This window comes from Xylophilus sp. (assembly GCA_009914555.1).
Classification (GTDB): domain Bacteria; phylum Pseudomonadota; class Gammaproteobacteria; order Burkholderiales; family Burkholderiaceae_C; genus WNDY01.
In genome coordinates this window covers 1-56,740 of record WNDY01000018.1, presented here as the reverse complement: position 1 = coordinate 56,740, position 56,740 = coordinate 1, and the positions used below count along the sequence as shown (strand labels likewise).

The following is a 56,740-nucleotide window of genomic DNA, read 5'->3' as shown; positions in this document are numbered from 1 at the left end:
CCTCCGAGCGGTTCGAGACCCTGTTCTCCGGCGTGCCGCTGCCGCTCATGATGGTGGACGAGCACGACATGGTCGTCCAGGCCAACCCGACCGCGCACCGGCGCTTCCAGCCCACCGAGCAGGACCGGGCGCTGGTCTCGCTGATGCCCTTCGTCGATCCGCGGCACACCGCGCAGGTCGAGCGCGCCTTTGCCGACGCCCGCAGCCAGGGCCGCGGCGAGGCGACCGAGGTGGTCTTCGCCATCGGCCCGCGCCAGGCGCTGATGGGCGACCTGCTGATCGCACGCATCGAAACGCCGCAGGACGACATGGAGCCGCTGCTCCAGTACATCTGCGCGGTGATCGACCAGGGGCCGCTGCTGGCCGAGCGCCGCGCGCTGATGGAAAGCGCCGCCGCGCTGCAGCAGCGCAACGAGCAGCTGCACGCCAGCGAGCGGCGGCTGGAGGCCGTCATCAACTCGGCACTCGACGCCATCATCTGCGTCGACCAGCACCAGCGCATCACGGTGTTCAACCCGACCGCGTCGGCGCTGTTCCAGTGCGTGGCCTCCGAGGCGCTCGGCAGCCGGCTTGAACGCTTCCTGCCGGAAGCCGCCCAGGCGCTGGCCTTCGCCCAGCTGACCACCCAGGCCGTGCTCGGCGAGATGACGGCGCGCACCGCCACCGGCCGCGAACTGGCGGTGGAGGTCAGCGTCTCGTTCGAACGCCATGCCGAGGGCGAGACCACCACCGTCTTCGCCCGCGACCTGACCGGCCCCAAGAAGGCCGAGGCCCATCGCAACCTGCTGGAGCAGCAGTTGCGCGAGTCGCAGAAGATGCAGGCCGTGGGCACCATGGCCGGCGGCATCGCGCACGACTTCAACAACATCCTCAGCGCCATCCTCGGCAACGCCGCGCTGGCCATGGCCGATGTGGCGCCCGGCACGCCGTCCCACGAAAGCCTGGCCGAGATCGACAAGGCCGGCCGCCGCGCGCGCGACCTGGTGCGCCAGATCCTCACCTTCAGCCGCAACGAGCCGGTGCAGCGCACGCCGCTGCAGCTGGCCGACGTGCTGCTGTCCACCGGCCGGCTGCTGCGGGTGACGCTGCCGCCGCGCATCACGCTGCAGCTGCAGATCGAGGACGACCTGCCGCCGGTGCTGGCCGACGCCACCCAGCTGGAGCAGGCCCTGCTCAACCTGGGCACCAACGCCATCCATGCGGTCGAGGGCGGGCGCGGCACCGTCATCTTCGAGGCGTCCTGCGTGGTGCCCGACTCGGACCTGTGCAGCCGCCTGGGCCTGCGGCCGGGCCGCTACGTGGCCGTGGCCGTGCGCGACAACGGCTCGGGCATCCCGGCCGACCGGCTGGACCGCATCTTCGAGCCCTTCTTCACCACCAAGCCCGTCGGCCAGGGCACCGGCCTCGGCCTGGCCGTGGTGCACGGCGTGATGCGCTCGCACGAGGGCGCGGCCGACGTCTGGCGCGAACCGGGCCAGGGCAGCATCTTCACGCTCTATTTCCCGGCCGAGGGCTATGCCGGCCCGGTGCCGCCGCCCGCGCCCGCGCCGATGCCGCCCGCGCCGCCGGCCGCCGCGCCCCAGGCGGGCGCCGGCCGGCACGTGATGTACGTGGACGACGACGAGGCCCTGGTCTTCCTGGTGCAGCGCCTGCTGCGCCGGCGCGGCTACACCGTCAGCGGCTTCAGCGATCCGCATGCCGCGGCCGACGCGCTGCGCGCCGCGCCGGCCGACTACGACCTGCTGGTCACCGACTACAACATGCCGGGCTACAGCGGCATCGACCTGCTGCGCGCGGCGCATGCCATCCGCGCCGACCTGCCGGTGGCGCTGGCCTCGGGCTACATCACGGCCGAGATCGAGGAGGCCGCCCGCGCCGAAGGTGCCAGCGCGCTGATCCACAAGCCCGACGACGTCGAGGAGCTCTGCGCCACGGTCGAGCGGCTGACCGCGCGATGAGCACGGACCAGCTGGCCGTGGTGCACGCCGACGACGCACTTCTGGTCTTCGACAAACCCTCGGGCCAGCTCTCCGTGCCCGGCCGCGGCGCCGGCAAGGCCGACTGCCTGGCCGCGCGCGCGCAGGCCCGCTGGCCCGACGCGCTGGTGGTGCACCGGCTCGACATGGCGACCTCCGGCCTGATCGCCATGGCCCGCGGCCTGCCGGCGCAGCGAACGCTGAGCGAAGCCTTCGCCACCCGCCGCGTGCACAAGCGCTACCGGGCCCTGGTGCAGGGCGTGGTCGCGGCCGAGCCCGGCGCGTGGCAGGAGATCGACCTGCCGCTCATCGCCGACTGGCCGAACCGGCCGCTGCAGAAGGTGGACTTCGACGCCGGCAAGCCCAGCTGCACGCGCTGGCGGCTGCTGGCCGCCGACACGGCGCGCCGGCGCAGTCTGCTGGAGCTGGAGCCGGTCACCGGCCGCTCGCACCAGCTGCGCGTCCACCTGCTGGCCATCGGCCATCCGATCCTCGGCGATGCGCTGTACGGCGACGCCGCCGCGCGGTCCGCGGCGGCGCGGCTGTGCCTGCACGCCACCGTGCTCGGCCTGCCCCATCCGGCCGGCGGCGCTGCCCTCGCCTTCACGAGTCCGGCCCCCTTCGGACCATATACTCCCCAGTGAACATATCGATAGCGCTTGTTCTAAAGGCGCTGTGAGCCCATACTCCATCCGTGAATTCCGTGCGTTCGCGTGGGTCTTCCGGCGACCGCCGCACCTTTCCGCCGTAAGATGCCCGAAGCGCTCGCGCGTGGATGCGGGCCTATTCAACTCAGGAAGCCAGGTCAACCATGTCACGTGAAGTCGTCATTGCCAGCGGTGTGCGCACCGCCATCGGAACCTTCGGCGGCAGCCTCAAGGACACGCCCACCACCGCCCTTGCCAGCCTCGTGCTGCGCGCCGCGCTCGAGCGCGCCAAAGTTCCCGCCGGCGACGTCGGGCACGTGGTCTTCGGCCACGTCGTCAACACCGAGCCGCGCGACCTGTACCTCTCGCGCGTGGCGGCCATCGAGGGCGGCTGCGCCGAATCCACACCGGCCTTCAACGTCAACCGGCTCTGCGGCTCCGGGCTGCAGGCCGTCGTCTCGGCAGCCCAGACCATCCTGCTCGGCGACACCGACATCGCGGTCGCCGGCGGCGCCGAGAACATGAGCCGCGTGCCCTATGCCCTGCCGTCGGCCCGCTGGGGCGCGCGCATGGGCGATGCGGCGCTCGTGGACATGATGATCGGCGCGCTGCACGACCCGTTCGAGAACATCCACATGGGCGTGACGGCCGAGAACATCGCCGCCAGGTGGGGCATCACCCGCGAGGAGCAGGACCGTCTGGCCGTCACCAGCCACAACCGGGCCGAGCGCGCCACGCTGGCCGGCTACTTCAAGGACCAGATCGTCCCGGTCACGCTCAAGACCCGCAAGGGCGAGACCGTGTTCGACACCGACGAGCACTTCCGCCCCGGCGCCACCGAGGCCGACCTGGGCAAGCTCAAGCCGGTGTTCAAGAAGGACGGCGGCACGGTCACCGCCGGCAACGCCTCGGGCATCAACGATGCGGCCGCCGCCCTCGTGCTGGTCGAGCGGTCGCAAGCGCAGCGCCGCGGCCTGAAGCCGCTGGCGCGGCTGGTCTCGTACGCCCACGCCGGCGTAGAGCCGCGCTACATGGGCATCGGCCCGGTGCCGGCCACCCGCAAGGCGCTGGAGAAGGCCGGCCTGAGCGTCGCCGATCTCGACGTGATCGAGGCCAACGAAGCCTTCGCCGCCCAGGCCTGCGCCGTCACGCGCGACCTGGACCTCGATCCGGCCAAGGTCAACCCCAACGGTTCGGGCATCTCGCTGGGCCACCCGATCGGTGCGACCGGCGCGGTGATCACGGTCAAGGCGCTGCACGAGCTGCAGCGCATCCAGGGCCGCTACGCCCTGGTCACGATGTGCATCGGCGGCGGTCAGGGCATCGCGGCCATTTTCGAGCGGATCTGACGCGGTGCTCACGCACCGCCAGCTGCGCTATTTCACCGAGATCGTCGAAGCCGGCAGCTTCAGCGCGGCGGCCGAGCGGCTTTTCATCGCGCAGTCGGCCCTGAGCCGGCAGGTCAAGGACATGGAGGCGTTGCTCGGCGTGCCGCTGCTGGTGCGTGGTGCGCGTGGGCTGGAGCCGACGCCGGCCGGCCATTCGCTGCACGTCTCGGCCCGGCGCATCCTGGCGGCGCTGGACGAGGCCGCCGTCGAGGCGCGCCACGCGCAGCGCGGGCTGGACGGTACGGTGCAGCTACTGCACTCCTCCTCGGTGCCGCTCGGCGGGGCGGTGCAGCGCTTCCTCCGCCGCCATCTCGATGCGCATCCGGGCCTGGTGGTCGAGGTGGCGACCGCGTCGTCGGAGCAGCAGGCCCGTGAAATCGGCGAAGGCCGGGCCGACATCGGCCTGGCCCGGGCGCCGCTGCTGCGCCGCTTTCCGCAGGTGCAGCAGATCGCGCTGTGGGACGAGCCGCTGGCCGTCGTCGTGCCAGCGGACCATGTGCTCGCGGCACACGCATCGGTGTCGATCGCCGCATTGCGGCGCGAACCGTTCGTGGCCGTGCCGCACCGCGAGCGGGGCGGGCTGTCGCATGCGGTGGCCGAGCTGTGCCGGGCTGCGGGCTTCGAGCCGATGTCGGCCCGTGCCCGGTCGCGCAAATGGAGCCAGCTGGCGCTGGTGCAGGCAGGCTTCGGCGTTGCGGTCGTGCCGCAGTCCATGGCCGACCAGGCGCCGCCGGGCCTGCATGTCGCCGCGCTGGAAGGTGCTCGCAGCACCGTGCTGCTGCTCGTGCGCGAAGGCTGCGCACCCCGCGTGGCGCGCTTTGCCGAGGGCTTGCAGGCGGCGTTCAGCGGCGCACCAGCCAGCTGATTCTGCGCTGGGTGCCGGCCTGAAACAGCATTGGATCGAGAGGGCGCGGCGCCCTAGAGTGGGCGTTCCCATCGCTTTTCGTCCTTGCCGCTGCCGTGCTTTCACCTATCGACTTCTTTTCTGTCCTGCAACTCGGATGGGCACCGCTGGCTGCCATCACGCTGGCATTGGCCGGTGCCTATGTGATCTTCGGCATCGCCGGTTTCGGCACGGCCCTGGTGACCGGTCCGGTGCTGGCGCAGTTCGTCCCTCTGTCGGTGGTGGTGCCGCTGCTGGCCCTGCTGGACCTGGCCGCGGCGGCCGGCAACGTGGTGCGGCGCGGGCGCCAGGCCGACCGTGCGGAACTGATGCGCCTGCTGCCCTGGATGGCGGCCGGCAGCCTGGCCGGCGCGGCGCTCCTGCTTTCCACCCGGCCGCAGGCGTTGCTGCTCGCCCTGGGCCTGTTCGCCTGCGGCTATGCGCTGCACGCCCTGCGGCGCCCGCGGGCGCCGAAAGCCTGGACGCCCCGGGCCGCCCTACCCTTCGGGCTGGTGGGCGGTGTCTTCTCGGCGCTGTTCGGCAGCGGCGGCTTTCTGTATGCGATCTACCTCGGCGGCCGGGTGGCAGACAAGGAGCGCCTGCGTGTCACCCAGAGCACCTTGATCGGCCTGTCCACGCTCACGCGGGTCGTGCTGTTCGCAGGGGCCGGCGTGTATGCCGATGTGCGCCTGCTGCTGCTGGCCGCGGTGTTGGCGCCCGCGATGCTGGTGGGTACGGCCATCGGCCGCAGGCTGGTGCTGCGCCTGTCGCGGGAGCAATTCCTCGCCGTGGTCCACGGCGTAGTGCTGTGCTCGGGCGTGGCTCTGCTGATGCGCTGGTGGCTGGCCTAGCCGAGCGCCGTGTCCAGCAGCATCATGATGACGAAGCCCAGCATGAGCCCGCCGGTGGCCCAGGCCTCGTGGCCCTTGCGGTGGGATTCGGGAATGATCTCGTGGCTGATGACGAACAGCATCGCACCGGCCGCGAAGCCCAGGCCCCAGGGCAGCAGGACGGCCGAATAGCTGATGATGCCGGCGCCGACCACCGCACCCACCGGTTCGACCAGGCCGGAGGCCATGCCGAGCCCGACCGCGAGCGAGCGCCGGTAGCCTGCAGCCAGCAGCGCGACGGCCACGACCAGCCCTTCGGGCACGTCCTGGATGGAGATGCCGGTGGCCAGCGCGCTGGCACGCAGGCCGTCGTTGCCGGCATAGCCGACGCCGATGGCCAGGCCTTCGGGCAGGTTGTGCAGCGTGATGGCGAAGACGAACAGCCAGGTGCGGCGCAGCGTGCGCGCGCTCTGCCCTTCCACGCCCTTGATGAAGTGCTCGTGCGGCAGCACCCGTTCCATGAGCAGCAGCGTGGCCGCGCCGAGCAGCAGCGCGCCGCCGACCACGCCGCCGGAGCCCCACTTGCCCAGGCCCTGGGCCTGGGCCGCGGCGATGCCGGGGATCACCAGCGAGAACGCGCAGGCCGCCAGCATGACGCCGGCGCCAAAGCCGAACAGCGTATCCTGCGCCCGCTCGGACAGACGCTGCGAGAACACCACCGGCAGCGTGCCGAGCGCCGTCGCCAGCGCCGCCACCGAACCGCCGAGCAGCGCGTCGAGCACCACCGGCCGCACCACGATGAACTGCCATGCCTGCGCGGCCAGCACCAGCGCGCCGGCCAGCACGATGGCCGCGCCGATCCAGGGGCGCGGATTCGAAGCGGCGACCCGCCGTTCGGGCGGTGGAAGGGGCTCGGATGCCATCGGGCGAGGTTCCTCGGGTGCGGCTGTTCTCGGTGTTCCCGGCGGCGGCGCGGCTCTGCTCAGCCCTTGCGGGCCTCGGCGTAGCGGCGCGCCACCTCGGGCCAGTTCACGACGTTGTAGAACGCGGCGATGTACTCCGGACGGCGGTTCTGGTACTTCAGGTAGTAGGCGTGTTCCCACACGTCCAGGCCGAGGATGGGCGTGCTGCCCGAGCCGACGCTGGCAACGATGGGGCTGTCCTGGTTGACGCTGCTCTCCACGGCCAGCTTGCCGGCCTTGTCGACCGACAGCCAGGCCCAGCCGCTGCCGAAGCGGCTGACGGCGGCCTTGGTGAAGGCTTCCTTGAAGGCGTCGAAGCCGCCCAGGTCGCGATCGATGGCCTGGGCCAGTTCGCCCTCGGGCTTGCCGCCGCCGTTGGGCGAGAGCACGGTCCAGAACAGGCTGTGGTTGTAGTGGCCGCCGCCGTTGTTGCGCACCGCCGTCTGCACGTCCTGCGGCAGCTTGTCGAGGCCGCGCAGCAGCTCTTCGACCGGCTTGCCGTCGTGCGGCGTGTCCTTGAGCGCCGCGTTGAGGTTGTTGACGTAGGTCTGGTGGTGCTTGGAGTAGTGGATCTCCGACGTCTGGGCGTCGATGTGCGGCTCCAGCGCGTCGTACGAATAAGGCAGCGGGGGAAGCGTGTAGGGCATGGCGGGTTTCCTCGGAGGGTTGGTGGTTGGAGAAGGGACGACGGGGGTTCTCGGGATCAGTGCGCAGTCTCCGCCGGATCGGCGTCGGCCGCGAGGCAGCGCGCGATGGCGTCGTCGGGGCCGTGGGCGCGCAGGTACAGCAGCAGGGCGGCATGGGTCTCGCGGTGGTGGCGCCAGGCCGCCTGCCGCAGTGCGGGGTCGGCCGCCGCGTCGCGCACCAGGGTGCGCAGGGTGTCGTGGGCGGCGCAGAGTTCGTCGACAGCCAGCGCCTGCGCGCCGAGCGCGGCCAGGACGTCGGCCAGGTTGTGGTGGGCCACGACCAGCGCAGCCAGGCAGTCGTCCGGACGGGCGGCGGCCTGCCCGCCCGCCAGCAGTGCGCGGGCGATGCCGAGGGCCTGGGCATGCAGCTGCCGCGCGGCGGCAAGGTGGCCCTCGGCGGCACAGGCGATGGCGCGGCGCGTCGTGTCCTGCCACTGCGGCAGCGTGGCGCTGCCCGTGGCATCCGGCGTCACCACGGAGAAGAGTCCGGGGGGTGGTGGATGGTCCATACGAAGAATGACCGCCGGCCCACCTTGGAGAACGGTGGCCGGCGCGCCCTTTGCGTGGATGCGACATCTGCGTATTCGGACTGAGGGGTGGTAATGGTTCTTATTTGTTATGTCCATTTCGCGGACATTTCAAACGTTGCCAACCGTAGCTGCCGCAGGGATTGCCCGGCCTGCGCCCCCAGGGACGCCAGCGCGCGGCACAATCGGCGGCATGACCCCTCCACTCGTCCCGCAGCGCCGCGTCATCCCGGTGGTGGATGCGCGCCGCGCTGCGCCGCGCCGGACGTCCGGCGGCGTGCCTTCGGCTGGCGCGGTGCGCGACCTGCGTGGGCGGCCGCTGACGGACCTGCGCATCAGCGTCACCGACCGATGCAACTTCCGCTGCGGCTACTGCATGCCCAAGGAAGTGTTCGGCAAGGATTATCCCTACCTGCCCCATGCGGCGCTGCTGAACTTCGAGGAGATCGCGCGGCTGGCCCGCGTCTTCCTGCCGCTGGGCGTGCGCAAGCTGCGCCTGACCGGCGGCGAGCCGCTGCTGCGGCGCAACGTCGAGTTGCTCGTGGCCCAGCTGGCGGCCCTGCGCCGGCCCGACGGCACGGCGCCCGAGATCGCGCTGACGACCAACGGCTCCCTGCTGGCGCGCAAGGCGCAGGTGCTCAAAGATGCCGGCCTCTCGCGCGTGACGGTCAGCCTCGACGCGATCGACGAGCCGGTGTTCCGGCGCATGAACGACGTGGACTTCCCCGTGGCCGCGGTACTCGACGGCATCGCCGCCGCCCAGGCCGCCGGGCTCGGTCCGGTCAAGGTCAACATGGTGGTGCGCCGCGGCGTGAACGACGGCCAGGTGCTGCCGATGGCGCGCCACTTTCGCGGCAGCGGCGTGGTGCTGCGCTTCATCGAATACATGGATGTCGGCTCGACTAACGGCTGGGACCTCTCGGAGGTATACCCCTCCAACGCCGTCATCGAGTGCATCAGCAGCGCATACCCCCTGGTCGAGCTGGAGCCTTCGAGCGCCGGCGAGACCGCGCGCCGCTGGGGCTATGCCGGCACCGACGGCAGGCACGACCCGGCAGCCGGCGAGATCGGCACCATCGGCAGCGTGACCGAGGCCTTCTGCGGCGATTGCAGTCGCGCCCGCCTCTCGACCGAGGGGCGCCTGTTCCTCTGCCTCTTCGCCAGCGAGGGCCACGACCTGCGCCACCTGCTGCGCGGCGGTGCCGACGATGCCGAGCTCGCCGCCGCCGTGGCCGGCATCTGGCAGGGCCGCGGCGACCGCTACTCCGAACTGCGCGCCAGCCTCGCTGCCCGCGCCGCCCCGGCGGCTGGCCAGCGCATCGAGATGAGCTACATCGGCGGATGAGCGCCACCCGGCCGTCCGAAAGCGCTCGTACCGCAGCCCGCCAGGGCGAAGGTCGCCCCATGCGTGCCGGCGCCATCACCGGCCTGGTGCTCGCCGGCGGGCGCGGCAGCCGCATGGGCGGCGTGGACAAGGGACTGCAGGCATTCGGCGGCGCGACGCTGGCCGCGCGCGCCCTGCTGCGCCTGCGCCCCCAGGCGCAGCGGCTGGCCATCAGCGCCAACCGGCACCTCGACCGCTACGGCGCCCTGGGCGTGCCCGTCTGGCCCGACGCGGACGGCGGCTTTGCCGGGCCGCTGGCCGGCATGCTGGCCGGCCTGGCCCATTGCACCACGGACTGGCTGGTCACCGTGCCCTGCGACGCGCCGTACTTTCCGGCCGACCTGGTCGCCCGCCTGCTGAAGGCCGCGCAACACCAGGACGCCCTGCTCGCCCACGCGGCCGGCCCCGGCGGCGGCAGCGGCGGCGACCGGCTGCGCGACCAGCCCGTCTTCGCCCTGCTGCACGCATCGCTGCGCGACGATCTGGCGGCCTACCTCGCCAGCGGCGGCCGCAAGGTCGGCGCCTGGATGGCCGCCCACCGGCCGGCGGTGGCGCGCTTCGATGCGCCGGGCGACGACCCCACGGCCTTCGCCAACGCCAACACCCTCGACGAACTGAGTGCATGGGAGCGCCACGGTCCATGAGCGCCGCCCGGCCGCCCGAAGGCGCTTGCACCGCAGCCGGAGGCGCAGGTGCTTCGATATCGCACGCCGCCCGGCCGCCCGAAGGCGCTCGCACCGCAGCCGAAGGCGCAGGTGGACCACGGCCCGCCGCACGAACACGATGAAACCGCCCGCCTTTCCGCGCCTGCCACCGTCCCTGCGGATGCCGGCGCTCTCGCGCGCGGCCTGGCGCACGGCCGCGGGCCTGTCGGTCGTCGGCGCGGGCTGCGCGCTCTACTGGATGGCGCTGCTCGACGGCCACCAGACCCAGCGTGCGCATCTGCAGGAGCAGACACAGCTGCGCGTCGGCCAGGTGGCGCGGGCGCTGGCCACGCAGGTCAGCACGCTGTTCTCGGGGCTGGACTACACCACGCGCAACCTGACGGCGAGCTACGAGGCTGGTGACCAGGCCGCCTTCCTGCTCGCGGTGCATTCGATCGAGGAGACCTTTCCCCGCGGTGCGGTGCAGCAGGTGGCGATCGTCGATGCCCAGGGCGACGTGGTCTATTCGAACCTGACCGGCGGGCGGCCGCCGGTGCCCGCCAATGTAACGGACCGCGAGCATTTCGCGGTGCATGCCAGCGGGCAGGTGGCGGCAGGCGCGATGTACGTCGGCCGGCCCGTGCTGGGGCGGGTGTCGAAGCGCTGGGGCATTCCGATCACCCGCGCCATCGAGCACGACGGCGCATTCGCCGGCATCGTGATCCTGTCGGTCTCGCCGTCCTACCTCTCGGGCTTCTTCCGCGAGGTGTTCGACCAGCCCAACGACGTGGCGCTGCTGGTGCGCGACGACGGCGTCTACCTCGCGCGGTCGACCAAGGACGCCGAGGTGCTCGGCTCGGTGCTGCCGGCCGGCCGCAGCCTGCTGACCGATCGGCACAACAGCCACGGCAACTACGAGGTGACGGCCACCGTGGACGGCGTGCGCCGCTACTACGCCTGGAGCCGCACGCAGGGCTATCCGATGGTGGTGAGCGCTGGGCTGGACCGCAGCGCCGCGATGGCGCCGCTGGAGCCGGTGCTGCACGCCAGCAAGGTGCGCAGCGCGATCGGCACCGTGGTGGTGGTGGCCGGCGCCCTGCTGGTTGCCTGGCTCGGCTGGCAGCGCCGGCGCAGCCGCGAACTGCTGGCCGCCAGCGAAGTGCGGCTGCACAAGCTCGTGGCCCAGGTGCCCGGCGCGCTGTTCCAGGCGCGGCTGCGGTCCGACGGCGCGCTCGACTTCCCGTTCGCCAGCCCCGGCCTCGGTGCACTGCACCGGCTGGGCGCAGGCCCCTTCACCGGCCGCGCGCTGCTGCGGCTGGTGCACCGCGACGATGTGCGGCGGCTGGTCGCCTCCATCGCCGCGTCGGCGCGCGACCTTGTGGGCTGGGACCACCAATACCGCCTGCGGCTGGCCGACGGCGAGGTGCGCTGGGTGCACGGCCATGCCAACCCCGAGCGCATCCCCGAGGGCGGCGTGCTCTGGCACGGCTTTTTGCACGACGTGACCGTCGAGCACGCGGTCGGCGAGGCGCTGCGCGACAGCGAGCAGCGCCTGCGCCTGACGGTCGACGCGGTGCAGGACGGCCTGTGGGAATGGAACGTCGCCGACGACGTGGTCCGCCTGGACGCGCGCTGCTACGCGATGCTGGGCTACGAGGGCGAGGACTTCATCCACGCATTCGCCGCCTTCGCCGCGCTGGTGCATCCGCGCGACCTCAACCGGCTGCAGGCCGACCTGCGCGGCCATTTCGAGGAGGGCCGCGACTACCGCACCGAAGTCCGACTGCGCACCGCCGAGGGCGGCTGGCGCTGGATCGAGTCGCGCGGCGAGGTCACCGAGCGCGACGCCGGCGGCCGGCCGCTGCGCATGCTGGGCACCCACAGCGACATCAGCGCGCGGGTCGAGTCCGAGCACCTCGTGCGCGCGCTGCTCGACCAGAGCAGCGCGGTGATCTTCGTGGCCTCGCCCGAGCGGCGGATCCTGCATGCCAACGAGCGCGCAGAACAGGCCTTCGCCACGCCGGGCGAGCCGCTGGTCGGCCAGAACTTCCGCGCCATCCATCCCGACGACGGGGGTTTCGAGACCCTGGGCCAGGACTATGCCCTGCTGCGCAGCCGCGGCTGGGTCCAGCGCGAGGTGCAGCTACGGGTGCGCGGCGGCGGGCTGCGCTGGTTCGAGGCCCATGGCTCGCTGCTCGATCCGGACGACCCCGACGGCGACGTGATCTGGACGCTGTTCGACACCACCGAGCGCCACCATGCGCAGGCCGCGCTGTCGCTGGCGCAGCAGCGGCTGAGCGCGCTGATCGCCCGTTTCCCCGGCGGCGTGCTGCTGGACGACCCCGATGGCGGCCGCATCGTCGCCGCCAACGCCCTGCTCTGCCGGCTGCTGCGGCTGGACATCGACCCGACCGCTCTGGCCGACGGTCCGCGCGATGCGCTCGTCCGGCGCCTGCCGGCCGAGGCTGCGGCGCTGCTGCTGGCCGACGCGCCCGCCGACGGCGACCGGCTGGGGCTGGAGGTGCAGCTGCCCGGCGGCACGGTGCTGGAGATCGACCAGATCGCGCTGAACGCGCCCGGCCTGCGGCTGGGCCGGCTCTCGATCGTGCGCGACGTGACCGCGCGGCGCCAGCGCGAGTCGCAGCTGGAACGGCTGGCCACCACCGACACCCTCACCGGCCTGCCCAACCGACGCGCGTTCATGCTGCGGCTGCAGCAGGAGTACGACGCCGTGCGCGGCGGCCGCGAGCCGGCGGCCGTGGTCCTCATGCTCGACATCGACCACTTCAAGCGCGTCAACGACACCTGGGGCCATGCCGCGGGCGACGAGGTACTGCGCCACTTGGCCTCGCTCCTGGGCCGCGAGCTGCGGCGCGGCGACCTGGCCGGCCGCCTCGGCGGCGAGGAGTTCGCGGTCCTGCTGCCGGGCACCAGCACCGCCGACGGCGCCGCGCTGGCCGAGCGGCTGCGGCTGGCCATCGCCGCCGCGCCCGTGGCCACTGGCGCCGGCCGGATCGCCTATACCGTGAGCTTCGGCTCCAGCGTGCTCGACCGCGACACGGTCGGCCCCGACACCTGTCTGGCCCAGGCCGACGCCGCGCTCTACCAGTCCAAGCACGCCGGACGCAACCGCGTCACCGCCTGGGTGCCGGGCATGGGCATGTCGCGCCCGGGCCGGCTACCATACACCCTGGTGTAAATATCCACAGCGCGCGGATGAAGCGCGCTATAGCCCTATACCCCCCGGATACGTCCGAGTGCTTGGTCAACGCCGCGGTTGGCCAGCAGGTCGGCGCGCTCGTTGCCGGCGTTGCCCGCGTGGCCGCGCACCCAGTGCCAGTCGATCTTGTGGCCGCCGGTGGCCACCAGGGCGTCGAGCCGCTGCCAGAGCTCGACATTCTTGACCGGTGCGCCGGTGGAGGTGCGCCAGCCGCGCGCCTTCCAGTTGCGCACCCACTCGGTGATGCCCTTGCGCACGTATTCGCTGTCGAGATAGAGGTCGACCTCGCAGGGCCGCTTGAGCGCAGCCAGCGCCTCGATCACCGCGGTCAACTCCATGCGGTTGTTGGTGGTGCCGAGCTCGCCGCCGAACAACTCCTTCTCGGCGGTGCCGGCGCGCATCAGCACGCCCCAGCCGCCGGGGCCCGGATTGCCCTTGCAGGCGCCGTCGGTGTAGATCTCGATCGGAGTTGGCATGGAAAGCTTCGTCTGCGCAAAGCCCGCGAGCATAGCCGCTCGCGCGGCCGTCAGCCGTCAGCGGCCGCACGGGGTGCGCTGCGTGAGCGTCTCGCGGCGCCCGCGGTTCACCGCCGGCACGGCGGCCGGAGCGAGCGCGGCGGCGGCCGCGGTCTTCCAGCCCGGCTCCATCAGCCGCAGGCCCTGCACCCGCTTGGTCGCCACGATGAAGTAGCCGGCCCCGAAGATCGGCCACGAGCGGCTGCCCAGCCCTTCCATCCAGCCGAAGCGCTCAATCCAGCGCGCGCTGCGCACGGCCGGCGCATAGCAGCCGAAGCGGGCCGATTCCACCTCGAACGACAGCAGCCCCAGCCAGTCGCGCAGCCGCCAGTAGCCGATCGAGCCGCCGGACTGCGGCAGATAGGGCTGCGCCGGTGCGCCCAGGCGCCGCCACAGGCGCGCGCGCCGCTCGCGCGGGCCCCAGAGGCTGGCCGGGTTGATGCCGCTGATGACCACCTTGCCTTCGGGCACCAGCACCCGCTCCACCTCGCGCAGCGTGGTGTGCGGATCGGCGCTGAATTCGAGCGTGTGGGGCAGCACCACCAGATCGAGGCTGGCCGGCCCGAAGGGCAGCGCGGCGAAGTCGATGGCCAGTTGCGCGCCCGCCGCGGCCACGGCCGCCGGGTCTTCCACCGCCAGCCAGCGGTGCGGCATGCGGTTGGCGCGCAGCGCCTGGCAGCCCGGCAGGCCGAGCTGCAGCCCGTGGTAGCCGAAGATGTCGGCGACCGCCTCGTCGAAGCGGTCCTGCTCCCAGGCCAGCAGGTGCCGGCCGGAGGGGGTGTCGAACCAGGGGTGCAAACCTATAATTTCGGCGCTCATGGACTTGTTACCGCTGCCCGCCTTCGCCGACAACTACATCTGGATGCTGCACGCGGCAGGCCAGGCCGTCGTGGTCGATCCGGGCGACGCGCAGCCGGTGTTCGACGCGCTCGCCCAGCGCGGGCTGCGGCTTGCGGGCATTCTAGTCACCCACCACCACCGGGATCACGTCGGCGGCGTGGCCGCGCTGCGCGAGGCCACCGGCGCGCCCGTGTGGGGCCCGGCGCGCGAGCAGTACAGGATCGCCGTGCCCTTCGTGCCGCTGGCCGGCGGCGACCGCGTCGAGGTGCTCGGCGTGCCCTTCGCCGTGATCGACGTGCCGGGCCACACGGCCGGCCACATCGCCTACTACGCACCCGCCCTGCCCGATGCGGCCGGCACGCCGGTGCTGTTCTGCGGCGACACGCTGTTTTCGGCCGGCTGCGGCCGGCTCTTCGAGGGCACGCCGGCCCAGATGCAGGCCTCGCTCGACGCCCTGGCCGCGCTGCCCGGCGACACGCGGGTCTGCTGCGCCCACGAATACACACTTTCGAACCTGAAATTCGCGCGTGCCGTGGAACCCGGCAACGCCGAACTGCTCCAGTATTCGGCGCGCTGCCACGAACTGCGCGCCGGCGGGCTGCCCACGCTGCCCGCGCGGCTGGCGACCGAACGCGCCATCAACCCCTTCCTGCGCACGCGCGAAGCCACGGTGGCCGGTGCGGCCCGCGGCTTCGACGCGCAGGTGTCCCCAAACGATGCAGTGTCCGTGTTCGCGGCGCTGCGCCAATGGAAGAACACATTTCAATGAAGCTGATGCACGCCGCGGCGCTCGCCGCCGCCGTCGCCCTCACGGGCTGCGCCAACACCAGTGTCCAACATACCCCGGGGGAGAATACCTCCCAAGCGCCCGCAGGCAGTGCACCCGGAAACGATACCCCATCCCATAAACCGATCGTCTACAACGGCCCGCTGCGCCCGATCACGGCGCAGCAGGCGTCCAACATGGGCGTGTTCTCGGCCTCGGCGCCGGCCGACCTCTGGGACCGCATCCGCCGCGGCTTCGCGATGCCCGACCTCGACAACGATCTGGTGCACGACCGCGAACAGTGGTACGCCACGCGCCCCGACTACATCCAGCGCATGACCGAGCGCTCCAGCAAGTACCTGTTCCACGTCGTCGAGGAACTCGAGGTGCGCGGCATGCCCACCGAGCTGGCGCTGCTGCCGTTCATCGAGAGCGCGTTCAACCCGCAGGCGGTCTCCAGCGCCAAGGCCGCAGGCATGTGGCAGTTCATGCCGGCCACCGGCAGCGACTTCCAGCTCAAGCAGAACATGTTCCGCGACGACCGGCGCGACGTGATCGCCTCCACCCGTGCCGCGCTCGACTACCTGCAGCGCCTCTATGGCATGTTCGGCGACTGGCAGCTCGCGCTGGCCGCCTACAACTGGGGCGAAGGCAGCGTGAGCCGGGCCATCGCGCGCAACCAGAAGCTGGGCCTGGGCACCTCCTACAGCGAGCTGAACATGCCCAACGAGACCCGCTACTACGTGCCCAAGCTGCAGGCGGTGAAGAACATCGTGGCCAACCCGGCCGCGTTCGGCACCGAGCTGCCGCCGATCGAGAACCATCCCTACTTCCAGACGGTGGAGATCAACCGCGACATCGACGTGGCGCTGGCCGCCCGGCTGGCCGACGTGCGCATCGAGGACTTCCGCGCGCTCAACCCGGCCGCCCATCGCCCGGTGATCCTGGCCGCCGGCACGCCGCAGATCCTGCTGCCCTGGGACAACGCCCGCATCTTCCAGCGCAACTTCGACGCCTACAAGGACGGCCAGTACGCGAGCTGGACGGCCTGGACCGCGCCCACGACGATGACCGTGGCCCAGGCCGCGCAGCGCGTGAGCATGAGCGAAGCCGCCCTGCGCAGCACCAACGCCATCCCGCCGCGCATGCTGATCAAGGCCGGCTCGACGCTGATCGTTCCGCGCTCGGCCAAGATGGACGCCGACGTGCCCGGCGAAGTGGCCGACAACGGCCGGCTGGCGCTGGCGCCCGAGATCGTCACCCGCCGCACCGTGGTCAAGGCCGGCAAGCGCGAATCGGTGGCCAGCGTGGCGCGCCGCTACCGCGTGAGCCCGGCCAACGTCGCCAGCTGGAACGACGTGAAGCCCACCGCCTGGTTCCGCCACGGCGAGCAGGTCGTGGTCTACCTGCCGGTGCAGGCTGCCGCGCCAGCCGCACGCGCGACGCGCGGCGCACCGGCCCATCGCGCCACGGCCAAGGTGCCGGCCCGCGCAACGAAGCAGACCGCGTCGCGGCCGGCGGCCGCATCGCCGAAGAAGAAGCGCTGATGCCCGGGCGGCGCGCTCAGGCCTGGTAGCGCGCTTTCGCCTTGGCGGCGAAGCTGTTGGTATAGACCTGCCGCAGGTCGATGCGCGTGGCCGAGAATGCGGGCTCGAAGCGCGCGAGCGCCGACAGCGCGGTGCGGGCGCCGTCCTCCGCCAGCAGGCCGTCGAGCGAGAACGCCTCGCGCACCTTGCCGAAGGCGGCCAGGTACAGCGCCCGGTCGCCGAGCATGTAGGCCTCCGGAACGGCGCGCACCAGGTCGCTCGGGCCGGCAGTCTGGAGCCATTTCAGCGCACGGACCACGCCGTTGGCCAACGCCTGCGCCGTGACTGGGTTGTCGCGCAGGAAGCGCTGCGGCGCATAGAGGCAGGCGCCCGGCATGGCGCCGCCGAACAGCGTCTGCGTGCCGCGCAGGGTGCGCGTATCGCCCACGATGCGCACCTCGCCGCGCTGCTCCAGCACCGTCATCACCGGGTCGGTGTTGCTGATCGCGTCGATGCGGCGGCCGCGCAGCGCCTCCAGCGCCGCGGCGCCGGTGCCCACGCCGACGAAGGCGACCTCCTCCTGCGGCACGCCGGCCCGGACCAGCAGCATGCGCGCCACGAGGTTGGTCGACAAGCCCGGCGCCGACACGCCGATGCGGCGGCCGCGCAGGTCTTCCGCCTGGCGCGGACCGCGGCCCCCGAGATGGGAGATGCCCACCGAGATCTGCGGCGCCCGCCCCAGCTGCACGAAGGCCCGAAACGGCTGGCTGCGCAGCAGCAGGCTGAGCGTGTGCTCGAACGCGCCGGCGCAGACGTCGGCCTGCCCGGCGAACACCGACTGCAATGCCGGCGCTCCGCCCGCATGGTCGGCGATGTGCACGTCCAGCCCTTCGTCGCGGAAGAAGCCGAGCCGCTCCGCGATGGTGAGCGGCAGGTAGTAGAAGGCCGCCCTGCCGCCGACGGCGATCGTCGGCGCGGTCTTCTCGGGCCGGGGCTGGGCGCGCAGCGGCGCGAGCGACAGCGCGGCGGCGATGCCGGCGGCGCGGCGGGACAGCAATGCCGGCGCAGAGGATTCGGTAGCGGTCAAGGGCGAGCGGCGCAAAGGAAGCGATGGTCGATGCTCAACGCACGATAGCCGCCCCGCGCCGACGGCGCATCGGTGCCAGCCTCCGGGCGCGCCGCCCCGCTGGCGCCGCTGCGGGCCGGCCGGTCAGCGCCGGTCGACGAGTGCATGGGCGATGGTGCCCAGGTCCACGTACTCCAGCTCGCTGCCCACCGGCACGCCGCGCGCGAGCCGCGTGACCCGCAGGCCGCGCGCCTTCAGCGCCTCGCCGATGACGTGGGCCGTGGCCTCGCCCTCGGCGGTGAAGTTGGTGGCGAGGATGACTTCCTGCACCGTGCCGTCGCAGGCGCGCTCCAGCAGCTGGCCGAGGCCGATCTCGGCCGGGCCGATGCCGTCGAGCGGGCTGAGCTTGCCCATGAGCACGAAGTACAGCCCCTGGTAGGCGCCGGTGCGCTCCAGCGCCGCCTGGTCGGCCGGCGTCTCGACCACGCAGAGCTTGGCCGCATCGCGCTGCGGATCGCTGCAGACGGCGCAGATCTCGGCCTCGGTGAAGGTGTGGCAGCGCTGGCAGTGGTGCATCGACTGCACCGCGTGATGCAGCGCCTGCGACAGCTGCTCGGCGCCGCCGCGGTCGTGCTGCAGCAGGTGGAAGGCCATGCGCTGGGCCGACTTGATGCCCACGCCGGGCAGCCGCCGCAGCGCCTGCACCAGCGTATCGATCCCGTCGACGCGCTCCGGCCTGGCCATGCCTATCCTCTGCCCAGGCGTCCGCAAGGACGACCGGCGCCAAAGCCATTGCGGCCGAGGCCAGCGGCCGCCGCGCAAGGGCCGCCCCGCCGCGCTGGCGTCGCCCCCCTTCCCGAAGCGCAACGCGCGTGGAGAGAAGGGATAGGCAGCGAAGCTGCTCGGGAGGTTGTCTCCATCTAGAACGGGAATTTCAGGCCGCCCGGCAGGCCGGCGGTCAGCTTGCCCAGCTTCTCCTGGCTGGTCTCCTCGGCCTTGCGCACTGCGGCGTTGAAGGCGGCGGCGACCAGGTCCTCCAGCAGGTCCTTGTCGTCGGCCAGCAGGCTGGGATCGATGGTGATGCGCTTGACGTCGTGCTTGCAGGTCATGACGACCTTGACCAGACCGGCGCCCGATTCGGCCTCGACCTCGATCAGCGCGAGTTCGTCCTGCGCCTTCTTGAGGTTGTCCTGCATGGCCTGGGCCTGCTTCATGAGGCCGGCGAGCTGTCCCTTGTTGAACATGGCGGGTTCCTTTTTCGATTGGGTTTCGATGAAATACTGGGGTGGGTAGTAAGCCAGATCGAGCACAGTGCGCTCACAGTGGCTTGATACTCCCTGGGATGATGCGGGCATCCCAGTCGCGGATCAGCGCCTGGACCCCGGGGTCGCCGAGCACGATCTCCTCGGCGCGGCGCTGCCGCGCCTGGGCCGCGGCGGCGTTGCGGCGGGCCGGGCAGTCGGTGACCGGTCCGATCTCCACCGTGAGCCGCTCGGCCAGACCGGCGGCGGCGAGCGCCTTGCGCAGGCGCTCCTGCGTGGTGGGCTGGGCCAGGGTCTCGCGGTCGACCCGCAGCGTCCAGTGGCTGCCCTGGCGTCCGATGAGCTGCGACTGCAGGGCCAGCTCGCGCACCAGGGCGGCGATGGCCTCGGAGGCGACGAGCTGCTGCACGGTCGCATGCCAGAAGTCGCCTTCGGCCGTCTGCGTGAATTCGACCGGCGGCCGCGGCGCGCCGCCCGGCTCGTAGACGGGCTTCGTGCGCACGCCCGGCTCGGGCTGCACCCGCACCGGCACGGCGATGACCGGCGCGGCGGCGGGCCGTTGTTCCTGGCCCGCAGGGAGCGGACGCTCCAGCACTGGCAGGGCCGTTCCGGCGCGCTGGGCCACCGCGGGCGGTACCGGGCGCGGGCTGACGGCCACCGCATCACGCACCGGCGGCAGGCCCGGATCGTCGTCGGGCCAGGGCGGCGGCTCGTCGGCCGCAGAGGCGTCGTCGTCCGGCACCGCGTCCCACGGCGGCGGCTCGCCGGCATCGGCGGCCGGCGCAGGGGGCGCAGCCGGTGCGGGCGGCGGTGACGCCGGCCGGCGGGCCGGCGCCGCGACGGGCGCCGGCGCGGCAGTGGGTGCAGGTAGCGGCGTGGCGGCGGCCACGCGGGGCGGCGGGGCCTCGACCGGCGCTGGTTCAGGCCGCGTCAGAGTTTTTTTTTCAGCCGGGGCGGCGTCGCCCGAGGCTGCAGCGCCCGGCTTGAAGGCCAGCAGCCGCAGCAGCACCATCGTGAGCGCGGCGTATTCGTCCGGCGCCAGTCCCAACTCGCCGCGGCCGTGCAGCGCGATGCTGTAGAGCAGCTGCGTCTCGTCGGCCGGCAGCAGCGCGGCCAGACGCGCGGTCCCGGCCGCCTCGGCGTCGTTCGGATCGGCGCTGGCGGCGAGCTGGGGCACGGCCTGCAGCACGGCCATGCGCTGCAGCAGCGCCGCCATGTCCTCCAGCGTGGAGGCGGCCGACAGGCCATTGACGCGCAGCGCCTCGGCCGTCTCGACCACCGTGCGGCCGTCACCCTGCGCCAGCGCCTCGACCAGGCGGAAGACGTAGCTGCGGTCGACGCTGCCCAGCATCTGCCGCACTGCGGCCTCCTGCAGCCGGCCGGAGCCGAAGGCGATCGCCTGGTCGGTCAGCGACAGCGCGTCGCGCATCGATCCGCGCGCAGCAGCCGAGAGCAGCCGCAGCGCCTGCGGCTCGGCCTCCACGCCTTCGCTGGCCAGCACGTGTGCCAGGTGCTGCTGCACCGTGTCGGGCGCCATCGGCCGCAGGTTGAACTGCAGGCAGCGACTCAGCACGGTGACCGGCACCTTCTGCGGATCGGTCGTGGCCAGTACGAACTTGAGGTACTCCGGCGGCTCTTCGAGCGTCTTCAACATCGCGTTGAACGCGGTGTTGGTGAGCATGTGCACCTCATCGATCATGAAGACCTTGAAGCGCCCCGCGACCGGCTTGTAGACCGCCTGCTCCAGCAGGCTCTGTACCTCGTCCACGCCGCGGTTGGAGGCCGCGTCGAGCTCGGTGTAGTCGACGAAGCGGCCCGCATCGATGTCGCGGCAGGCCTGGCAGACGCCGCAGGGCGTGGCGGTGATGCCGCCGTGCCCGTCCGGGCCCTGGCAGTTGAGCGCCTTGGCCAGGATGCGCGAGACCGTGGTCTTGCCCACGCCGCGGGTGCCGGTGAAGAGGTAGGCATGGTGCAGCCGCTGCTGCGTGAGCGCATTGGTCAGCGCCTGCACCACGTGCTCCTGGCCCACCATCTCCGAGAAGTTCCTGGAACGGTATTTGCGGGCGAGCACGACATAGGACATGGGGCCGGATTCTACGGGTGCGCGGAACCCTGCGGCCTGCGCTTCGTGGGGTCGCTTCGCCGCGGCGGCTCCGATCCGCGGGTACAATCGCCAGTTGACGGGCCCCCCTGCATGGGGAAGCGGCCAACCGGGTCAGGTGGGGAACCAAGCAGCCCTAACCGTGGATACAGTGCCAGGATCGGGCTCGTCAACCTTCCCCTCTCCTCTCTCCTTCTTCTGCGCCTAGCGCTCCAGCCAGGCGCGCACGCCCTGTGCCGCCGCCACCCCGCTGGCGAGGCTCGCGGTCAGCAGGTAGCCGCCGGTCGGCGCCTCCCAGTCCAGCATCTCGCCCGCGACGAACACGCCGGGCAGCGCGGCGACCATGCCGTTGGCGTCGAGCGCCTCGAACGGCACGCCGCCGGCGGTGCTGATCGCCTCGGCCACCGGGCGCGGCGCGGCCAGCGTGACGGGCAGCGCCTTGATCGCGGCGGCCAGCGCGTCGGGCGACGCGAGCACGTCCTTCGGCAGCAGTTCGTGGAGCAACGCGGTCTTGATGCCGTCGAGCCCGAGCCGGCTCTTCAGATGGCTGCCGAGCGAGCGCGAGCCGCGCGGATGGCGCACCTCGGCCAGCACGCGCTCGGGCGTGTGGCCGGGCAGCAGGTCGAGGTGGAAGGTGGCGTTGCCGCTGCGGGCGATCTCGTCGCGCAGCAGAGCCGAGGCGGCATAGACCAGGCTGCCCTCGACGCCGGTGGCGGTGGCGACGAACTCGCCGCGCCGTGCGAAGTCGCCAAAGCGGATCGCCACCGACTTGAACGGCTGGCCGGCGAAGCGCTCGGCGAAGAATGGCGTCCAGCCGGCGGCGGCCGGCGCGGTGGTCGGGCCGCGGCCCAGCAGGTCCTTGAGGAAGTCGCGGCGCGACTCGGCCGCTTCTTCGCCCGCCGGCGCCCGGCCGGCGACGTCGAAACCGCAGTTGGCCGGCACCAGCGGCGCGACCGGCACGCCGCGGGCTTCGAGCAGCGGCACCCAGGCGCCGTCGGAGCCCAGCCGCGGCCAGCTCGCGCCGCCCAGGGCCAGCACCGTGGCTGCGGCCGGCACGACGGCCTCGCCGGCCGGCGCGCAAAAGCGCAGCGCGCCGTCGTCGGCCCAGCCGGTCCAGCGGTGGCGCATATGGAACGCGACGCCGGCCGACCGCAGCCGGTGCAGCCAGGCGCGCAGCAGCGGCGCGGCCTTCATGTCCTGCGGGAACACGCGGCCCGACGTGCCAACGAAGGTCTCGACGCCGAGGCCCCGGGCCCAGTCGCGGACCGCCTGGGCGTCGAACCCGGCGAGCCAGGCGCCGACCTCGGCCTGGCGCGCGCCGAAGCGGGCGGCGAAGGCGTCCGCAGGTTCCGAATGGGTCAGGTTGAGCCCGCCGCGGCCGGCGAGCAGGAACTTGCGCCCGGCCGAGGGCATGGCGTCGTACACGGCGACGGGCAGCCCGGCGGCCGACAGCGCTTCGGCCGCCATCAGGCCGGCCGGGCCGGCACCGACGACGGCGACCGCAGAGGAAGGAGTCAGGGGAGAGGTCATCAGGATTCGGAGAACAGGTCGGCCTGCCGGGCCGATGGAGATGCCGATGGAAGAGGCGCCGCGGCGGCCTCGTCGAGCACGACCAGCGTGCCGCGGCCGGTCAGGAAGGCGGCGCGCACCACGTCGCCCGGCCGGGCGGCGCGGACGGCCGCGCGGTAGGTCTGCAGCTGCGCGATGAGTTCGGGCTTGCGCTCGGGCGCGGCGGCGGACTTGTAGTCGAGCACCCACCATTCGCCGCTGTCGCGCCGGCGCACCAGCCGGTCGATGCGCAGCTGCTGGCCGGCATGGGCCAGCGGCACCTCGCTGGCCTGCCAGTCGAGCAGCGCCGGGTTCCAGGCCCAGCCGCCGTCGCCGTCGAGGATGGCGGCCGCGAGCCGGGCGGCCTGGTCGGCCTGCGTGCTGTCGAGCCCGAATTCACGCGCTGCGGCGCGCAGCCGCACGGGCGAGGGATGGCGCGCATCCGGGTCGGGTTCGCCCTGCCCGTCCACGCGCTCGGCCCATTCGAGCAGGCGGTGCATCGCCAGGCCGATGCGGGCCGACGCCGAGCCGGCATCGGCGGCGGCTGGCGCATCCACCGGGTCTTCGGCCGGCGGCTGCGCCAGCCGTTCGGGCGGCAGCGTGGGCACGACGGGCAGCGTGACCGTGGCCGGGCCGGCGTCGCCGTCGGGCAGCCAGCAGGTGGTGTCGGCGGACGGCCCGGCGATCTCGGCCGGCACGGCCAGGTCGGCCAGTCGGCGCCACCAGCTGCCGTCGCTGGCGCGGTGCGGCACGGCCGACGACAGCGCCAGCACATGGCGGGCGCGGGTCGTGGCGACGTAGAGGCCGTTCAATTCCTCGCGGCCGCGGGCCAGACGCTCGGCCGCCATGGCGGCGGCCGCGCTCGGCGGCGGCGCGCCTTCGCTGGCGAAGAAGACGAAGGAGACGGGGCCTGCCGCCTCGCCCGGCCAGTCGACCAGCACGCCCATGGTCTCGGCCGCAGCCGGCGCGGGGTCGGTATCGAGCATCAGCACGAGGCTCGCCTCCAGCCCCTTGGCGCCGTGCACCGTCAGCAGCCGCACGGCGTCGGCATCGGCGCGCGCCGGCGCCGGAAGCCCGCCGGCCTTGAGCGCGCGCACGAAGCGGTAGGCCGTGGCATAGCGGCCGCCGTCGAGTTCCAGCGCCGCGGCCGGCACGGCGCGCAGCCTTGCCAGCATGGTCTCGCGCAGGGCCGCGGGCGCCGCAGCGGCGTAGCGCGCGAGCACGTCGCCATCGTCATAGATCGCATCGACCGCGTCATGCGGCGGCAGCGCGGCGAGCCAGCCGCGCCAGCGCAGCAGCGTCGGACCGATGTGGTGAAGATGCCGGGGTATATCTTCATAGCCATTGGTCAGCAGGCGGAACCAGATCGTATCCCCAGGGGTATTTGATTCCTTCCGGCGGCGGCGCGCCAGCGCGATCTGCACCAGGTCGTCGTCGGCGAGGCCGAACAGCGGCGAGCGCAGCGCCCGCGCCAGCGACAGGTCGTGGCCGGTGGACACCAGCGCGTCGAGCAGCGCGACGACGTCCTGCACCTCGGGCGCGTCGCAGAGGTCGGTCTTCTCGGGCTGCTGCGTGGCGATGCCGTGGGCGCGCAGGGCGTCCTGCATGACCGACAGCGTGACGCGGCGGCGCGACAGCACCATCACCTCGCGCGCCGGCAGCCGGCGCGCGGCCATCTCGGCCACGATCCAGGCCGCCGCCTGGGCGCATTCGCGGTGGCGCAGGGTTTCCTCGGGCAGCACGCGCGGCGTGGTCAGGCTGTCGCGCCAGGCGGGTGCGGACTCGGCGCCCTCTACTTCCTCCTTGGCCGCCCGGCCGATCGGCGGCAGCTTCAGCACCGCGCCCTCGGCCGCCGATTCGGTGGTGTGGGCGCGAAAGCCTTCGTACTCGCCCTTTGCCTGGGCCGCGCCCATGGCCGCGTTGACCAGCGCGATGACGGCCCGGCCATTGCGCCGCGTGTGGTCGCAGGCGAGCCGGTCGCCGCCCAGCTCGTCCACGACGAAGCGCTGGGCCGCGCGGAACACCTGCGGCTCGGCGCGGCGGAAGCGGTAGATGCTCTGCTTGGGGTCGCCCACGAGGAAGACGCCGGGCGCCGCGCGCCCTCCGCCCGCGCCGGCGTAGCCCGAGAGCCACGCGGCCAGCGCCTGCCACTGCAGCGGATTGGTGTCCTGGAACTCGTCGACCAGCAGATGGCGGACCTGCGCGTCGAGCTTCTGCTGCACCCAGCCGGCGAGCACCTCGTCGGACAGCATGAGGCCGGCGGCGCGCTCGACGTCGTTCATGTCGACCCAGCGGTTGTCGTGCTTGACCTGCACGTAGGCCGCAATCAGCGTCCGCGCCAGCCGCGCGGTGCGGTGGTGGTGCTGCCAGGCCGCATGCTGGGCCTGGGCATCGCGGAAGCGCTGCACGCAGTCCTGCACGGCGCGCACCGCGTCGATGCCGGCGAGCTTGTCGCTGAACTTGCGCGGCCCGCCGGTGGCGGTGAAGAGCGCATCGACCACGGCCGCGGCATCGCCCGTGGTGACGGCCTGCTCCAGTTCGGCGCCCTTTTGCGCGAAGGTCTTCGCGCTGGCCGCGCCGAGCGCGCGCGATGCGGCGACCAACGCATCGCGCTGCGCGAGCAGCCAGTCGGCCGGGCGGTCGCCGGCCGCGGCCATGTCGGGCCAGACGGCCCGCCAATCGGGCACGGACGCATCGACCACGCCGCAGGCATCGGCCAGCGCGAACTCGGTGCGCCGCGCCAGCGCCGACTCCAGCGCCTTGTGCGCCTGCCGCCGGCCGTGGGCGGCGACGGCCGCCTCGTAGTCGGCGCGCAGCGCGGCATCGGCCACGACGGCGGTCTGGAACGGCCGCCAGACGCGGGCGACGGCCTCGGCGTCGTCCTGCAGCAGCTCGTAGCCGGCCGGCAGCTCCAGCCGCTGCAGCACGGCCAGCGGCGCGGCCCGCAGCAGCGCGGCGAACCAGCTGTGGAAGGTGCGGATCTGCACCGGCCGGCCGGCCGCGAACACCGCCTGCTCCAGCCCGCGCAGGCGCTCGCAGAGCGCGGGCGTGATCTCGGCCGCCGGCACGCCGCGCGCAGCCAGGTCGCCCGCCAGCGCCGCGTCGTCGGCCGTGGCCGCGAAGGCCGCGAGCCATTCGTGCAGGCGCTCGCGCATCTCGCCCGCGGCCTTCTTGGTGAAGGTGATCGCCAGGATCTCGTGCGGCGCGCAGCCGGCCAGCAGCGCGCGCACGATGCGCGAGACCAGCATCCAGGTCTTGCCGGCACCCGCGCAGGCCTCCACCGCCACGCTGCGGCGCGGGTCGCAGGCGATGGCGTAGAACGCCTCGCGCGGCACGCGCTGGCCGTTGTGTTCGTAGGCGAAGACGGCGGTCATCGGCGATTCAAGCAATGGAGGTGGGAGTATAGGCTCAATACGCTCTTCCATTCTGCGCAGCGACGCCTTCCACCCGGTAGTATCTTCATCCGGTCACATCCAGAAATCCTTGCGGCACAGCCCGCGCGCCGCGCACCAGTCGCAGACCGCACCTTCGCCGAGCGCCGGCATCGCCTGCCCTTCGGCGATGCGCCCCAGGTCCGACAGGATGCCCTCGACCAGCGCATCGCGCGCGGCCACCACGTCGGGCTGTTCGACGAACTGGGTCTCGCCGCGCTCGCCCACGTTGACGTACGCGGCGCGCAGCGTGTCGTCGGGCACCAGCGCGGCATAGAACGCGAGCTGGGTGTCCTCCGACGGGTTCTTCACCCGGTCGCGGCTGGTCGCCAGGCTCTCGGTCTTGTAGTCGATCACCAGCAGGCCCTCGGCCCGCTTGTCGAGCCGGTCGATCTGGCCGACGAGCGCGACCGGGCCGAGCGGCTGGTCGTGCCAGCTCTCGGCGCGGTCGAAGCGCAGGCCCGCGGCCTCGTGGCCGGCCAGCCAGGCCAGGTAGCCGTCGCGCACCTGCGGCCAGCTCGCGGCGAACGGCAGGAACTCCTCCGGCGCCAGGCCCTGGCGGCGCGTGGCCTCGTCCGCCGCCGCGTCCAGGCGGGCGCGGCGCTCGTGCGCGTCGTCGCACGGGTCGGCGGCCAGCCCCTCGTGGAAGCTGCGCAGCACCGCATGCAGCCAGATGCCGAAGTCGCGCTTGTCGACTTCGGCATCGAGTTCATCGGCCTCCTGCAGGCCGAGCTGGCGCAGCGCGAAGAAGCGGTACGGGCACTTGCGCAGGTCTTCATAGGCGCTGGCCGAGAGCCTGGCGACCGGCAGCGCATCGCCGCGCGGCAGCGGCGGCACGGTGGGCGCCAGCGCCACGCTGCGCCGCTCGCGCGGATCGTCGCCCGGCACGGCGGCGCCGGCGCGCGAACGCAGAGCCAGCACCAGGGGGCTTGCCAGCAGCGGTTCGCCGCCGGCATCGCCGGCCCGCCAGAGCAGATCGACCGACGGCGCGAGCAGCGCCTGCTTCCACGCCTGCGCCGTTTCGGTCTGCAGGATTTCGCGCGTGGGCAGTCCGAGGGCGGCGCGCTGGGCGGCCGTCCATTCGCCCGGCGGCTCGGGCGCGGCGGGCAGCCGCACCTCGTCGCAGCCCGGCAGCACGACGGCGCCCACGGGCCGGGCCAGCAGCGAGGTCAGCGGCAGCACCAGCACCTGGGCGGCGACGGTCTGCCAGCGCGCCTCGGGCAGGAAGCTCACAGCCTCCAGCCCGCGGTTGACCCAGGCAGTGAAGTCCGACAGGCCCATGCCACGCTCCGCCCACATGCCCTCGGCCAGTTCGGCGGTGAAACGCTCGGCTGCGCCGTCGTCCAGACGCAGCGTGGCAACGAGCTTGCCGCCGGCGGCATCGGTCGTCAGCGATTCCCAGCGCCCGCCGGCCTGCAGCAGGCCGCGCAGCGCGCCGATCCATGCGGCCAGCGGACGGCTGGACTGCATCGTGGCGCGCAGGCCGTCGATGCGCTCGGCGAATTCGCGCAGCGCATCCAAGCCTTCGGTGCGCGGCGGCCGCCAGCTGCGCCACAGGCGCACGCCGTCGCGGCGCAGGGCGGCTTCGAGCTGGCGCAGCAGGCCGCCGCGCAGGGCGGGCGCGCTCTTGAGCCAGTCGAGCACGTCGTCGGCCGAGGCCTGGCGCGAACAGGCGCGCAACGCGGCCATCACGTCGGCGGCGGCGCGGGTGGTGGAGAGCTTCCAGCCGCTCTCGTCGCGCAGCACCAGGCCGCGGGACGAGAGCAGCGCGCCGATGCGCCGGGTCAGCGCCCGGTCGATGGCGACGAGCGCGACCGGCACGGCGCCCTCGGCCACACGGGCGAGCACGCAGGCGGCGGCGCGCTCGGCTTCGTCCTCGGCATCGGCGCAGGCATGCAGGCGGGCCGCGGCTGCGGGCATCGCATCGGGGTTGAGCCGGATGCGCTCGACCGGGCAGACGCCCTCGACCGTGGCCCAGTGCTGCGCCAGCGCTTCGGCCAGCGGTTCTTCGCGCAGGCCTTCGAGCACGACCAGGCAGCGCACACCGCCGGCCCGTGCGGCGGGGCTGAAGAGCAGGTCGCTGTGGCAGCCGGAGGCCAGCGCCCATTCGAGCGCGATGCGCTGGGCCGCGGCCTCGTAGGCCAGCACGGCCGCGCCGGCGTCGAAGGCCACGGCTTCGCGCGCCTTTTGGCCCCAGGCTTCGCGCCGGTCCGGCGCATGGGCGCAGACCACGCGGTGCAGTTGCTGGGCGGCCTCGACCACGGCCGGGGCCAGCACGGCGGCCTGGTCGGCCAGGCCGGCACGCTCCAGCAGGGTCTGGGCGGTCAAGGCGTCGTGGGCGATGTCGCCGGTCACGTCCAGGCCCGAAGGCGGCGCGGCGCCGAGCGCGGTGGACCAGCTCGTCGTCGTCTCGAAGCGCGGCGCGAAGCCGTCGGGATGGCGGCGCGCCCAATACCCTCTGGCGATGGGCAGCAGCTGCGCGTAGGGAACGAGGACGACCACGTGCGCCGGATGCACGCCGTGGCGCTGGAAGACGGCGTCGAGTTGCGCCACCACGCCATCGCGGGGGTCCAGCCAGAGCCGTTCGGCATGGTGCGCATCAGCTTGCGCAGGCCGTTTTTCATTGCCTTTGGCTATGCCGGGCATAGGCGGCGCGGCCCCGTCGTGGTGCTTGGTATCTGTCACAATGCCGCCACTCTAGCTGCATAGCAGACAACCCCCAGCAAAAGGATTCCGTCATGGCCAGCGACCTGATCAAACACGTTTCCGACACCAGCTTCGAGACCGATGTGCTCCAGTCCAGCAAGCCCGTGCTGGTGGACTACTGGGCCGAATGGTGCGGCCCCTGCCGCATGATCGCCCCGATCCTCGACGAAGTGGCCACCGGCTACCAGGACAAGCTCCAGATCGCCAAGCTCAACGTGGACGAGAACCGCGACATCCCGGCCAAGTTCGGCATCCGCGGCATCCCCACGCTGATGCTGTTCAAGGACGGCAAGCTCGCTGCCACCAAGGTCGGTGCGCTGTCGAAGGCCCAGCTCACCGCGTTCCTCGACCAGCAGCTCGCCGCCTGAGCGGCATCCGCCGCCAGGCCCCTGCGCCCGGGCCTGGACGGCGCATACTCCCTGTCCCGCGCAAAAATCCCCTTTCGTCCTCCGCGATTTTCCTGTCATAATCCGCGCCAGACATCCCGGTAGCCTGCATCGGCGCCGGGCTCGGGTTCTCCGGTTTTGTCCGTGAACAGGCCGCGCCACGCAGCGCAGCGCCTCGGTAACCTCCCCCTGACTCTCACAAGAACTCCGCCGAAGGAGTAGTTTCCATGCATTTGAACGAACTCAAGGCACTGCACGTGTCCGAAGTCCTCAAGCAGGCCGAAGAGCTTGAAATCGAGAACACCGGGCGGATGCGCAAGCAGGAGCTGATGTTCGCCATCATCAAGAAGCGCGCGAAGGCCGGCGAGCAGGTCTTCGCCGACGGCGTGCTCGAGATCCTGCCGGACGGCTTCGGCTTCCTGCGCAGCCCCGACACGAGCTTCACCGCGAGCACTGACGACATCTACATCTCGCCCTCGCAGGTGCGCCGCTTCAACCTGCACACCGGCGACATGGTCGAAGGCGAAGTGCGCATTCCCAAGGACGGGGAGCGCTACTTCGCGCTGACCAAGCTCGATGCGGTCAGCGGCGGCCCGCCCGAGCAGAACAAGCACAAGGTCATGTTCGAGAACCTGACCCCGCTGTTCCCGAAGGAGCAGCTCAAGCTCGAGCGCGACTTCAAGGGCGAGGAGAACATCACCGGCCGCATCATCGACATCATCGCCCCCATCGGCCGCGGCCAGCGCGCGCTGATCGTCGCGCCGCCCAAGAGCGGCAAGACGATGATGATGCAGCACATCGCCCATGCGATCACGGCCAACCACCCGGACGTGCACCTCATGGTGCTGCTGGTCGACGAGCGGCCCGAGGAAGTGACCGAGATGCAGCGCTCGGTCAAGGGCGAGATCATCGCCTCCACCTTCGACGAGCCGGCCGCCCGCCACGTGCACGTGGCCGAGATGGTGATCGAGCGGGCCAAGCGCCTGGTCGAACTCAAGAAGGACGTGGTGATCCTGCTCGATTCCATCACCCGCCTGGCCCGCGCCTACAACAACGTCGTGCCCTCTTCCGGCAAGGTGCTGTCGGGCGGCGTCGATTCCAACGCGCTGCAGCGCCCCAAGCGCTTCTTCGGCGCGGCGCGCAAGGTCGAGGAAGGCGGCTCGCTGACCATCATCGCCACCGCGCTCGTGGACACCGGCAGCCGCATGGACGAAGTGATCTTCGAGGAGTTCAAGGGCACCGGCAACAGCGAAGTGCACCTGAGCCGCCGCCTCTACGAGAAGCGCGTGTTCCCGGCCATCGAACTCAACAAGAGCGGCACCCGCCGCGAGGAACTGCTGCTGCCGCAGGAGATCCTCCAGAAGACCCGCATCCTGCGCCAGTTCATGTACAACATGGACGAGATCGAATCGATGGAGCTCATGATCAAGAACATGAAGGCCACGAAGACGAACGTGGACTTCTTCGACATGATGCGGCGCGGCGGCTGACGCCGCAGCCCCTCCTGCGCAAGGCCCCCCGGCCGAGCGCAACGGCGCTGCCGGGCAGCTTGCCGCCCACCGTATGCACCTTGCCGTCGAACGCGACTCTGCTCAGCGTGCTCGCGCCGTTGTCCACCGCCCGCACGGCCTGCGGTCCATCGGCCGCGATGCCGGCGCCCGGCCTGTCGAACGCTGCGCCCCATTCCTGCCGGCGGCCGTTGAGTGCGCGATGCGGGTCACGCGCCCTCCGTACTGGGAGACGACGAGGCTGCCGTCCTCCATCTCGACAACGCCGACCGGCAGCGGGTCATGCGCCGGCCTCCTGCGCGAACACGTCGCGAGCGGCCGCCAGCCCGTTGAGCGCCGACGGAAAGCCGGCGTAGACCGCCATCTGCATGATGGTCTCCACGATCTCCGTGCGGCTCACGCCCACGTTGAGCGCGCCGCGGATGTGCACCTTGAGCTGCGGCGCCGCATGGCCCAGGGCCGTGAGCGCGGCGACCACCGCGATCTCGCGGCTCTTGAGGTCCAGCCCGGGGCGGCTGTAGATGTCCCCGAAGGGGAACTCGATCAGGTAGCGGGCGAAGTCCGAGGCGATGTCCTGCAGGCTCTGCAGCACGTGCTCACCGGCCTGCCCGTCCACCTCCCTGAGCTTTGCGAGTCCGCGCTCGTAGCGGTCGTCGGTCGTTGCGGTCGTCATCGGCATGGCGGTGTCCTTTCTCGGTACGGGTTTGGGGCGGCAGGGACTGCTCCAGTGCGCGGTAGTGATCGATCTTGGCTTCCAAAGCCTCGGCCGACCGGCGCATCTCGTCGATGGCCGCGAGCACGTCTGCCAGATGCGTTTCGAGCATCCGGCGGCGTTCGGGCACCGTCGCGTCCCCGGCGCCGCGGAGTGCCGCGAACGCCCGCATCGCACCGATGGGCATGTTCGTCGTCCGCAAGCGCAGCAGGAAGTCGATCCAGGCGATGTCCGAAGCCGCATAGCGCCGCTGGCCACCGGCCGCGCGCGCGACCGGCGCGATCAGGCCGATGCGCTCGTAGTAGCGCAGCGTGTGGACCGTCAGGCCGGTGCGCCTGGCGACCTCGTCGATGCCCAGAAAGGATTCCATGCGGCGATTCTCGAAGTTCGAGCGCGCTCGAAGTCAAGCACTTCATGCCGCTTTTTTAGCTTCCTATACCCCCTGCTCATCTACCTCAGAGCGCCCGAACCGCAAGCGCTTCAGACCTATACTCCCTGCCTGACTGCAAAGGACGGATCCAGCGCGCTGTAGCCCAGGCCCACGCCCTTGCGCACGCGGATCTGCACGGGGATGCGCTCCTTGACCGCCTCGACGTGGCTGATCACGCCGATGGTCTTGCCCGCGGCGTTGAGCGTGTCGAGCGCATCGAGCGCAACTTCGAGCGTGTCGCCGTCGAGCGTGCCGAAGCCCCCGTCGAGGAACAGCGATTCGATGCGCGTGCGGTGGCTCACCAGGTCCGACAGCGCGAGCGCGAGCGCCAGGCTCACGAGGAAGCTCTCGCCGCCCGAGAGCGTGCGCGTGTCGCGCGCGACGTCGGCCTGCCAGGTGTCGATGACTTCGAGCTCCAGCTCGCCGCGGCTGCGGCGCGCGAGCTGGTAGCGGCCGTGCAGCCGCGCGAGCTGGCGGTTGGCCAGGTGCACCAGGTGGTCGAGCGTGAGGCCCTGGGCGAAGCGGCGGTACTTGGCACCGTCGGCCGAGCCGACCAGGCCGTTCAGGTGCTGCCAGACGTCGCTGTCGGCCTGGCGCGCGGCGATCTCGTCGAGCAGCGCCTGCTGGCCTGCGCGCCGCCGGGCATCGTCGCGCAGCTGGCCGTCGATCGCGCCCTGGCGCAGCGCCAGCTCGCGCTGCCGCTGGCCGAGCGCGGCCACCTGCGCGTCGAGCGCCGGCGCGTCGGCTTCGTCGGCCTGCGGCGATGCGAGCAGATCGGCGAGTGCTTGCGCGGCATGGGCCGCGAGCGCGCGGGCTTCGGTGCCGGCGCGCTGCAAGGCGTCGCGTTGGCTTTCGAGCCGGGCGTATTCCTCGTCGCCGATGCAAGCCACGAGAAAGGCGTCTTCATCGGCGAAGACGCTGTCCGCCAGGGCGGCTTTCCAGCGCTGCCGCGCGGCTTCGGCTGCGGCGCGGGCTTCGGCCGCCTGCGCCTGCAGGGCCTGGGCGCGGCCGGCCAGTTCGTCGATGCGGCGGCGGGCGCCGTCGAAGGCGGCTTCGGGGTCACCGTCCGGCGCGTCCGGGCCGGCGCCCTCCTCCGCAGCAGCGGGCGCAGGCGCGGCGGCGCGGGCGTGCCAGGTCGCGCCGTCCGCGTCGGCCGCGGCCTGGGCCGCCCGCGCACTGTCGCGCTCGCGCAGCGCGGCCTCGTGCTGCCGGCCGGCGTCCTGCCATGCGAGGTGCAGCGATGCCTGCTGCTCCAGCCAGGCCGCGGCGTCCGGCGGCGGTTCCAGACCGACGGCGGCCAGCTCCTGCTGCCAGGCGGCCAACGCTTCGGCCTGCCGCTGCTGCTCGCGGGCCTGCTGGGATCGGAGTTCTTCCAGACGGGCGTCGGCGCCATGCGCGGCCTGGCCGGCATCGGCGGCGGCCTCGCGCGCCGTGGCCAGCGCCGCGGCCGCCTGCGTAGCGAGGCCGCGGGCCGATTCCAGGGCCGCACGTGCGGCGGCGATCGTCTGCAGGGACTGCCGCAGCGCCGCGTACTGCGCTGCATGGCGGTCGCGTTCGGCCTCGACCGCGGCGCGGTCGCGCAGCGCGAGGCCCAGGTCGGCGCAGCGCCGGCTCCATGCGGCTGCGGCTTCCTGCTGCTGGCCGTGCAAGTCGGTGATCCGCGCGACGGCCTCGGCGTGGCGCGCGCGGGTCTGCGCCAGGTCGTCGGCCAGCCGCAGGCCCTGCTGGGTGAGGCTGTCGAGTTCGGCCCGGCTGGCGTCGCGCAGCCGCTCGGTGGCCGGCACGTCGAGCGCGGCATAGGCCGCGACGGCCGGGTGCTCGGTCGCGCCGCAGAGCGGGCAGGGCTGGCCGGGCTGCAGCTGGCCGCGGTGCGCTTCGAGCGCCTGGATGCGCTGCTCCTGCGCCAGCAGCAGCTCGCGCTCGCGCAGCTGCTGGCGCACCGCGCTCCAGCGTTCGCGCTGGGCCCGCACGGCCGCTTCGGCCTGCGCCAGGCGCTGGTGCAGCGGCGGCAGCGCCTCCTGCGCCTGCACGGCCTGTGCGTCGAGCCGTTCGCGCGCCGCGGCCGCCTCCTGCCACTGGTCGAGCGCATGGCCGCGTGCGACGAGCGCCAGTTCGGCATCGCGCCAGGCCGGCTCGTCGCGCCCGCCGAGCGCCTGCTCCCAGGCCGCGCGGCATGCGGCTTTCTGCGACTGCGCCTGCTGCACGGCGGCCTCGGCCGCCTGCACCGCCTGGGCGCGTTCGGCCTGCAGCTGGCGCTGCGCCTGCCGTGCGGCTTCGGCCCGCGCGACGGCCTCGGCTGCCGCGGCCAGGTCGTGCGCGCGCTGCCGCTGATCGGCGATGCGGCCGCGCCAGCCGGCCAGCTGCTCGCCGATGCGGGCCTGGTGCGGCGATGCGGCGGCCAGCTGCCGGGCCAGCGCGGCGATGCGCTCCTCCACGGCGGCCTGCTTGGCCCGGGCCGCGGCGGCGGCCCGCCGTGCCATCGCCAGGCCCTGCGCCACCGCGCGCTGCCAGTCCGCCCGGGCCTGCGCCTGCGCCTGGGCGCAGCGCGCCAGCTCGGCGTCGGCGGTGCCGGCGGCGCTCTCGGCCTGGCGCAGGGCCGCATGCACCGGCTGCAGCCGCCGCGCCGGCTCTGCGGCGGCCAGGCGCTGCAGGTCGGGCGCGGCGGCGTCGAGCGCGGCGCGCGTCGCGGCCACGCCGCCATCGGCCGCGGCCGCGCGCGCCCGGGCATCCGTCAGCCCGGCGAGCCACTGGCGACGGGCCTGCGCATCCCGCAGTGCGACCGCGAGCGCGCTTTCCTCGGCGGCGAGCGCGGCGGCTTCTTGCGCGAGCGCGGCGCGCTGGTCGGCGTCGAGCAACTGCACGCCCTCGGCCCGGATGCGCAGTTCGCGCACGCCGGCCTCGGCCGCGCGCGCCCGGTCGAACACGCGGCGCGAGATCTCGCCGTAGATCTCGGTGCCGGTCAGCTCCTCCAGCAGTTCGGCTCGCTCGTTGGCGCCTGCTTCGAGGAAGGCCGCGAAGCCGCCCTGCGCCAGCAGCATTGACCGGGTGAAGCGGCCATAGTCCAGGCCGGTGGCCTGCTCGGTCAGGCGCAGCTTCTCTTGGATCTTGTCGGTGAGGATGGTGCCGTCCAGCAGGGCCAGTTCGACCTTGGGCTGCTGCAAGGCACCGTCGATGCGCTCGCGGGCGCGTCGCTGGCTCCAGAAGGCGCGGTAGCGCCGGCCGCGGGCCTCGAACTCCACTTCGGCCAGGCAGTCGGCCGTGTGGCGGGTCATGAGTTCGTTGCCGCCGGCCGACAGCGCCGCCATGCGCGGCGTGCGGTGGTAGAGCGCCAGGCAGATGGCGTCGAGCAGCGTGGTCTTGCCGGCGCCCGTCGGGCCGGTGATGGCGAACAGGCCGGCGGCGGCGAACGGGTCGGCGGCGAAGTCGATCTTCCACTCGCCGCGCAGCGCGTTGAGGTTCTTCAGGCGCAGGCTCAGAATCTTCATGGCGCGCCCTCCCCTGCGCGCACGTCGTCCACCACGGCGCGGTGCAGCGCCAGCAGCCGCGTGCGCAGCGCCTCGTCCAGGTCTTCGGCCGCCAGGCGACGCTCGAACACCTGCGACGGATCGAGCTCGTCGAGCGTCTCGCGCACCGTGCCGGCAGCGGTCGCGGCGGCGGCCGTGCCGCGCGCGCGTCGCACGCGCAGCACCTCCGCATGCAGGCCTTCGGCCATGCGCGCGACGCGCGGCTGGAGGTCGGAGAGATAGTCGTCGGCAACGACCTCGACCTCCAGCCAGGCCGGCTGCGCCGCGCTGGCCGCATGCGCCGCCCGGGCCAGCAGTGCCGGCAGGTCGTCGAGCCGGCCGCGCACGCTGGCCAGCGGCTGGAAACGGGGCACCGGCAGCGGCGTGATCGCCTGCAGACCGGCGAGGTCGAAGTCCACCAACAACACCTCCTTGCGCTGCGCCGCCTCGTCGAACGACAGCGGGATCGGCGAGCCGCTGTAGCGGATGTGCTCGCGCCCGCCGACCTTCTGCGGCTGGTGGATGTGGCCGAGCGCGATGTAGTCGGCGGCGGGGAAGGCGTCGGTCGGGAAGGCCTCCAGCGCGCCCACGTAGATCTCGCGCACCGCCTCGCTGCGGCTCGCGCCCACCGTGGTGAGGTGGCCGGTCGCGACGACCGGCAGGCCGCCGAGCGCGGCGCTACGCTCGCGCGCCAGCAGGTGCAGGCCGTCGTAGTGGGCGCGGATGGCTTCCTGCAGCGCGAGCTGCTTGTCGGCCGCGCCCTGGCCGGCCTGGCTCTGTACCGCCAGATCGCGCGGGCGCAGGAAGGGCACGGCGCACAGCACCGCCCCCGGCGTGCCGCCGCGGCGCGACAGCACGAGCACCTGCTCGGCCGGGTCGGCGGCGGCCGCCGGCACCACGCGGCAGCCCACGCGGACCAGCAGCGCGCGGCTTTCGGCCAGCACCGCAGCCGAATCGTGGTTGCCGCCGAGCACGACGAGTTCCGCCCCGGCATCGCGGATGGCGCCGACGGCCTGGTGGTAGAGCTCGCGCGCATAGCTCGGCGGCGCACCGGTGTCGAACACGTCGCCGGCGACGATGACTGCGTCGACCCGGTGCGCGGCCACCTGCTGCGCCAGCCAATGGACGAAAGTCTGGTGCTCCGCCTGGCGTGTGCGGCCCATGAAGTGCTGGCCCAGGTGCCAGTCGGAGGTGTGGAGGATTCGCACGAAGGAAGACGGTGGAGCCAATGGATGGGTCGGCTATAATGCCGGGTTTTCGGCGGAAAGTACTGTGCAATGGGTGTGCAGCGGCTACCGCGACAGACCAGAAAGGCCATCCGCCATGCCCAAGCAAGGTATTCACCCGGACTACCGCGAAGTCCTGTTCGTCGACCTGTCCAACGGCTTCAAGTTCGTGACCCGTTCGACCGTCGCCACCCGCGAGACCGGCACCACCGACGACGGCCGCGAGCTGCCGCTCTACAAGCTCGATACCTCCAGCGAATCCCATCCGTTCTACACCGGCACGCAGAAGTCGGTCGACAACATGGGCGGCCGCGTGGAACGCTTCCGCAACCGTTTCGGCAAGACCCCGATCGCCAAGTAAGCAGGCGTTTCGGTCTGCGGCCCGCAGCCGCAGTTCGCACCAAGGCAGCCCGGGTTCTTCCGCGCTGCCTTTTGTTTTGCCGCTGCGCCGCCCCAAGACAAAAAGCGCCCCTCGGGGGACCGGGCGAGCGCATGGCGCTTGCCCGAGGGCCTGTTTTTCCCGCTATCCTCGGCCGGCCCCTTCCTGTCCGGCGCCCTACCGCGTGAATTCGCCCACCCCTGCCATCGTTGCCCAGAGCGCCGTGCGCCGCATGCCGCGCTGGGCGCTGCTGCTGTTCTGCGCGGCCTACGTCATCCCCGGCTTCGTCGGCCGCGCCCCCTGGAAGAGCGCCGACCTCACCGCGTTCGGCTACATGCTCGAACTGGCGCATGGCCGCACCGACTGGCTGGACCCGCGCATCGCCGGCTTCGCGCCCGAGACCGACGGCCTGCTGCCGTACTGGCTCGGCGCCTGGTCGGTGCGGCTCTTCGGCAACGTCTTCGGCGTGGAGATGGCCGCGCGGCTGCCGTTCGCGGCACTGCTGGCGCTCACGCTGGTGGCGACCTGGTACGGCGTCTACCACCTGGCGCGCAGCCCGGCCGCCCAGCCGGTGGCCTTCGCCTTCGGCGGGGAGGCCCGGCCAGTGGACTATGCCCGGGCCATCGCCGACGGCGGCCTGCTCGCACTGGTGGCCTGCCTGGGACTGGCCCAGTTCTCGCACGAAGGCACGGCTTATCTGACGCAGCTGAGCTGCACGGCCTTGGTGTTCTACGCGCTCGCTGCGGCACCGCACCGCACGCTGGCACCGGCCGTCTCGCTGGTGCTGGGGCTGCCTGGGTTGGCGCTCAGCGGCGGGCCGGTGCTGGCCGTGGTGTTCGGCGCGATCGGCACCGTGCTGGCCGCGGTGCAGCCAGAGGAGCCCGACGTGGCGCCCGCGCGTATACGGCGCGTGGCCATCGCCGTCGGCCTGGCAACGCTGGCCGTTGTAGCGCTGGCCCAGGCGCTCGCGCTCTGGCGCTGGCGCATCCTGCTACCCGGTGCCGGCGACGGCGGCAAGCAATGGCAGAGCCTCGGCCGGCTGCTGCTCTGGTTCACCTGGCCGACCTGGCCGCTGGTGCTGTGGACGGTCTGGCGCTGGCGGCGGCAGATCGCCAGCCGCCGCGTGCGCCGCCACCTGCTGCTGCCGCTGGGCTTTGCGCTCACCGCGCTGACCGCGACGCTGTTCACCCAGCCGGCCGACCGGGCGCTGCTGCTGGGCCTGCCGTCGTTCGCCGCGCTCGCGGCCTTCGCACTGCCAACGCTGCGGCGCAGCGTCGCGGCCATCATCGACTGGTTCACGCTGCTGTTCTTCACCACCAGCGCCATCACGATCTGGGTGGTCTGGATCTCGCTGCAGACCGGCGTGCCGGCCAAGCCGGCGGCCAATGTGGCCAAGCTGGCGCCGGGCTTCGTGCCGAGCTTCTCGCTGGTCGCCTTCCTGGCCGCGCTGGCCGCCACGCTGGCCTGGCTGTGGCTCGTGGCCTGGCGCACCGGGCGCAACCGCTCGGCCATCTGGCGCAGCCTGGTGCTGCCGGCCGGCGGCGCCGCGCTGTGCTGGCTGCTGCTGAGCACGCTGTGGCTGCCGGCGCTGGACTTCGCCCGCAGCTATGCGGCGCAGAGCCGCAGCGTCGCGCGCATCGTGGGTCAGCCGACCTGCATGGAGTTCTTCGGCCTCAGCCGCGCGCAGATCGTCGGCCTGCGGCACCACGGCCATTTCACGCTGGTGCCGGCCGGGCACGAGCCGCGGTGCGAATGGCTGGCGGTCGATTTCGACGCCCGCGCCGCCCTGCCCTCGGCCGTCGATGCCGCCCGGTGGCAGTGGCGCGCCACCGTCAACCGCCCGACCGACAAGACCGAGAACCTGATGCTGTTCCAGCGCAAGCGCGCCACCGATGGCGGCTGAGGCGCCCACCATCCTGCGCCATGCGGGCACGGTGCTGGCCGGGCAGCTGGCCGTCATGGCCTTCAGCATGGCCGACACCGTCGTGGCGGGGCGCTATTCGAGCGAGGCGCTGGCGGCGCTCTCCGTCGGCTCGGCCGTCTTCGTGAGTGTCTTCGTGGCCCTGACCGGCGTGGTCCAGGGGCTGCTGCCGGTCTGGGCCGAGATGCACGGCGCCGGGCGCCCGACGGAGGTGGGCCGGGCCGTGCGGCAGGCGCTGCTCTACATCTGCGTGCCGGCCGGCGTGCTGGGCGCGGCCGCCCTGCTCTTCCCACGGCCCATCCTGCGCTGGACCGACGTGCCGCCGGCCTTGCAGGGCGACGTGGAGCATTACCTCGCCGTCCTCGCGCTGGCGCTGCCGGCCACCCTGCTGTTTCGCCTCTACGCCACGCTAAACCAGGCGCTGGGCAAGCCGCAACTGGTGACCTGGCTGCAGGTCGGCTCGGTGGTGGTGAAGGTGCCGCTGACGGTCTGGTTCACCTTTGGCGGCCTGGGGCTCGCGCCGATGGGTGTGGCCGGCTGCGCCTGGGCCACCGTGGCCGACCAGGTGGCGGTGCTGGCCATGGCCGTGTGGCTGCTGCGCAGCCAGGCGCTGTACCGGCCCTTGCGCCTGTGGGAGCCGATGGAGCGGCCGGACGGGCCGATGCTCGTGCGCTTCCTGCGGCTGGGCGTGCCGGCGGGCCTGGGCATCGCCGTGGAGGTGACGTCCTTCACGCTGATGGCGCTCTTCATCGCGCGCCAGGGCACGGTCGCGCTGGCGGCGCACCAGGTCGCGGCCAACGTCGGCGCGGTGCTCTACATGGTGCCGCTGTCGCTGGCCATCGCGTCGAGTTCGCGCGCCAGCTACTGGCTCGGCGCCGCCCAGCCCCGGCGCGCCCGGCAGGCGGCCTGGCTGGGGCTGCGGCTGGCGATGGTCGCGGCCGTGGTACTGGCGGCAGCGCTGGCCGTGCTGCGCAGCCAGGTGGCCGGCATCTACACCGGCGAAGCGGCCGTCGCCGCGGCGGCCGCGGCCCTGCTCGGCTGGGTGGCGCTCTACCACTTGGCCGATGCAGTGCAGACGGTCTGCGTCTTCCTGCTGCGGTCGTGGCAGGTGACGGTGTCAACGCTTGTCATCTATTCGGTGCTGCTGTGGGGCCTGGGCCTGGGCGGCGGCCTCGCGCTGGCCTACCGGGGCATGGCGCGCTGGCCGGCCTGGGAATCGCCGGCAGCCTTCTGGGCCGCGGCGACGCTGGCCTTGATGCTGGCCGCGGCCGTCTTCCCGTGGATGCTGCGGCGCGCCATGCGCCGCGTCACGCCGCCGTGACGGCGGCCGGCTGCACCGGCTGGCGCAGGCGCTTGGCCGGCAGCGTGATCGAGAAGGTCGAGCCGGTTCCCGGCGTGCTGTCGATGCGCAGGGCCGCGCCGTGGCGCTGGACCACGTGCTTGACGATGGCCAGTCCCAGGCCGGTGCCGCCGGTGTCGCGCGAACGGCTGCGGTCCACGCGGTAGAAGCGCTCGGTCAGCCGCGGGATGTGCTCGGGCGCGATGCCCGGGCCGGTGTCCTGCACCGAGAACTCGGCGCGGCCGTCGGCCAGCCAGCGCCAGCGTACGGTGATCGTGCCGCCGGCGGGCGTGTAGCGCACCGCGTTGCTGACGAGGTTGGAAAAGGCGCTTTGCAGCTCGCCGGCCGAACCGGCCACCTCGCCGAAGGCTGCGGTATCGGACAGATCGGGGAAATGGATCTCGTGCGCCCTGGCATGGTTGTGCGTCAGCAGCACCGACAGCGCCCGGGCCTCGTCCTCGCAGCGCTGGAGCAGCGGCTGCACCGGGGCCCAGTCCAGCAGGCTGGGCAGTGGGCTGCCTTCCAGGCGCGAGAGCGTCAGCAGGTCGTTCACCACCGTCTGCATGCGCTTGCCCTGCTGGCCCATGAGGTCCAGGTAGCGGCTGCGCTCGCCGGCGTCGAGCTGCAGGGTCTGCAGCGTCTCGATGAAGCCGGCCAGCACCGTCAGCGGCGTGCGGATCTCGTGCGACACGTTGGCCACGAAGTCGCGGCGCATGGCCTCGGCCTGCTCCACCGCGGTGACGTCGCGGGCCAACAGCAGCTTGCGGCCCTGGCCGTAGGGGTGCAGCTGCACCGACAGCTTGACCGGCCGGCCGGCCGTACTGTTGGGGCCGAGGATCACGATGTCGTGCGAGAAATCGCGGCCGGCCTGGTAGCTGTTGAAGGCCGGGTCGCGCAGCAGGTTGCCGATGGGCTGCTGCATGTCGCGCTGCGAATCGATGCCCAGCAGCTGCATCGCCGTCTGGTTGCTCCATTCGATGCAGCCCTGCGGGTCCAGCAGGATCACGCCGCTGGGCGATGCCTGCAGCGCCGCCAGGAACTCCTGCAGGCGGTCCTGGGCTTCGCGCAGCTGGGCATCGCGCAGCCGCAGTTGCTTGCGCGCCCGGTCGATCACGTCGCCCCACAGGCCGCGCAGCGGCGGCGGCGTGCCGGCCGCATCGCCGCGCAGCCAGCGCAGCACGCGCGCGGCGCGCCAGGCGTCCCAGGCGAACCACAGCATGCTGCCGGCGATGGCGCCGCCGCAGGCGCCGGGCATGTTCGCGGCCCGTTCGCCGATGCCCGCCCCCACCACGGGGAAGAGGAGGAAGAAGAAGAAACGCAAGGCCATGCGGCCGCTACCCCGTCCCGGCCCTCAGGCGCGCAGCAGCGCGGAGGCCGCGGTGAAGCGGTAGCCCGCGCCGCGGACCGTCTCGACCATCGCGCCGGCCTCGCCCAGCGCCTCGCGCAGGCGCTTGACGTGCACGTCGACCGTGCGCTCCTCGATGAACACGTGGTCGCCCCAGACGCGGTCGAGCAGTTGGGAGCGGCTGTGCACGCGCTCCGGATGGGCCATAAAGTAGTTCAGCGGCTTGAACTCGGTCGGTCCGACCTTGACCGGGCTGCCGTGCCAGGTGACGCGATAGGTGGCCGGGTCGAGCTGCAGGCCGCCCACGGTCACGCTCTCGCCGGCCTGCTCGGGCGTGCGGCGGCGCAGCACGGCGCGGATGCGGGCCAGCAGCTCCTGCGTGGAAAACGGCTTGGTGATGTAGTCGTCGGCACCGGCGTCGAGGCCGGCCACCTTGTCGGGCTCGTCGCCGTGGGCGGTGAGCATCAGGATCGGCACGGCCTTGGTCCGTGCGTCGGCGCGCCACTTGCGCGCGAGCGTGAGTCCGCTCTGACCCGGCAGCATCCAGTCGAGCAGGATGACGTCGGGCAGCACGGCATCGAGTTCGCGCTGGGCCGAGTCGCCGTCCTCCGCCCAGACCGGCGCGAAGCCGTTGTGGCGCAGGTTGACCGCGATCAGTTCGGCGATCGCGGATTCGTCTTCGACGATGAGGACACGAGGAATCTTTTTCATATCAACTTTCCGTGGCACAGCGCCATGGCCGGCACGGCCCAGGCCAGCGGCGCAGCCGCTTGGGGGATGTCATCTATTGCACTGCCGATTCGATCTGCTCCAGGGAAGTGTGGCGCACGTCGGTGCCCTTGACGATGTAGATGATGAACTCGGCGATGTTCTTCGCATGGTCGCCGATGCGCTCGATGGCCTTGGCCAGGAACAGCAGGTCCAGGCTCGGCGAGATGGTGCGCGGGTCTTCCATCATGTAGGTGATGAGCTTGCGCACGAAGCCGTCGAACTCCCTGTCGATGGCGTCGTCCTCCTTGAGGATGGCGACGGCGGCGGTCACGTCGAGGCGCGCGAACGCGTCGAGCGCCTTGCGCAGCAGGGCCGATGCCAGGTCGGCGGCGACGCGCAGGTCCGACGACGGCAGCGTGCGCGCCGCGCCGCTCTCGATGATCGACTTGACCATGCGCGCGATCTTGGCCGACTCATCGCCGACGCGCTCGAGGTTGGCCGTGGTCTTGGAGATGGCGATCAGGAGGCGCAGGTCGCGCGCCGTCGGCTGGCGCCGCGCGATGATCGAGGACAGGTCGCGGTCGATCTCGACTTCCATCGCGTTGACGCGCTGCTCGGTGTCGATGACCTGGTCGGCGACCTCGGCGCTGAACTGCGACAGCGCATAGACCGCGTTGCGGATCTGCGACTCGGCCAGGCCGCCAAGCTCCATGACGCGGGCCGAGACGGTGTTGAGCTCGCTGTCGAACTGGGTGGAAAGATGCTTGTCCGGCATAAGGAACTCCTCGTTCAATGACACATGGCGCCAGCCGCCGCGCGCAGCCCACGAAACTGCCGTGGCCCAGGCCAGCCGACGCCGCGCGAGGGCCGCCCCGCCGCGCTGGCGTCGCCCCCCTTCCCGCAGCGCGAAGCGCGCAGAGAGAAGGGGGGAGCCGCACAGCGGCTCAGGGGGTTGGTCTCCATCATCCAAAGCGGCCGGTGATGTAGTCTTCCGTTTCCTTGCGGTGGGGCTTGAAGAACATCTGCTCGGTCTCGCCGAACTCGACCAGGTCGCCCAGGTACATGTAGGCCGTGTAATCGCTGCAGCGCGCAGCCTGCTGCATGTTGTGGGTCACGATGACGACGGTGTATTCGTTCTTCAGCTCAGCGATCAGTTCCTCGACCTTGGCAGTGGAGATCGGGTCGAGCGCCGAGCAGGGTTCGTCGAGCAGCAGGACCTCGGGCTTGATCGCGATGCCGCGGGCGATGCACAGGCGCTGCTGCTGGCCGCCGGAGAGGCCGGAGCCGCTCTGCTGGAGCTTGTCCTTGACCTCGGCCCAGAGCGCGGCCTTGCGCAGCGCCCATTCCACGCGGTCGTCCATGTCGGAGGCCGACAGGTTCTCGAACAGCTTCACGCCGAAGGCGATGTTGTCGTAGATCGACATCGGGAAAGGCGTGGGCTTCTGGAACACCATGCCGACCTTGGCGCGGATCAGCGCCACGTCCTGCTTGCTGGTCAGCAGGTTCTCGCCGTCGAGGATGATCTGGCCTTCGGCGCGCTGCTCGGGATAGAGCTCGAACATGCGGTTGAAGGTGCGCAGCAGCGTGGACTTGCCGCAGCCCGACGGGCCGATGAAGGCGGTGACCTTCTTCTCCGGGATGTCGAGGTTGATGCCCTTGAGCGCATGGAACTTGCCGTAGTAGAAGTTCAGGTCCTTGACCGAGATCTTCGACGGCGTGGAGGAAAGCGTTGCGGACATGGTCGAGGTCTTCTCCTTTCTACTTCTGCCGCGTCAGCACGCGGGCGAGGATGTTGAGGCCGAGCACCGCCACGGTGATCAGGAACACGCCGGCCCAGGCCAGCTGCTGCCAGTTCTCGTACGGGCTCATCGCGAACTTGCAGATCGTCACCGGCAGGCTGGCCATCGGCTTGCCCAGGTCGGCGTTCCAGAACTGGTTGTTCAGTGCGGTGAAAAGCAGCGGCGCGGTCTCGCCGGCGATGCGGGCCACGGCCAGCAGCACGCCGGTGATGACGCCGGCGCGGGCGGCGCGCAGCGTGACCAGGGTGATGACCTTCCACTTCGGCGTACCCAGGGCGTAGGCGGCCTCGCGCAGGCCGGCGGGCACCAGCAGCAGCATATTCTCGGTCGTGCGGATCACGACCGGGATCACGATCAGCGCCAGCGCGACCACGCCGGCGTAGCCCGAGAAGCTCTTGAACCGCGCCACGACGACGGCATAGACGAACAGGCCGATCACGATCGACGGCGCCGACAGCAGGATGTCGTTGACGAAGCGCGTGACCGACGCGAGCCAGCCGCGGGTGTCGTACTCGGCCAGGTAGACACCGGCCATGATGCCGATCGGCGTGCCGACGAAGGTGGCCAGCAGCACCATCACGAACGAGCCGAAGATGGCGTTGGAGATGCCGCCCGCTTCGTTCGGCGGCGGCGTCATCTCGGTGAACAGGGCCAGGCTCATGCCGCCCACGCCCAGGCGGATCGTCTCGAACAGAATCCAGATCAGCCAGAACACGCCGAAGGCCATCGCGGCGAGCGACAGGGTCAGCGCGATCTGGTTGACGCGCTTGCGGTGGGCGTACTTGCTGGCCCGGGTACGTTCCAGTTCGGCCGCCAGGATCAGGCGGTCGCCGGTGGTGGAGGGGGGGGTATTCAAGATTTCGCCCCTTCGTTCTTTTTCAGGCGGGTCAGCAGCAGCTTGGACAGCGACCGCACCACGAAGGTGATGAAGAACAGCACCAGGCCCAGGTAGATCAGCGACGCCTGGTGCAGGCCGGCGCCGGCCTCGGCGAACTCGTTGGCCAGCGCCGAAGTGATGCTGTTGGCGGCCTCGAACAGCGAGACGGAATTCAGCTGGTTCATGTTGCCGATCACGAAGGTGACGGCCATGGTCTCGCCGAGCGCGCGGCCCAGGCCGAGCATGACGCCGCCGAGCACGCCGGTCTTGGTGAACGGAAGGACCACCTTCCACACCACTTCCCAGGTGGTGGAGCCCAGGCCGTAGGCCGACTCCTTGAGCAGCGGCGGTGTGACCTCGAACACGTCGCGCATCACCGAGGCGATGAACGGGATGATCATGATGGCCAGGATGATCCCGGCCGACAGGATGCCGATGCCCACCGGCGGGCCCGACACCAGCGCACCGAGCACCGGCACGCCGTCGAACAGCCGCTGCAGCGGCCGCTGTACGAAGGTCGCGAGGATGGGGCCGAACACCATCAGGCCCCACATGCCGTAGACGATCGAGGGCACGGCCGCGAGCAGCTCGACGGCGGTGCCCAGCGGGCGCTTGAGCCATGCGGGAGAGAGTTCGGTGAGGAAGAGCGCGATGCCGAAGCTCACCGGCACCGCGATCAGCAGGGCAATGAACGACGTGGCCAGCGTGCCGTAGATCATCACCAGCCCGCCGTACTCGTTGCTCACCGGATCCCACACGCTGCGCGTGAAGAAGCCCAGGCCGTAGGCACTGATGGAGGGCCAGGCGCCGACGATGAGCGATGCAAGGATGCCGAGGAGCAGCGCCAGCGTGAGCAGCGCCGCACCCTTGGCCAGCCAGCCGAACAGTCGATCGGCCAGCGCGCCGGACAGACGCGGGCGGGGGCGGGGAGGTGTGGTCATGCATGCATCAGCCCCCGTCGTGCGCGACGGAGGCTGGCCGACCGGCAGTGTAGTGGACACGTGTCAGCCTGTAGTGATGGGGAGGCGTCGTCGGCGCGGCCGGCGATCAGTGGGAGACCGGCTTGCCGGACGTGTCCTTGATCTCGTCCCAGGATTTGCGGATCGAGTCTTTCACCGCGTCGGGCAGCGGCACGTAGTCGAGGTCGGCGGCGATCTTGTCGCCGTTCTTGAACGCCCAGTCGAAGAACTTCAGCGTGGTCGTGGCCTGCTGCGGCTTGTCCTGCACCTTGTGCAGCAGGATGTAGGTGGTCGTGGTGATGGGCCACGCATCCTTGCCCGGCTTGTTGTTCAGGATCTGGTAGAAGGTCCGGTTCCAGTCGGCGCCGGCAGCGGCGGCCTTGAAGGCGGCCTCGCTCGGCGAGGCGAATTGGCCGTCGGCGTTTTGCAGCTGCACGTAGGCGATCTTGTGCTGCTTGGCGTAGGCGTACTCGACGTAGCCGATCGAGTCCGGCAGGCGGCCCACGAAGGCGGCCACGCCTTCGTTGCCCTTGCCGCCGGCGCCGGTGGGCCAGTTCACGGCCGTGCCTTCGCCGACCTTGGACTTCCACTCGGCGTTGACCAGGCTCAGGTAGTTGGTGAAGGCGAAGCTGGTGCCCGAGCCGTCGGCGCGGCGGACCACGGCGATGGGGCCGTTCGGCAGGCTCACGCCGGCATTCAGCGCCTTGATGGCCGGATCGTTCCAGTGGGTGATCTTGCCGAGGTAGATGTCGCCCAGGACCTGGCCGTTGAGCTTGAGCTGCCCGGGACCGATGCCCTTGATGTTGACCACCGGCACCACGCCGCCGACCACGGTCGGGAACTGCACCAGGCCCTTGGCCTTGAGCTCGTCGTCCTTCAGGGGAGCATCGCTGGCGCCGAAGTCGACGGTCTTGGCTTCGATCTGCTTGAGACCGGCGCCCGAACCGACGGACTGGTAGTTGATGCGCACGCCGGTGGCCTTGTTGTATTCAGCGGCCCACTTGGCGTACACGGGTGCCGGGAAGCTTGCGCCGGCGCCGGTGGCTTTGGTTTGCGCCCAGGCCAGCGAGGTGCCGCCGAGGGCGACGGCCGTGGCGGCGACGGCTACCAGGAACTTGTTCATACAGACATCCTTGTTTCGGGTGACGGGAGGGGGATGCAGCGAACTGTAGGTAGCGACTATGACAGCTGTGTGACTTTCTCCGGACGCGGCCAGGCATGGAAAAAGCCGTCATGAAACTGTCATGACGGCTCGCGTTTCGTATACTCCGACCTCTATCTATGGCTTGCGGCCGTCCTTGGCTGGCCAGGATGGTAAAACCCCGGGAGTATTCAGGCGGCGCGCAGCTGCTCGGGTGCCGGCGCCCCGCCGGCCGTGCCCACGCGCACTGGCGGCGGCGTCCCGTTGACCGCATGGTCGCCGGCGATGCGCGTGTGGTAGATGCGCGGGTTGTGCGACGAAATCGTGCGCGCGTTGCGCCAGTGGCGGTCCAGGCCCAGGCCCTCCTTGGCGGCCGAGGCGCCCAACGCGTCGAACAGCACCGTGGTCGCGTCGAGGATCAGGCTGGTGACCACGGTGACCGCCTGGGCCACCTCCAGGTCGGCCTGAGCGTAGACCTGGTTGCGGGCGGCCTCGTCCAGGCCGTCGGCCTTGGCGCGGGCCGCGCGCTCCAGTGCCTCGGCCGCCCTGAGGGTGATGGCGCCGGCCGCGTAGGCGGCGCTGCGCACCTTGCCGACCACTTCGAGCACCTGCGGATCCTGCGACGAGCGCGGCGCGGTGCCGCGGCCCGGGTAGATGCGGCGGCGCGCGGCGACCAGGCTGGCCAGCTCCTGCGTGGCCGCCCGGCCGATGCCGGCCAGCTCGGCCAGGTGCACCAGCTGGAAGAAGCCGCCGGAGTAGCGGAAGCGGGTCGCACGCGGCTTGATGTGCCCGTCGTCCAGTGCCACGTCGGTGAAGCGCACCGTGCCGCTGGCGGTGAGCCGCTGGCCGAAGCCGTCCCAGTCGTCCGTGATCTCCACGCCCGGTGCGGAGGTCGGCACCAGCGCGCCCACGGGCTGGCCGGCCTCGTCGACCGCGCCCAGGTGGATCCAGTCGGCATAGAGCGAGCCGGTCGTGTAGTACTTCCCGCCGTTGAGCAGCCACCGGCCGCCGCCCTGGCGCTCCAGCCGGGTCGCGTAGGTGCCGACCGGCGCGTCGCCGGACTCGGAGAAGCCGCTGCCGACCAGGTCGCCTGCGCCCGCGCGCGCGAGCCAGCGGTCGCGCCAGGCGCCCGGCTCCACATCGAGCAGTTCCTCGACGAAGCCGCCGTGCGAGCGCAGGGCGTTGGTGATGTTGGGGTCGGCCTCCGACAGCTCGATGAGGAGCGCGAAGTATTCGGGCAGGGTCGCGCCCTGCCCGCCCCATTCCTGCGGCAGGCGCAGGCGGGCGAAGCCTTCGGCGCGCAGCGCGGCGATCTCCTCGCGCGGCAGGTGGTGGGTGCGGTCGCGTTCGACGGCGCCGGCGGCGATGCGGGCCAGCAGCGGGCGCAGCGGCCGGGCCAGCGATTCATAACGCGCGCTGGGGGCGGTGCCCCAGTCGAGGCGCGGCGCAGCGATGATGGTATCGGTCATGAATGCCCTCTGCGGTTCAGGCAGCCTGTGCCAGGCTTCGGGCGGCCTGGAAGTCGTACCGCAGGATCGCGATCTCGAAGCCGCGGCGCTGCAGCCAGTGGGCCGTGGTGCGGGCGCGGACGCCGTCCAGATCGTCGATGAGCACCACGCGCGCGCCGCGCACGGCGATGGTCCGGTGCGACACGGCGACCAGCTGGCCACCCTCCGACGAGACCGTGCCCGGCAGGTGGCCGGCGGCGAACTCGGCCGGCGTGCGCACATCGAGCAGGTAGGTGGTGCGGCCGGGGTCGGCTTGCCAGCCGCGGGCCGTGGCCTCGTCCACTTCCGGGATGCTGTCGGCGAAGCTGTCAAGGAAGCCCTGGGCCGCCTCGCGGCCGGCGTCGCTCGCCGGGCCAAAGGTGCGGGTCGCGCCCTCTTCCAGCTGCAGGCCGGCCCGCGTCCAGCCGGCCGTGCCGTCGTCCAGGTAGACGACCTCGTTGGGCACGCCCGCGTCGATCAGCGTCTGCGCGCCCAGGATGGCGCGCGGCAGCCCGGCGCAGGACACGACCACCTTGGTGCGGGCCGAGGGCACGACGTCGGCGAAGCGCAGCAGCAGCTCGGCCGCCGGCACGCCGACGGCGCCCGGCACGTGGGCGCGGGTGAATTCGGGCAGCGTGCGGGTGTCGATGACCACGACGTCCTCGCCGCGGTCGCGGGCGGCCTTCAGTTCCTCGGCCGTCAGCACCGGCGTGCCCTTCTCGGCGCGGATGGCCAGCGAAAAGTCGCGGCCCGAGGTGTCGAAGGTCGGCAGGCCGGCGCCCAGCGCCTCCCAGGCCGGCGTGCCGCCCTGCACCCAGTGGATCAGCGGCCAGCCGGTTTCGGCCAGCTCGTGCGCCAGGCGCTCGGCCGCGCCGTCGCCGCCGTCGATCAGCACGGTGCGCACGGCCTTGCGCGGCACGAAGCGGTCGATGTCGCGCAGCAGCCGGTCGGCCGGCACGTTGGTGGCGAACAGCGGATGGCCCTTGGCGAAGCCGGCCTCGTCGCGCACGTCGAGCAGGGCCAGTTCGCGGCCGTCTTCGAGCCATTCCTTGAGCTGGGCGGGGGTGATCGGGTGGGGTGCAGGCATGGCGCGCTCCTTGCGTTGGTGGGTTGTCGGGAAGAGGAATGCGATCAATGGCCGACGCCGAGCCAGCCCAGCAGCTGACGGCGCAGCGGCGCCAGGGCCGTGTCGCCGGCCGCGCGGGGCCGCGCGGCGGTGACGATGGCTTCGTGGGCGATGGCGCCGTCGCGCATGACGAGCACGCGGTCGGCCAGCAGCAGGGCCTCGTCCACGTCGTGGGTGACCAGCAGCACCGCGAGGCTGTGCCGCTGCCAGAGTTCGCCGACGAGGGCCTGGGCCTTCAGCCGGGTCAGCGCGTCGAGGGCGGCGAAGGGCTCGTCGAGCAGCAGCAGCTCGGGCTGGCGCACCAGCGCGCGGGCGAGCGAGGCGCGCTGGGCCTCGCCGCCCGACAGGTCCCTGGGCCAGGCGTTTGCGCGGTGCAGCAGGCCGACCTCGTCGAGCGCGGCATCGGCCCGTGCGCGGGTGCGTGGGCCGTCCAGGCCGGCGACCACGTTGCTCCAGACGCGCTTCCACGGAAAGAGCCGCGGCGCCTGGAAGGCCACGGCCCGCTCGCGCGACACGCGCACGCTGCCTTCGATCCCGTGGTCCAGGTCGGCCAGCACGCGCAGCAGCGTGCTCTTGCCGCAGCCGCTGGCGCCGAGCAGCGCGACGAATTCGCCGCGGCGGATGTCCAGGTCCAGCCCGCGGATCACCGCGCGCTCGCCGAAGCGCCGCACCAGGCCGCGCACCTGCACCGCCGCGCCGTCCCCGGCCGGCGCGCTCACCGGCCCGCGAAGTTCTGCCGCCATTGAAGCAAAACCCTTTCGGGCAGCCGCACGATACCGTCGGCCGCCAGGCCCAGGACCGCATAGATGCCCAGGCAGAGCACGATGATGTCCACCCGGTAGACCTCGCGCGCATGGGTGATGAGGTAGCCCAGCCCGCCCTGGGCATTGACCGTCTCGGCAAAGACCAGCGCCAGCCAGGCCGAGCCGAGCGCATAGCGCAGGCCGACCAGCAGCCCCGGCAGCGCGCCGGGCAGCACGACCTGGAAGATCAGCCCGGCGCGGCCCAGCCGCAGCGTATGCGCCACCTCGACCAGGGTGCGGTCGACGTTGCGGATGCCCGCGAAGGTGTTGATGTAGAGCGGAAAGACCACCGCATAGGCCACCAGCGTGATCTTGGGCGCCTCGTCGATCCCGAGCCAGATGATGAGCAGCGGCACCAGGCCGGCCCAGGGCAGCGTGCGCAGCATCTGCATCGGCGCGTCGACGATGTCCTCGCCCACGCGCAGCAGGCCCGACAGCAGCGCCAGGCCGACGCCGGTGACGAGCCCGATGGCGAAGCCCGCCGCCACGCGGTGCAGGGACAGCCGCAGCGCCTCGGCCAGTTCGCCGCTGTGCAGCATCTCCAGCAGCGTCTGCCAGATCGTGGCCGGCGCCGGAACCAGGTCCTGGGACAGCCATCCGTAGCGCGTCGAGGCCCACCACGCTGCGGCCAGCAGCACGATGCCGCTGGAGCGTGCCAGCCCGCGCGGCAGAGGCGCGCGGCGACGCTGTGCCGCCGGGAGTATCCTTTCTAGACGTTCGTCTGGCGAGCGCGCTGGCGGTTCAGTCCCGGGGGTATGGACCGCATCAGCGGGCAGACTGAGCGACACTTGCGGATTCCTGGGGGACGATCGGCGAGAAATCCCGGGCCACGTGGTCGGCCACCTTGAACGGCTTGCGGAACTGGCCGCCTGCGGCGAAGAAGTCGATCTGCTGCTGCCAGGCCGCCAGCGTGGCCGGATCGTCGGCCGGCGCATAGGCCTGCGACGACCGGCTGGTCGACAGGCGCGCGGCCTCGATCGAGATCTGCGACAGCCTCGCCACCTGCTCCGACCATTCCTTCGGATGGGCCAGCACCCAGGCCTGGGCGCGGATGATGCGGCGCACGAGGTCGGCCAGCGCGGCCTTGCGGACCGGATCCTGCAGGCTGCTGTCGGGCGCGTAGAGCACGCCCGGCGCATCGACCACGGCCTTGAGCGGCTGCAGCACGCGCGCACCATGCTGGGTTTCGGCGATGGCGGCGTTCGGGTCCCAGACCACGAAGGCTTCGACCTGCCCGTTGACCAGGGCCGACAGGCCGTCGGTCGTGTTCAGGCGAAGGATCAGTTTCTCATCCCAGGGCACGCCGGCCTGCTCCAGCGCGCGTGCGAGCTGGTAGTGCTGCTTGGTGAAATACGGCAATGCGATCTTGCGGCCGCGGAGATCGGCCACGGTCTTCAGCGGAGAATCCTTGCGCACGAGGATCGCGCTTCCGCTCTCGCCGCGCTCGACGGTCGCAGCCAGGATCGACGCCTTCACTCCGTTGGCGATGCCGAAGAACAGGCCCGTCTCGCCGCCAGCGGAGATGTCGACGTAACCAGCGCGCAACGCCTCGATCAGCGGCGGCGTCGAATCGAAATCGGCCCAGCGGATCTTGTAGGGCGCGCCCTCGGCCTCGCCAGAGGCCAGCAGCTGGCGGTGCAGGCCGGTCTTGTTGGGCGTGCCCACGGTCAGCGTGACCTGCGACAGATCGGGCCCGGCGGCGGCCAGCCCGGCAGCCGAGCCTGCCGCCAGGGCCAGCACGGTGCGGCGCCGCGCGGAGAAGAAATTGGAGGAGCGGGAGAGGTAAGTCATCGGTCGTGGCGGCCGGGTCGGTGCAAGCAGCGCATGCTAGGAGCGGCCCGTGGCGCACCCAAGCTACCAATTCGGATATCGCCATGACGATTCCGTCTGGCCGGTTTTGGGCTGTAAAACGGCTGCTTCCCCTGTCATGGCGCTGTCACCGCCCGACGATAAGTTTGCGGGTTTCCTTCGCTCCGAGCCCTCCTGCCATGGCCCTCCTGCCACCCTGCCGTCGCCGTTCCTGGCTGGTGTTCCATGCGAGCGCGGCGGTGGCCGGGGCCAGCCTCGCGATGCCGGCACGGGCCCAGCCCGGCGGTGCGGCCCGGCCGCTCGGCATCGTGCAGATCGCCGACACCTCGCCGGCGCAGCAGGACGTGAGCCGCGACTTCCTCATCGGCTCGCGCGCCGCCTGGCAGGACCTCAACGCCCGCGGCGGCCTGCGCGGGCGGCCGGTGCTGCACCGCGTGGTCGAGACCGACGGCAGCGCCGCCGCCACGCGCGACGCGCTGGCCGCGGCCGCGGCCGATCCGGCCTGCATCGCCCTGTCGGGCTGCGTGGGCGATCCCGTGGCGGCCGCCCTGCCGCCGCTGCTGCTGCGCGGCCCGGCCGCGGGCCTCGCCAACGTCGCGCCCTGGCTGCAGCGCAGCGGCGTGGACATCGGCACGAACACTTTCCTGATCTTCGCCGGCCACGAGGCCCAGATCGCCCATGCGGTGCGCAACCTGGCCGTCATGGGCGTGGCCGAGCTCGGCGTGATCTATGCCGACGCGGCCGCACGCCGTCAGGCGCAGGCCGCCGTGGCGCGCAGTGCCACGGCACTGGGCCTGCGCGTGAGGGACTGGCAGCCCGACGCAGCCGGCCTGCTGCCGCTGGGCCAGCGCCTCGGACCGCAGACGCCGGCCATCCTGCTGTTCGTGGGCGGCGCGCCAGAGCTCCAGCAATTCGTCCAGGGCCTGGGCCGGCAGAAACGGCAGCGCTACGTGGTGGCGCTGGCCGACGTCAGCCTCCAGGTGCTGGCCCCGCTGGGCCTGGCCGCGCGCAGCAGCGCATCGGTGATCGCCGCGCAGGCCGTGCCGCTGGTCACGGCCGGCGTCCCGGTCGTGCGGGCCTACCGCGACGTGCTCGCGCGCCTGTTCGACGAGGCGCCCTCGCCGCTCGGCCTGGCCGGTTTCGTCGCTGCGCGCTACACGGCCGAAGTGATCGCGGCGATCGACGGCACGCCGACGCGCGCCGCCGTGCTGGCGGCCTTCCAGAAGCGCACGCCGGTGGACCTGGGAGGCTTTCGCATCGACTACGACGCCGGCGGCCGCAGCGCCGGACCGGTCACCCAGAGCATGCTGGCGCCGGACGGCCGCATCGTCGGCTGATGCAAGCCGCACTGCATTCCGACACGCGCGGTCCCGGTGGCGCCCGGACCCGGTGCTATGCTGGCCGGCCATCGAAACGCCGCCCGCCGCCCCCGCGCGCCCCCATGAAAAACGGAACCCTTCTCGCCGCCGTGGACCTCGGGTCCAACAGCTTTCGCCTCGAAATCGCCCGCATCGACCACGGCCAGCTCCAGCGGGTGGAGTATCTGAAGGAGACGGTGCGCCAGGGCAACGGCCTGGGCGAGGAGCGCAACCTGACCACCGAAGCGATGCAGCGCGGCTGGGACTGCCTGGCCCGCTTCGCCGAACGCCTGGCCGGCTTCGCGCCGGCCCAGGTGCGCGCCGTGGCCACGCAGACGCTGCGCGAGGCGCGCAACCGCGAGACCTTCCTGACCAGCGCCAACGAACTGCTGGGCCACCGCATCGAGGTCATCTCCGGCCCGGAAGAAGCTCGACTGATCTACCAGGGCGTATCGCACCTGCTGCCGCAGTCCGACGAGCGCCGCTTGGTCATCGACATCGGCGGGCGTTCGACCGAGCTCATTCTCGGGCGCCACTACCATGCCGAGGCCGTGGCCTCGTTCCGCGTCGGCAGCGTGTCGTGGTCCAGCCGCTACTTCGGCGACGGCCAGTTCACGCCGCGCGCCTTCGCCACGGCCGAGATCGCGGCCAAGGCGGTGCTCGACGAGGCGCTTGCGATCTACCGCCGCGACGCCTGGGACGTGGCCTATGGCTCTTCCGGCACCGTGGGCGCGGTGGCCGACATCCTGCACCAGGCCTTCGGCGAGCCCGAGGGCCTGGTGCGCCGCGCCGCGCTGGAGCGCCTGCGCGAGCGGCTGCTGCGCGCGCAGAGCGCCGACCGCATCCGCATCGAGGGCCTCAAGGAAGACCGGCGCGCCGTGATCGGCGGTGGCTTCTCGGTGCTGTCGGCGCTGATGAACCTGCTCGACATCGACGAGCTGCAGGCCGCCCAGGGCGCGCTGCGCCAGGGCGCGCTCTACGACTTGATCGACCGCGAGCTGTCCACCACCGACCTACGCGGCACCACGGTGGACGTGCTGGGCCAGCGCTTCGGCGTCGATGCGGCGCAGGCCGACCGCGTGGCCCGCACCGCCAGCGCGCTGTTCGCCCAGGCCGCGCCCGAAGGCAGCGAGCAGGCCGCACGCGAACTCGGCTGGGCCGCACGGCTGCACGAGATCGGCTGCCGCATCTCGCACGGCGACTACCACCGCCACGGCGCCTACATCCTCGACAACACCGATGCACCGGGCTTCGCGCTGTCGGAGCTGCACCGGCTCGGCCAGCTGGTGCTGGGCCACCGCGGCAAGGTGAGGAAGCTCGACGCCGACCTGTCGGACCCGGTCTTCGCGCTGCAGCTGCTGAGCCTGCGCTTGGCCACGGCGCTGTGCCATGCCCGCCGCGACCCGGACCTGGAGGGCTTGACGCTCGCGCGCACCGACGGCCGCTTCGCGCTGGGCGCGCGGCCCGGCTGGGGCGCCGACTATCCGCAGTCGGCCCACCTGCTGCGCGAGGAAGCCCTGTCCTGGCAGAAGACGGGCTGGGAGCTGTCCGTGCAGGCCGACTGAGCCGCCCGGATTCGGCCGCGACGCAAAGCCTGCGGCCGGGGTGCGCATCGAAACTGTATATACTGTTTATACCGTTTCAACGCCAGCCCGCGCTAGGAAAGAATGACCATGGCAACTGCAACCCCTTCGGCCGCCGCCCCGGCGGCCGCTCCCGCGTCGGCTCCGGCCACTGCCGCGCGCAAGCCGCGCGCCGCGAAGACCGCCGCGGCACCGAAGAAGGTACCCGCCGCATCGGCGGCCAAGGCCGAGCCGGCGAAGGAAAAGGCCACGCCCAAGGACACGGCCGGCAAGAAGCTCAAACTCGTGCGCGACAGCTTCAGCATCCCGAAGTCCGAATATGCCCAACTCGACGCGCTGAAGGCTCGCGCCCAGCAGCTGGGCCAGCCGGCCAAGAAGAGCGAAGTCCTGCGCGCCGGCATCAAGATCCTGGCTGCCCTGGGCGATGCCGCCCTGCTCAAGGCCCTCGCCGCCGTGCCCCCCATCAAGACCGGCCGCCCGAGCGCCGAGGAAGCGGGCGCGGGCAAGCAGAAGTCCAAGGGCTGAGGCCACGGGACGAGTTCACCCCTCCGCCGAGCGTCGGGGCCCTGCTGCGCGGCTTCGTGCGCGAGGAGTGGGAGGACCAGTTGGATTTCTCCACCCTGGAGAAATCCAACGCAGCGAGTGTCAGGACCAGCGACCCCAGCCGAGGGGCCCCATGGCGCGGGATTCTCGTGCGCTGTGGACCGCGCGTCACCGGGAGTCTTTGATCCCCGGCGGGATTGCGGACCGCCGGTAGAATGCGTCCTCCCTGCGCCTGGATGGGAAATTGGCAGACACTTGGAACTTAAAATCTGCTTTGTCAAGTCCTTTCTGCTAGAACTACCGGGCCAGAAGGTCAATAGTGACAGGCCGCAATCTTGCAGCTTTGGCTTGACGGCCAGGGGGGCCAGCTAGGCGCCAGTGGATGGAGGTAGGTATTTTCGGTGCGTTGAGCACTACGCCCGAGTGGTGAAATCGGTAGACACAAGGGACTTGAACAATTTGAGCCTTCGGGGGGAAACGCCCGAAGTGAAGCCCGTCAACTTCGGCGAACGCCCTGGATGCTTTTGCATCCGAGCCAACGCCGAGCCAAGCCCAAGCTACAGCTTGGGAAGGTGTAGAGAGCAGACGGCGGGCACCTACGGCCGCAAGGCTATGGTGAAGGCGTGCTCCAGACCACGAACGCCTGCGTTGAGCAGGGCGGCGGCGAAAGTCGAAGTGGTAAGAAAATCCTTCGCCGAAAGGCGTGCCGGTTCGATTCCGGCCTCGGGCACCAATCCAGAACCGCCCCTGTTCACGTAGAGGGGGCTGTCAGTATTTCTGTGTGTGAGGCGGTTGGTGAACTGGTTTCTGGCTGTTGATCTATCAGGCCCCTGCCAGGCCGCCGGAGGCCCCCCCGGTTGGCCCATGGACCCATGGCTCAGCCCCTC

47 protein-coding genes and 1 other RNA gene (1 of these 48 cut by a window edge) are annotated in these 56,740 nt (G+C 71.8%); 19 read left to right on the top strand and 29 right to left on the bottom strand.

Annotated elements, in window-relative coordinates; translation table 11 throughout:
• From GAK38_RS10440 to GAK38_RS10420, 5 genes are all read left to right on the top strand, one after another.
• A protein-coding gene (locus GAK38_RS10440) for an ATP-binding protein (protein WP_443089190.1) crosses the window boundary here: on the top strand, positions 1-1,958 show its 3' portion. 202 nt of this gene lie to the left of the window's left edge; the window shows 1,958 of its 2,160 coding nt (coding positions 203-2,160); its start codon lies off the left edge, out of view; the stop codon is at positions 1,956-1,958.
• Positions 1,955-2,620 (top strand): RluA family pseudouridine synthase, encoded by a 666-nt coding sequence (locus tag GAK38_RS10435; RefSeq protein WP_325343844.1) that lies wholly within the window; start codon positions 1,955-1,957, stop codon positions 2,618-2,620. Before GAK38_RS10440 ends, GAK38_RS10435 begins: the two co-directional genes overlap by 4 nt.
• A 167-nt stretch (positions 2,621-2,787) precedes the next feature.
• Entirely contained in the window at positions 2,788-3,972 is a 1,185-nt protein-coding gene (bktB, locus tag GAK38_RS10430) for a beta-ketothiolase BktB (protein WP_325343842.1), read from the top strand.
• Positions 3,973-3,976: 4 nt separating this feature from the next.
• On the top strand, positions 3,977-4,876 hold the full coding sequence (locus GAK38_RS10425) for a LysR family transcriptional regulator (RefSeq protein WP_325343840.1): 900 nt from the start codon (positions 3,977-3,979) through the stop codon (positions 4,874-4,876).
• 95 nt (positions 4,877-4,971) lie between these two features.
• Complete coding sequence (locus GAK38_RS10420) at positions 4,972-5,745, top strand: sulfite exporter TauE/SafE family protein (protein WP_325343838.1); 774 nt, start codon at positions 4,972-4,974, stop codon at positions 5,743-5,745.
• Here GAK38_RS10420 and GAK38_RS10415 read toward each other — a convergent pair.
• From GAK38_RS10415 to GAK38_RS10405, 3 genes are read right to left on the bottom strand one after another with little or no spacing between them, the layout of a single operon-like run.
• The gene (locus GAK38_RS10415; RefSeq protein ID WP_325343836.1) at positions 5,742-6,647 is read right to left on the bottom strand and encodes a ZIP family metal transporter; all 906 of its coding nucleotides are present in this window, start codon (positions 6,645-6,647) and stop codon (positions 5,742-5,744) included. The two genes, GAK38_RS10420 and GAK38_RS10415, sit on opposite strands and share 4 nt — an antisense overlap.
• 59 nt (positions 6,648-6,706) lie before the next feature.
• Complete coding sequence (locus tag GAK38_RS10410) at positions 6,707-7,333, bottom strand: superoxide dismutase (RefSeq protein ID WP_325343834.1); 627 nt, start codon at positions 7,331-7,333, stop codon at positions 6,707-6,709.
• Positions 7,334-7,389: 56 nt separating this feature from the next.
• Positions 7,390-7,848, bottom strand: a complete 459-nt coding sequence (locus GAK38_RS10405; RefSeq protein WP_325343832.1) for a hypothetical protein — start codon at positions 7,846-7,848, stop codon at positions 7,390-7,392.
• A gap of 244 nt (positions 7,849-8,092) precedes the next feature.
• Here GAK38_RS10405 and moaA point away from each other — a divergent pair, with 244 nt between their 5' ends.
• The 3 genes from moaA to GAK38_RS10390 all read left to right on the top strand — a co-directional run bounded on the left by moaA (position 8,093) and on the right by GAK38_RS10390 (position 13,126).
• Positions 8,093-9,244 carry a GTP 3',8-cyclase MoaA gene (gene moaA / locus GAK38_RS10400; protein WP_325343830.1) on the top strand — a complete coding sequence of 384 codons (1,152 nt, stop codon included), beginning with the start codon at positions 8,093-8,095 and terminating at the stop codon, positions 9,242-9,244.
• 59 nt (positions 9,245-9,303) lie between these two features.
• Positions 9,304-9,927 carry a molybdenum cofactor guanylyltransferase MobA gene (gene mobA, locus GAK38_RS10395; RefSeq protein WP_325343828.1) on the top strand — a complete coding sequence of 208 codons (624 nt, stop codon included), beginning with the start codon at positions 9,304-9,306 and terminating at the stop codon, positions 9,925-9,927.
• 139 nt (positions 9,928-10,066) lie between these two features.
• On the top strand, positions 10,067-13,126 hold the full coding sequence (locus tag GAK38_RS10390; RefSeq protein ID WP_325343826.1) for a diguanylate cyclase: 3,060 nt from the start codon (positions 10,067-10,069) through the stop codon (positions 13,124-13,126).
• Between the two features lie 35 nt (positions 13,127-13,161).
• Here the strand turns inward: GAK38_RS10390 and rnhA are convergent, their stop codons facing one another.
• A complete protein-coding gene (rnhA, locus tag GAK38_RS10385) occupies positions 13,162-13,623 on the bottom strand; it encodes a ribonuclease HI (protein WP_325343824.1) in 462 nt (153 codons plus the stop codon).
• 57 nt (positions 13,624-13,680) lie between these two features.
• Positions 13,681-14,481, bottom strand: a complete 801-nt coding sequence (locus GAK38_RS10380) for a class I SAM-dependent methyltransferase (protein WP_325343822.1) — start codon at positions 14,479-14,481, stop codon at positions 13,681-13,683.
• Between GAK38_RS10380 and gloB the strand changes: the two genes are divergently transcribed.
• The gene (gene gloB / locus GAK38_RS10375; RefSeq protein ID WP_325343820.1) at positions 14,480-15,271 is read left to right on the top strand and encodes a hydroxyacylglutathione hydrolase; all 792 of its coding nucleotides are present in this window, start codon (positions 14,480-14,482) and stop codon (positions 15,269-15,271) included. The two genes, GAK38_RS10380 and gloB, sit on opposite strands and share 2 nt — an antisense overlap.
• On the top strand, positions 15,268-16,815 hold the full coding sequence (locus GAK38_RS10370; RefSeq protein WP_325343818.1) for a transglycosylase SLT domain-containing protein: 1,548 nt from the start codon (positions 15,268-15,270) through the stop codon (positions 16,813-16,815). The genes gloB and GAK38_RS10370 overlap by 4 nt, the downstream gene beginning before the upstream one ends.
• 16 nt (positions 16,816-16,831) lie before the next feature.
• Here GAK38_RS10370 and GAK38_RS10365 read toward each other — a convergent pair whose 3' ends face one another.
• From GAK38_RS10365 to dnaX, 4 genes are all read right to left on the bottom strand, one after another.
• Positions 16,832-17,851, bottom strand: a complete 1,020-nt coding sequence (locus GAK38_RS10365) for an ABC transporter substrate-binding protein (protein ID WP_443089192.1) — start codon at positions 17,849-17,851, stop codon at positions 16,832-16,834.
• A gap of 153 nt (positions 17,852-18,004) precedes the next feature.
• Positions 18,005-18,604 (bottom strand): recombination mediator RecR, encoded by a 600-nt coding sequence (recR, locus tag GAK38_RS10360; RefSeq protein ID WP_325343814.1) that lies wholly within the window; start codon positions 18,602-18,604, stop codon positions 18,005-18,007.
• A 176-nt stretch (positions 18,605-18,780) separates the two neighbouring features.
• A complete protein-coding gene (locus GAK38_RS10355) occupies positions 18,781-19,104 on the bottom strand; it encodes a YbaB/EbfC family nucleoid-associated protein (protein WP_325343812.1) in 324 nt (107 codons plus the stop codon).
• A 73-nt stretch (positions 19,105-19,177) separates the two neighbouring features.
• The gene (gene dnaX, locus GAK38_RS10350; protein ID WP_325343810.1) at positions 19,178-21,205 is read right to left on the bottom strand and encodes a DNA polymerase III subunit gamma/tau; all 2,028 of its coding nucleotides are present in this window, start codon (positions 21,203-21,205) and stop codon (positions 19,178-19,180) included.
• 96 nt (positions 21,206-21,301) lie between these two features.
• On the opposite strand from dnaX, the gene ffs reads away from it, so the two are divergent.
• An RNA gene (ffs, locus tag GAK38_RS10345) (signal recognition particle sRNA small type) lies at positions 21,302-21,397 on the top strand.
• A gap of 30 nt (positions 21,398-21,427) precedes the next feature.
• Here ffs and GAK38_RS10340 read toward each other — a convergent pair.
• The 3 genes from GAK38_RS10340 to GAK38_RS10330 all read right to left on the bottom strand — a co-directional run bounded on the left by GAK38_RS10340 (position 21,428) and on the right by GAK38_RS10330 (position 28,848).
• Positions 21,428-22,753, bottom strand: coding sequence for a TIGR03862 family flavoprotein (locus tag GAK38_RS10340; RefSeq protein ID WP_325343808.1), 1,326 nt, complete (start codon positions 22,751-22,753; stop codon positions 21,428-21,430).
• Positions 22,753-26,145, bottom strand: coding sequence for a UvrD-helicase domain-containing protein (locus tag GAK38_RS10335; RefSeq protein WP_325343806.1), 3,393 nt, complete (start codon positions 26,143-26,145; stop codon positions 22,753-22,755). Before GAK38_RS10335 ends, GAK38_RS10340 begins: the two co-directional genes overlap by 1 nt.
• Before the next feature lie 93 nt (positions 26,146-26,238).
• Positions 26,239-28,848, bottom strand: coding sequence for a PD-(D/E)XK nuclease family protein (locus GAK38_RS10330; protein ID WP_443089189.1), 2,610 nt, complete (start codon positions 28,846-28,848; stop codon positions 26,239-26,241).
• Between the two features lie 92 nt (positions 28,849-28,940).
• On the opposite strand from GAK38_RS10330, the gene trxA reads away from it, so the two are divergent.
• The gene (gene trxA, locus GAK38_RS10325; RefSeq protein WP_325343802.1) at positions 28,941-29,276 is read left to right on the top strand and encodes a thioredoxin TrxA; all 336 of its coding nucleotides are present in this window, start codon (positions 28,941-28,943) and stop codon (positions 29,274-29,276) included.
• Positions 29,277-29,521: 245 nt separating this feature from the next.
• The gene (rho, locus tag GAK38_RS10320) at positions 29,522-30,784 is read left to right on the top strand and encodes a transcription termination factor Rho (RefSeq protein ID WP_325343800.1); all 1,263 of its coding nucleotides are present in this window, start codon (positions 29,522-29,524) and stop codon (positions 30,782-30,784) included.
• A gap of 298 nt (positions 30,785-31,082) precedes the next feature.
• Here rho and GAK38_RS10315 read toward each other — a convergent pair whose 3' ends face one another.
• From GAK38_RS10315 to sbcD, 4 genes are all read right to left on the bottom strand, one after another.
• Positions 31,083-31,475 carry a carboxymuconolactone decarboxylase family protein gene (locus tag GAK38_RS10315; protein ID WP_325343860.1) on the bottom strand — a complete coding sequence of 131 codons (393 nt, stop codon included), beginning with the start codon at positions 31,473-31,475 and terminating at the stop codon, positions 31,083-31,085.
• A complete protein-coding gene (locus GAK38_RS10310; protein WP_325343798.1) occupies positions 31,399-31,884 on the bottom strand; it encodes a MerR family transcriptional regulator in 486 nt (161 codons plus the stop codon). The genes GAK38_RS10315 and GAK38_RS10310 overlap by 77 nt, the downstream gene beginning before the upstream one ends.
• Before the next feature lie 116 nt (positions 31,885-32,000).
• Positions 32,001-35,429: an AAA family ATPase gene (locus GAK38_RS10305; RefSeq protein WP_325343796.1), complete on the bottom strand. Its 3,429-nt coding sequence runs from the start codon at positions 35,427-35,429 to the stop codon at positions 32,001-32,003.
• On the bottom strand, positions 35,426-36,655 hold the full coding sequence (sbcD, locus tag GAK38_RS10300; RefSeq protein WP_325343795.1) for an exonuclease subunit SbcD: 1,230 nt from the start codon (positions 36,653-36,655) through the stop codon (positions 35,426-35,428). Before sbcD ends, GAK38_RS10305 begins: the two co-directional genes overlap by 4 nt.
• 115 nt (positions 36,656-36,770) lie before the next feature.
• Here sbcD and GAK38_RS10295 point away from each other — a divergent pair, with 115 nt between their 5' ends.
• The 3 genes from GAK38_RS10295 (at position 36,771) to GAK38_RS10285 (ending at position 40,294) form a co-directional block, all read left to right on the top strand.
• Positions 36,771-37,034, top strand: a complete 264-nt coding sequence (locus tag GAK38_RS10295) for a type B 50S ribosomal protein L31 (protein WP_325343794.1) — start codon at positions 36,771-36,773, stop codon at positions 37,032-37,034.
• A 250-nt stretch (positions 37,035-37,284) separates the two neighbouring features.
• On the top strand, positions 37,285-38,955 hold the full coding sequence (locus GAK38_RS10290; RefSeq protein WP_443089191.1) for a hypothetical protein: 1,671 nt from the start codon (positions 37,285-37,287) through the stop codon (positions 38,953-38,955).
• The gene (locus GAK38_RS10285) at positions 38,945-40,294 is read left to right on the top strand and encodes an MATE family efflux transporter (protein WP_325343792.1); all 1,350 of its coding nucleotides are present in this window, start codon (positions 38,945-38,947) and stop codon (positions 40,292-40,294) included. The genes GAK38_RS10290 and GAK38_RS10285 overlap by 11 nt, the downstream gene beginning before the upstream one ends.
• Here GAK38_RS10285 and phoR read toward each other — a convergent pair.
• The 12 genes from phoR to GAK38_RS10225 all read right to left on the bottom strand — a co-directional run bounded on the left by phoR (position 40,281) and on the right by GAK38_RS10225 (position 52,351).
• Positions 40,281-41,639 (bottom strand): phosphate regulon sensor histidine kinase PhoR, encoded by a 1,359-nt coding sequence (gene phoR / locus GAK38_RS10280; RefSeq protein WP_325343790.1) that lies wholly within the window; start codon positions 41,637-41,639, stop codon positions 40,281-40,283. The two genes, GAK38_RS10285 and phoR, sit on opposite strands and share 14 nt — an antisense overlap.
• 24 nt (positions 41,640-41,663) lie before the next feature.
• Complete coding sequence (gene phoB, locus GAK38_RS10275) at positions 41,664-42,368, bottom strand: phosphate regulon transcriptional regulator PhoB (protein ID WP_325343788.1); 705 nt, start codon at positions 42,366-42,368, stop codon at positions 41,664-41,666.
• Positions 42,369-42,441: 73 nt separating this feature from the next.
• Positions 42,442-43,143: a phosphate signaling complex protein PhoU gene (gene phoU, locus GAK38_RS10270; RefSeq protein WP_325343786.1), complete on the bottom strand. Its 702-nt coding sequence runs from the start codon at positions 43,141-43,143 to the stop codon at positions 42,442-42,444.
• Between the two features lie 187 nt (positions 43,144-43,330).
• Positions 43,331-44,107, bottom strand: a complete 777-nt coding sequence (pstB, locus tag GAK38_RS10265; RefSeq protein ID WP_325343784.1) for a phosphate ABC transporter ATP-binding protein PstB — start codon at positions 44,105-44,107, stop codon at positions 43,331-43,333.
• Between the two features lie 19 nt (positions 44,108-44,126).
• Positions 44,127-45,023, bottom strand: a complete 897-nt coding sequence (pstA, locus tag GAK38_RS10260) for a phosphate ABC transporter permease PstA (protein ID WP_325343782.1) — start codon at positions 45,021-45,023, stop codon at positions 44,127-44,129.
• Positions 45,020-45,985: a phosphate ABC transporter permease subunit PstC gene (gene pstC, locus GAK38_RS10255; RefSeq protein WP_325343780.1), complete on the bottom strand. Its 966-nt coding sequence runs from the start codon at positions 45,983-45,985 to the stop codon at positions 45,020-45,022. The genes pstA and pstC overlap by 4 nt, the downstream gene beginning before the upstream one ends.
• A 106-nt stretch (positions 45,986-46,091) precedes the next feature.
• A complete protein-coding gene (gene pstS, locus GAK38_RS10250; RefSeq protein ID WP_325343778.1) occupies positions 46,092-47,126 on the bottom strand; it encodes a phosphate ABC transporter substrate-binding protein PstS in 1,035 nt (344 codons plus the stop codon).
• A gap of 209 nt (positions 47,127-47,335) precedes the next feature.
• Entirely contained in the window at positions 47,336-48,613 is a 1,278-nt protein-coding gene (locus GAK38_RS10245; RefSeq protein ID WP_325343776.1) for an acyl-CoA dehydrogenase family protein, read from the bottom strand.
• 16 nt (positions 48,614-48,629) lie between these two features.
• Complete coding sequence (locus tag GAK38_RS10240) at positions 48,630-49,718, bottom strand: rhodanese-like domain-containing protein (protein WP_325343774.1); 1,089 nt, start codon at positions 49,716-49,718, stop codon at positions 48,630-48,632.
• A gap of 44 nt (positions 49,719-49,762) precedes the next feature.
• Positions 49,763-50,500 carry an ABC transporter ATP-binding protein gene (locus tag GAK38_RS10235; protein ID WP_325343772.1) on the bottom strand — a complete coding sequence of 246 codons (738 nt, stop codon included), beginning with the start codon at positions 50,498-50,500 and terminating at the stop codon, positions 49,763-49,765.
• The gene (locus GAK38_RS10230) at positions 50,473-51,198 is read right to left on the bottom strand and encodes an ABC transporter permease (protein WP_325343770.1); all 726 of its coding nucleotides are present in this window, start codon (positions 51,196-51,198) and stop codon (positions 50,473-50,475) included. The genes GAK38_RS10235 and GAK38_RS10230 overlap by 28 nt, the downstream gene beginning before the upstream one ends.
• Before the next feature lie 127 nt (positions 51,199-51,325).
• Positions 51,326-52,351 carry an ABC transporter substrate-binding protein gene (locus tag GAK38_RS10225; RefSeq protein ID WP_325343768.1) on the bottom strand — a complete coding sequence of 342 codons (1,026 nt, stop codon included), beginning with the start codon at positions 52,349-52,351 and terminating at the stop codon, positions 51,326-51,328.
• Between the two features lie 197 nt (positions 52,352-52,548).
• Between GAK38_RS10225 and GAK38_RS10220 the strand changes: the two genes are divergently transcribed.
• The 3 genes from GAK38_RS10220 (at position 52,549) to GAK38_RS10210 (ending at position 55,835) form a co-directional block, all read left to right on the top strand.
• Positions 52,549-53,706 (top strand): ABC transporter substrate-binding protein, encoded by a 1,158-nt coding sequence (locus GAK38_RS10220; RefSeq protein WP_325343767.1) that lies wholly within the window; start codon positions 52,549-52,551, stop codon positions 53,704-53,706.
• 104 nt (positions 53,707-53,810) lie between these two features.
• Positions 53,811-55,292, top strand: a complete 1,482-nt coding sequence (locus tag GAK38_RS10215; RefSeq protein ID WP_325343766.1) for a Ppx/GppA phosphatase family protein — start codon at positions 53,811-53,813, stop codon at positions 55,290-55,292.
• Positions 55,293-55,400: 108 nt separating this feature from the next.
• Positions 55,401-55,835 carry a hypothetical protein gene (locus GAK38_RS10210; RefSeq protein WP_325343764.1) on the top strand — a complete coding sequence of 145 codons (435 nt, stop codon included), beginning with the start codon at positions 55,401-55,403 and terminating at the stop codon, positions 55,833-55,835.
• A 614-nt stretch (positions 55,836-56,449) separates the two neighbouring features.
• Here the strand turns inward: GAK38_RS10210 and GAK38_RS10205 are convergent.
• Positions 56,450-56,740: hypothetical protein (locus GAK38_RS10205; RefSeq protein ID WP_325343762.1), on the bottom strand; the 291-nt coding region annotated here is incomplete at its 5' end.

Excerpts from the sequence above, each read along its gene's own strand:
- GAK38_RS10310 (WP_325343798.1), bottom strand. The coding sequence starts at position 31,884 with ATGGAATCCTTTCTGGGCATCGACGAGGTCGCCAGGCGCACCGGCCTG.
- GAK38_RS10295 (WP_325343794.1), top strand. The coding sequence starts at position 36,771 with ATGCCCAAGCAAGGTATTCACCCGGACTACCGCGAAGTCCTGTTCGTC.
- GAK38_RS10370 (WP_325343818.1), top strand. The coding sequence starts at position 15,268 with ATGAAGCTGATGCACGCCGCGGCGCTCGCCGCCGCCGTCGCCCTCACG.
- GAK38_RS10285 (WP_325343792.1), top strand. The coding sequence starts at position 38,945 with ATGGCGGCTGAGGCGCCCACCATCCTGCGCCATGCGGGCACGGTGCTG.
- moaA (WP_325343830.1), top strand. The coding sequence starts at position 8,093 with ATGACCCCTCCACTCGTCCCGCAGCGCCGCGTCATCCCGGTGGTGGAT.
- gloB (WP_325343820.1), top strand. The coding sequence starts at position 14,480 with ATGGACTTGTTACCGCTGCCCGCCTTCGCCGACAACTACATCTGGATG.
- rnhA (WP_325343824.1), bottom strand. The coding sequence starts at position 13,623 with ATGCCAACTCCGATCGAGATCTACACCGACGGCGCCTGCAAGGGCAAT.
- pstS (WP_325343778.1), bottom strand. The coding sequence starts at position 47,126 with ATGAACAAGTTCCTGGTAGCCGTCGCCGCCACGGCCGTCGCCCTCGGC.
- recR (WP_325343814.1), bottom strand. The coding sequence starts at position 18,604 with ATGGCCAGGCCGGAGCGCGTCGACGGGATCGATACGCTGGTGCAGGCG.
- GAK38_RS10315 (WP_325343860.1), bottom strand. The coding sequence starts at position 31,475 with ATGACGACCGCAACGACCGACGACCGCTACGAGCGCGGACTCGCAAAG.
- dnaX (WP_325343810.1), bottom strand. The coding sequence starts at position 21,205 with ATGTCCTATGTCGTGCTCGCCCGCAAATACCGTTCCAGGAACTTCTCG.
- bktB (WP_325343842.1), top strand. The coding sequence starts at position 2,788 with ATGTCACGTGAAGTCGTCATTGCCAGCGGTGTGCGCACCGCCATCGGA.
- GAK38_RS10380 (WP_325343822.1), bottom strand. The coding sequence starts at position 14,481 with ATGAGCGCCGAAATTATAGGTTTGCACCCCTGGTTCGACACCCCCTCC.
- pstC (WP_325343780.1), bottom strand. The coding sequence starts at position 45,985 with ATGACCACACCTCCCCGCCCCCGCCCGCGTCTGTCCGGCGCGCTGGCC.
- GAK38_RS10390 (WP_325343826.1), top strand. The coding sequence starts at position 10,067 with ATGAAACCGCCCGCCTTTCCGCGCCTGCCACCGTCCCTGCGGATGCCG.
- GAK38_RS10305 (WP_325343796.1), bottom strand. The coding sequence starts at position 35,429 with ATGAAGATTCTGAGCCTGCGCCTGAAGAACCTCAACGCGCTGCGCGGC.
- GAK38_RS10435 (WP_325343844.1), top strand. The coding sequence starts at position 1,955 with ATGAGCACGGACCAGCTGGCCGTGGTGCACGCCGACGACGCACTTCTG.
- GAK38_RS10235 (WP_325343772.1), bottom strand. The coding sequence starts at position 50,500 with ATGGCGGCAGAACTTCGCGGGCCGGTGAGCGCGCCGGCCGGGGACGGC.
- trxA (WP_325343802.1), top strand. The coding sequence starts at position 28,941 with ATGGCCAGCGACCTGATCAAACACGTTTCCGACACCAGCTTCGAGACC.
- GAK38_RS10240 (WP_325343774.1), bottom strand. The coding sequence starts at position 49,718 with ATGCCTGCACCCCACCCGATCACCCCCGCCCAGCTCAAGGAATGGCTC.
- GAK38_RS10225 (WP_325343768.1), bottom strand. The coding sequence starts at position 52,351 with ATGACTTACCTCTCCCGCTCCTCCAATTTCTTCTCCGCGCGGCGCCGC.
- GAK38_RS10335 (WP_325343806.1), bottom strand. The coding sequence starts at position 26,145 with ATGACCGCCGTCTTCGCCTACGAACACAACGGCCAGCGCGTGCCGCGC.
- phoB (WP_325343788.1), bottom strand. The coding sequence starts at position 42,368 with ATGAAAAAGATTCCTCGTGTCCTCATCGTCGAAGACGAATCCGCGATC.
- pstB (WP_325343784.1), bottom strand. The coding sequence starts at position 44,107 with ATGTCCGCAACGCTTTCCTCCACGCCGTCGAAGATCTCGGTCAAGGAC.
- rho (WP_325343800.1), top strand. The coding sequence starts at position 29,522 with ATGCATTTGAACGAACTCAAGGCACTGCACGTGTCCGAAGTCCTCAAG.
- mobA (WP_325343828.1), top strand. The coding sequence starts at position 9,304 with ATGCGTGCCGGCGCCATCACCGGCCTGGTGCTCGCCGGCGGGCGCGGC.
- GAK38_RS10410 (WP_325343834.1), bottom strand. The coding sequence starts at position 7,333 with ATGCCCTACACGCTTCCCCCGCTGCCTTATTCGTACGACGCGCTGGAG.
- GAK38_RS10215 (WP_325343766.1), top strand. The coding sequence starts at position 53,811 with ATGAAAAACGGAACCCTTCTCGCCGCCGTGGACCTCGGGTCCAACAGC.
- GAK38_RS10290 (WP_443089191.1), top strand. The coding sequence starts at position 37,285 with ATGCCGCGCTGGGCGCTGCTGCTGTTCTGCGCGGCCTACGTCATCCCC.
- GAK38_RS10355 (WP_325343812.1), bottom strand. The coding sequence starts at position 19,104 with ATGTTCAACAAGGGACAGCTCGCCGGCCTCATGAAGCAGGCCCAGGCC.
- GAK38_RS10245 (WP_325343776.1), bottom strand. The coding sequence starts at position 48,613 with ATGACCGATACCATCATCGCTGCGCCGCGCCTCGACTGGGGCACCGCC.
- phoU (WP_325343786.1), bottom strand. The coding sequence starts at position 43,143 with ATGCCGGACAAGCATCTTTCCACCCAGTTCGACAGCGAGCTCAACACC.
- GAK38_RS10415 (WP_325343836.1), bottom strand. The coding sequence starts at position 6,647 with ATGGCATCCGAGCCCCTTCCACCGCCCGAACGGCGGGTCGCCGCTTCG.
- GAK38_RS10220 (WP_325343767.1), top strand. The coding sequence starts at position 52,549 with ATGGCCCTCCTGCCACCCTGCCGTCGCCGTTCCTGGCTGGTGTTCCAT.
- GAK38_RS10210 (WP_325343764.1), top strand. The coding sequence starts at position 55,401 with ATGGCAACTGCAACCCCTTCGGCCGCCGCCCCGGCGGCCGCTCCCGCG.
- GAK38_RS10340 (WP_325343808.1), bottom strand. The coding sequence starts at position 22,753 with ATGACCTCTCCCCTGACTCCTTCCTCTGCGGTCGCCGTCGTCGGTGCC.
- GAK38_RS10330 (WP_443089189.1), bottom strand. The coding sequence starts at position 28,848 with ATGCCCGGCATAGCCAAAGGCAATGAAAAACGGCCTGCGCAAGCTGAT.
- phoR (WP_325343790.1), bottom strand. The coding sequence starts at position 41,639 with ATGGCCTTGCGTTTCTTCTTCTTCCTCCTCTTCCCCGTGGTGGGGGCG.